Here is a 57,671-nt window from a genome sequence, read left to right as displayed (position 1 = left end):
CCAGCGAACCCGAACCGATCATGTTGTCTTTGGCGGCCGCGACCCAGGCCAGGCCGCAACCCTCTTCGGTGCCCTCGTAATAGACCGCGTCGGCGGCCAGCTGAGTGCGGGTCGACGCCACCACGGAGTCCTTGAGCACGGCATTGAGAATGTCGCCCAGGGTCTCGGCTTGGAACTGCCGCTTAAGCAAACCCGCCGCCTTGACGTAGAAATTGACTCTCGAGTTCTCCAGCGCATCGTTGGTCAGCCGCAGGCCTTCCAGCAGGCGCATTTGCGCCGCGACCTCGCCGAGCTGGGTCGCGGCTTCCTCGCTGTAGATCAACAGCATGGTGACGATGCGCGTGTCGAGCGCCCAAGCGCCGGCCGCGTTGCGGACGAACCGCAAGGTCTCGCCCTTGCGCACCGGGACGGTGCCGAAGGCGGTGCTCTGGCCGCTGACGTTGAAGTCCCAGCTGGCTTCGCTCTTCACCACCAAGCGATCGCCGGGCGAGGCATTGACCGGCAGGGCTAGCGAAGCGGTCCAGTTGCCGTCCGCGGCGGTGTAACGCGCCGCCGGCGATTTCATGTCGGGCAGCTGCGAGCCGCCGAGGCTATCTGCGGTGTAGGCCGCTTCCGGACTCGACTGCAGCACCCAGCGGTTCTTCTCCTTGATGAAGATGAAGTCGTAGCGCGCGCCCGTATACAGCTTCAGCGAGCCGGCGGCCTCCAGATTCTGGTTCGAGATGTTCGCCGTCCAGGTCGCATCGGAAGTCAGGCTGATGCGGTCGCGATCGCCTGCTGTGGGCGGCAGACTGATCTCCGGCACCCAATTGCCATTGCTGAAACTGACCTTGGTGTACGGGACCACCGGGACGGCCATTTGCGCTCCGACCGCGGCGGCGTTCAAGGCCTGCTCCGGGGTCTTTACGCTGACCCAACGCTGCAGATTCGCGCGAAAGACGAACGCGTACTGGTCGCCGGTGCGAATATTGAAGGTGCCCGCGAACATCACGTTCTGAGCATCGATCCGCGAAGTCCAGGTGGCGGTCGATGCGATCGCGATAACGCTGCCGTCCGGGGCGCTTGCGGGCAGGGTGATGGTTTGGGCCCAGTCGCCGTTGGCGAGATCGAAGCGGATCAGCTTGCCGCTGGTATAGGCGGGAATGGCACCGCTGCCGCCGTTGCTGTTCGGGCTAAGGCTGGGTGCGTTCATGCTCCACTGTTGTTTCGAGGCTCGGTAGACGAAGGACACCTCGTCGCCGGTATTCAATGTCAACGAACTCAATGGGTAGTCGGTATTGCCGGCGATCAAGTTGCTCTTCATCGAGGCGGTGGTGTAGATGGCGACGGTCGATTGATCGGCTGCGTCGTTGGACAGGGTCAGCGTCGGCGCCCAGTCGCGATTCTTCATGTAGAAGTCGATCGCGGCGTAGTCGCCGGGTATGTCGCCTCCGCCGATCGTGTTAGGGCTGAGGTCGGTTGCATTGGCGTTGATACAGAACAGCATTGCCAACAGGCCGATGGATAGTTTTTTCATCGCATCATTCTCCGTGACTTTGGGATGGGGCCTGTTGGGGCATCGCACCGTATAGGCCGGGTTGCTGCTGAAGCCCTGCGGGCCGCCGAAGATGCCGGTGGCCCGCGGGGCTGGCTCAGATCACCACTCGTAGCGTGCCGACAACTGTACGTAGCGGGGCGTCTGGAACGTGGTCGTCTGGCCCCAGTTCGGATTCGGCCCCCACAGTTCGAAGTATTCGCCGGGCGCTGCGGATGGACCGGGAATGTTCGGATCGTCCTCGACGTTGATGCGACGATCGTAGGCTTCGTTCTGCTTCAGCGCCTTATGGCGGTTGAACAGATTGAACACGTCCATCTGCAAAGTGAGTTTCTTGTCCGCCCAGTTCGGGGTGTAGGCGACCTGGAAGTCGAAGTTCCACCACCACGGCGTACGCCCCATTTCGCCACGCTGGCTCAGTCGTACGCCGTAGTTGGTGTACTGATGGACATTGCCCGAGGTATCGGTCCAACTGTCCTGGAACGGCCGGTCGTGGCACCAGTTGGTGCTGGGGGTGACCCAGCCGCCGTCGTGCGAGGCGATGATGTCTTCGGCCGAGTAGTAGTCGGGCACTTCGCCGTTGTGCACGTCCTGATCGAAGGTCGGCAGGCGGCCGCGGCAGCTACGTGGCAGGCCCGACTGCACCGTCAGGTTGCCGCCCACGCGCCATTCCTCGTTGAGGTTATAGCTGCCGAACACCTTCAAGGTATGCCGGCGATCGTTGGCGAGATCGCCGTAGGAACCTTCCTGCAGGCTCCGGTTGTTGAAGTCGATGCTGTGGGCGATGGCGCCGTCGACTTCGGTCGAATTGGCGTAGCCTTCGACATTGCCGTAGCTATGAGCCCAGGTGTAGGAGCCGCGCAGCGACCAGGTCGGCGTCTTCTTCTCGGCCGTCAGCTCGATTGCGTTGTACTTGCGCTTGTAGCTGGGCAGATTGAAATAGCGCGCGGGCAGGGTGACGTTGGTCAACGGGCCGTTGATGTCTCCGTCCAGGTGCATGCCGACGGTGGCGTCCTGATTCGGATTGATGAAGATGCAACTGGACTGCAGGCGGCGGAAGTCGTTTCGCGTCAACGCCGAGCCGTTCTCCTCCGCCCAAGCGACGTACGGAGTATAGGTGCAATAGTTATCGAAGCCGTTGTTTACGATGCGCCGGATGCCGCGAGCGCCGAAGGTCCAGTCGTCGAACATGCTCCATTGCGCGCCGAGAATGAACTCGTCCTGGCTCATCGGCTCCAGGCCGGTGCTGGCGATGGTGCGCGGATCAGGTGGGCGGGGGCCGTTGTGGCTGTGGAATTCGTTAGCGACCACGCCATTGGTGTTGACCGTCAGGGGCTGGGATAGATTCGACGGCGCCGACGTGCCAGGGTCCATGCCTTGGAAAGTGTGATAACTCAGAACATAGTCGTAGTAGTTCGACAGGGTGATCGCGAGCATATTGGGTACCGGGATGAAGTAGCGCCCCGCGGTTCCGTAGAGCTTGAAACTCGAGTCGCCGTTGACATCCCAGGTGAAACCGAGGCGCGGCGACCATTGGTTGTCGATCTTGATGAACGTCTTGCCCAGCATGTTCTTGTTGTCGAACGTTTCCCGGCGCAGTCCGCCGTACAAAAGCAGGTTGTCCGTCGCCTGCCAGTTGTCCTCCAGGTAGACCGCGGTATTGATCGCCGAGAACACGCCGCTGCCGGTGAACAGTCTGCGCAGGCGCACGTATTCGGCGCCGGGAGTGAAGCCGGAAACGCCGAGGATCTTGCCGTTCGGATCGGCGTTGAAGTATCGGAAGTACTCGTTGTCGCCGCTCTGCTTCTCGCTCAGGGTGTTGGAGCGGTTCTTTTCGTAATCGAGGCCGAAGCGGATCGTGTGAGCGTCGGTGCGCCACTCGCCGTCGATGCGGTAGCCGTCGCGGATGTCCTTTTGCTTGATCGTGGTGTCGACGTATTGCAGTCGGTCAATGTTCCAGCAGCCCAAGTGCCTGGCTATGCCCTGCACGGTGCCGCGGGAGTCGTATACGGCGGGGCAGTCGACGCCGCGGGGCAACTGCTTATCGTAGTCGCGAACCAATTCCATGCGCCCGCCTTGCGCCGACAGGATGAAGTCGTCGCCGAAGCGGCCGGTGTACTTTAGTAGTCCGAGGTGACCGCCGCCGCCGGTGTCTCGCGCCTGAAAGAAGTCCAGGGCGTCGCCGCTATCGTAGGGCCGGTCCGGATAGCCGTCCTCATTGGCATCGACACCGCGGTACTCCCGCGTGGAGACGTCCCTCGGCGCGTAGACGCCGGTGAACTCCAGGCTGTGGTCGTCGGTGATGTTCCAGTCTAGCTTGATCACGCCTTGCGGACTGCTGTTGCGCGTCTTGAATGCGCTCCGGTAGTAGTAGTCCTGGCTCTCGTCGTAGCGGCCTTGAAGCAGGGCGAAGAAGAACAGCTTGTCGCGGACGATCGGTCCGCCCTGATAAAGGTTGAACTTCGCGCTGTCGAAGGCGTTGTCCGGGCTGGTGTAGCGGAACCAGGGGATGGTTTCCTGGTTGCCGTCGCCGACCGCGGCCAGGTGCGGATCGCGTTGACGAACGTCGGGGCTGCGTTCACGCAGCCAATTGGGTTCCCAGTAGACGCTGGCGCCGCCTTTCCACTCGTTGGTGCCGCGCTTGGTCACCACGCTGAGCACGCCGCCGAGCGAGCGGCCGAACTCGGCGCCATAGCCGCCGGTCTTGACCTGCACTTCGCTCACCGCCTCGAACGGCATGTCGAAGTACGACAACATATCGCGCATGTTGGTGATGTCGAAACCGTTGATGTAGTAGCCGTTCTCGGCCACCGACGAACCGCCGATCGAGACTAGGTTGCCGTAGCCGGCGTCGCCTTTGACCACGCTCGGCGCCAGCAGCGCGACCGAGCTCAGTTCGCGCGCCACCGGCAGCTTCAACAGTTCCTTGGCGCTGATCACCGTAGTCGACTCGACCGACGAGACGTCGATCGGATTGATTTTCGAGCCGTTGACTACGACTCCATCGAGATCGGTCGCTTCAGCGGTACTCGCTGCCGATTTGGCGACGAAACTGACATTCACGCCGGTGCCGACCGGTACGTGCACGTCGCGCTTGTCGCTGCCGGTGCTGACGCGGTAGTCGCCCGGAGGCAACTGGCTGAAGGCGAAGCGCCCGTCGCCGCCGGCCTTGACGGTGCGCTTGGCGCCGGTGCCGACGTTCTCGATGCTGATGGTCGCATCGGGCGCGGCATGGCCGAAGATCGAGCCGATCGCGCTCTGGGCCATGACGGCACCGGAGAATAGGCTGGCGCTGAGGGCAAGACTGAGTACGGAGCGCATCAGTCGCGTGCTGGGTGTTCTGGCTGGCATCGGGGTTTCTCTCTTGTTCGTATGGAATCCGTCGCGGCGGTTCCGGGCGGCTGTGGAACGCGCTGGCCGCGCGCTCCGCGAAGTTCGATGGACAGAGGTCGTGAAACTCAGGTCGCGCGATCGGTCATGGCTGCCTCTTTCACCTGGTTGAAGACTCGCGACGTGCGCTGATTGCGGGACTCGTCGAATGCTTGCTCTCGTGCCCGGATGGTTGGCGTGGTGCGCGCGGCGCCGAGGCGGGTCGAGCAAGAACCGCGGCGCAGACCGCCGTGGGGGAGGGCGGTCGTGGGGCGGCTAGCGTTTTCGCGCGTCGCTCGATTTGGTTTCGCGGTGCGTCGGGGGCAGTCGACGTGGTGCCGGACGGATTCGCCCTCCGGTGTGCGGGACCTGCGCGTCTCGCCGTGGCAGGGAGGCCGCCGCATCGATGCGCATCGCTCGGTCGTCGCTCGATGCGCTCGTGGCTGCGTCGCTGGCGTGATAACGAGCGGGCCGGGTGTCGAAGCGCGGGCTGTCGATTGGCATCGGGAGAGAGGGTCGATGCCAATCGAGCCCGCAAAAACAGGAGAGGGGCCGCGTCGAGGCCCGACTGGGGCGACCGTAAACGGGCCGGGCAGAAGTCGCTGCGGCCCTGGACGCGAGGGGGGCCGGTGAGGGCGGTGCGAACCGTAAGGCACAGGCCCTGTCCGAGCGAGGCGCGATTGCTGCGCGGGCGGGCGGCTGCGCAGAACGCAGCTGTCGCGGAGTTTCGGTGTGGTCCAGTTCGATGTGATCCAGGAAAGCCAGCATCCCCATGCCCCTCGTGATGCGACCTAGTCCGCGCGTCGATCTCCCTGATCTCGAATCGGCCATCGCTGATGTCGATGCAGCGATGCGATTGCGTGTAGCGAACATTCGTGTCGTTGAGATGGAATGTAGCTAAATTTCCTGAGTTTTTATTAGAATATTTTGATATATGTTTTGATTAACACTGGTGTGCGTGGTAATGGTAATTAGGTCTATTGTTGGTATTTCTTTTGACGTATGTGATTGAATTTAAATAATTGTTGTTATATATATTGTGCTTTGTCGATTTGCTTGTTTCTTTTGAAACTAAATGAAATTTGTGAATTTGTTTCGTTTTTAAACGCGATTAAAAATTTCCATGTAGGAAAAGAACAAGAATTTCGATGTTGCCTCTCCGGTGATGCCTGCCGCCGTGGCCGAGATTGGTAGGGGCGGCATCGGGACAGAGGCCTTGAACATGGGGGCCGTGCCGGCTCAGGGCGTCACGGATCGCCGACGCCGCGCAGCCGATGGCTGCTGGCGCGGTTCAGCGTCCAATCGTTGGCAAGCAACGCAATGCCGCCCTCCGGTCCTCGGCGCCCTGCAGCCCTCCGTACGGCGGTTCGTGTGGTTCGTCGTTGATCACAGTCCAACCTTGCCGGTATTGGCGATCCGAGGCGTCGAAGCTTCGTTCAGCGGACCTTGCGGCTGCGGAGGCAGAGTGGATAGGCATTACAATCCGGCCCTTGTTCGAGGACGCCCGGCAAGCCAATCGGGACGATCCGTCGCCTAGGCCGTTCCATGGCGATGGACGCCTGGACGGGCTCAGCCGGGCCGATACGATCCCAGTCGATCAATAAAGGAGTGTCCTGAGTGCCTACTTGGCTTGTGACCGGCGGCGCCGGATTCATCGGCGGTAACTTCGTTCTCGATGCGGTCCGCAAAGGGGTCAAGGTCGTCAATCTCGACGCCCTGACTTATGCGGGCAATCTCGACACCCTCAGCAGCCTGGACGGCAACCCGAACCACGTGTTCATCCAGGGCGACATCGGCGATGCCGCCCTGCTCAAGCGTCTGCTGGCCGAGCACCGCCCGGAGGCGGTGGTCAATTTCGCCGCCGAAAGCCACGTCGACCGCTCGATCGAAGGTCCGGCGGCATTCGTGCAGACCAACGTCGTCGGCACCCTGAGCCTGCTCGAGCAGGTGCGCGACTACTGGAAGCAGCTCGATGCGCCGGCCCGCGACGCGTTCCGTTTCCTGCACGTGTCGACCGACGAGGTCTACGGCAGTCTCGGCGACACGGGCAAGTTCACCGAGACCACACCGTATGCGCCGAACTCGCCGTACTCGGCCTCCAAGGCCGCTTCCGATCATCTGGTGCGGGCGTTCCACCACACCTACGGTCTGCCGGTGCTGACCACGAATTGCTCGAACAACTACGGGCCGTTCCAGTTCCCGGAGAAACTCATCCCGCTGATCATCGCCAAGGCGCTGGCCGGCGAGCCGCTGCCGGTCTACGGCGACGGCCTCAACGTCCGGGACTGGTTGTTCGTCGGCGATCACTGCGCGGCGATTTCGCGCGTGCTCGAAGCCGGCCGCATCGGCGAGACCTACAACGTCGGCGGCGATGCCGAGCGGGCGAACATCGTCGTGGTCAAGACGATCTGCGCGCTGCTCGACGCACGTCGCCCGCTCGCCGACGGCCGTGCCCGCGAATCGTTGATCGCCTATGTCGCCGACCGCCCGGGCCACGATCGCCGTTACGCGATCGATGCCGACAAGCTCAAGGACGAGCTCGGCTGGGCGCCCACGGTCACTTTTGAAGAGGGCATCGCCCGTACGGTCGACTGGTACCTCGGCAACCAGGCCTGGGTGCAGCGCGTGCTCGACGGCAGCTATCGACTGGAACGCATCGGCCAGGCCTGAGGCCGCCGCTCGAGAGGAAATACGCATGAACCGTAAGGGCATCATCCTCGCCGGCGGCTCCGGCACGCGGCTGTATCCGATCACCCAGGCCATCAGCAAGCAGCTGTTGCCGGTCTACGATAAGCCGATGATCTATTACCCGCTCAGCGTGCTGATGCTGGCGGGTATTCGCGAAGTGCTGATCATCAATACGCCGCACGAGCAGGTGCTGTTCAAGAACCTGCTCGGCGACGGCTCGCAGTGGGGCATGCGCATCGAGTATGCGCAGCAGCCGAGTCCGGATGGACTGGCACAGGCCTATCTGATCGGGCGCGAATTCGTCGCCGGCCAGCCCAGCTGCCTGGTGCTCGGCGACAACATCTTCCACGGCCCCGGTCTCACCGCGATTCTCAAGCGCGCCCACCAGCGCGAGGAAGGCGCGACCGTGTTCGGCTACTGGGTCAGCGACCCGGAACGCTACGGCGTGGCCGAGTTCGACAGCGAAGGCAAGGTAATCGGCCTGGAAGAGAAGCCGCTCAAGCCGCGTTCGCGCTATGCGGTCACGGGCCTGTATTTCTACGATGGCCGCGCCAGCGACTTCGCTTCCGAGCTCAAGCCGTCGGCACGAGGCGAACTGGAAATCACCGATCTCAATCGACGTTACCTCGACGAAGGCAGTCTGCACCTGGAACAGCTCGGGCGCGGCTATGCCTGGCTCGATACCGGCACGCATCAGTCCTTGCTCGAAGCCTCGAATTTCATCGAAACCATCGAGGCCCGCCAGGGCTTGCGCATCTGTTGCCCGGAAGAAATCGCCTGGAGCAACGGCTGGATCGATGCCGCACAACTGATCGAACTGGCCAAACCGCTGGTCAAGAACGGTTACGGCCAGTACCTGCTGAGCCTGTCCGAACGCGGTTTCGTGCCTTAAGGAATGCAATGAAAGTCATCGAAACCGATCTGCCCGGCTGCCTCGTCGTCGAACCGCGGGTGTTCGCTGACTCGCGCGGCTTCTTCTATGAATCGTTCAACCACGACAAGCTCGCCGAGTACGGCCTGGCGCCGCAGTTCGTGCAAGGCAATGTTTCCTCGTCGTCGCGTGGCGTGCTGCGCGGGTTGCACTATCAATGGCCGAAGCCGCAAGGCAAGTACATCTCGGTGATCGAAGGAGAGGTCTGGGACGTGGCGGTGGATATTCGCCGCGGTTCGCCGCACTACGGGCGTTGGACCGCGGTCGTTCTGAGCGCCGAGAACAAGCGGCATATGTGGATTCCAGAGGGTTTCGCGCATGGCTTCGTCACGTTGAGCGAGCGGGCGATCTTCAGTTACCTGTGTACGCAAACCTACGATGCGAGCGCTGATGCGGCGATTCGTTGGGACGATCCGGACCTCGCCATCGACTGGCCGGTCAGCGATCCGTCCTTGTCCGCTAAGGACGCCGCCGCTCCCTTGCTCAAGGACGTCGTCGAAGACCGCCTGCCGGTCTACACGCCATGAGGGTGTTGCTGCTCGGTGGCGACGGTCAGGTCGGCCATGAACTGCGTCGCAGCCTCGCCGCTCTCGGCGAGGTGGTCGTTACCACGCGCAGCGGCCGGCTCGCCGTCGACGGCAGTGCCTGCGAAACCCTCGATCTGGCCCAAGTCGATGCGATCGAACCCTTGCTGCGCCGCGTACGTCCCGACCGTGTCGTCAACGCCACCGCCTATACCGCAGTGGACCGCGCCGAAAGCGAGCGCGAGCTGGCGTTCGCGGTCAATGCGCAGGCACCGGCGCGGCTGGCCGAGCTCTGCGCGGCCGATGATATCGGCCTGATCCATTACTCCACCGACTATGTTTTCGACGGCAACGGCACGCGCCCGTATCTCGAAAGCGACCCGACCGGTCCGCTCAGCGTTTACGGTGAGAGCAAGCTGGCCGGCGAAGAGGCCATCCGCGCCAGCGGCGCCGCGCATCTGATCCTGCGCACGGCCTGGGTCTATGCCACTCACGGCCACAACTTCCTGCGTACGATGCTGCGCCTCGGGGCCGAACGCGACGAACTGCGGGTGGTCGCCGACCAGCAGGGCTCGCCGACGCCGGCCTGGTTGCTCGCCGACACCGCAGCGGCGGTGCTGCGCCGGGGCATCGTCGAGTCCGGCGTGCGTCATATCGTGGCCGGCGGGCAGACCAGCTGGCATGGTTTCGCCGAAGCGATCTTCGCCGAAGCCCAGCTTCGTGGCCTGATCGAACGCCGCCCGCAGGTGGTGCCGATCACCACCGCCGATTACCCGACGCCCGCGCGGCGGCCGAACTATTCGGTGCTCGACACCAGCCGTCTGCAGTCCGAGTACGGCCTGTCGATTCCGCACTGGCGCGACGCGCTCACGACCACGCTCGACGCCACCGCCTGAGCCCGCGCATCCGCGGTATCGCCAGCCTCCATGGGTCGCGCAGCACACTGCGGCGGCCCAATTGTGTGAGCGCCGTGGGCCTTCTATGATCGCTGCGTCGCGGACGCGACGGGCCGACGTTCCGCCGGGGGGATGGGCGAGGGCGGACCGGCAGGCCGGCTGAAGCCGGGCTGCGAAGACGTAGGGAGTGCGCGGCTTGCGAGCGTTCCTCCATGACGGCAGTCCGCGCCGGCCGGCGGCGGATGCCTCCGGTTTTCGAGGGAGCCGTTCTCGACGGGACCGTTCTCGGCCGAACCATTCATGGACTACAGGGGATCGCAATGAAGCATTGGGGAAGCGCGCTGTTGCTGGCGGGGCTGCTGGCTGCGCCGATCGTGGACGTCGTCGCCGCGGAAAACGCGGTGAGCGCTGGCGCCGCTCAAGGGGCAGCCGTTCAAGGCGTCGACGTCGAAGCCTTCGTCAAACCGGATACCTTCACCGACGTCAAACTGTCGCCGACCGGCGAGTTCTACGCCGCCTCGGTGCCGATGGAGGACGAGACCGCACTGGTGATCTTCACCCGCGCCGACATGAAGCGTACCGGCACCTTCCGGGTCGGCAAGAACAATCACGTCGACGATTTCTGGTGGGTCAGCCCGACGCGCGTGTTGATCGGCATGGCCCAGAAGCTGGGTTCGCGCGACGCGCCGATCCCCACCGGCGAACTGTTCGCGATCAATGCCAACGGCACCGGCGCCGACGTGCTGATCGGCTACCGCGTGCAGAGCCGCGGCGCCGGCACGCGCATCCAGCCGAAGAAGGTCGAGGACGTCGCCGGCTTTCTGGTCGACGATCTGCCGGCCGACGACAAGGGCGTGGTGATCTCGGTGCAGCAGTTCAGCGCCGACGCCTATACCCGTGCCGAGCGCCTGGACACGATCACCGGCCAGCGCAACCGGCTCGCGATCGCGCCGGTGCGCAATGCCCGATATATGACCGACAACGCCGGCGTGGTCCGTTTCGCGCTCGGCTTCGGCACCGATCTGCGGCGCAAGCTGTTCTACCGCGCGGATGAAAAAGCCGAGTGGGCTTTGCTGGGCTCGGATACGCAGGACGAGGTCATGGATCATCCGATCGGCTTCTCCGCCGACGACAGCGTCGCGTATTTCCAAAGCGAACAGACGCAGGGGCCGGATGCGATCGTCGCCTACGACCTCGCCACCCGCACCCGCAAGGAGGTCCTGCGCGACAAGACCGCCGATCCGGACCGCATCATCTATCGCAACAACACCCGCATCCCGGTCGGCGTGTTCTTCGCCGACGGCAAGCCGCGCACGGTGTTCTTCGACAATGCCTCGCCGGAAGCGCGCCAGTACCGCAGCCTGGAGGCCGCGTTCCCCGGCGATGCGGTGCGCATCACCTCGCAGAGCGCCGACGGCCAGCTGGCCCTGGTGCAGGTCTGGAACGATCGTAGCCCGGGCGATCTGTTCTTGTTCGACAAGGCCAACAAGCACGCCGCGCACGTACTGAGCCGCCGTTCCTGGTTCGACCCGGCCAAGCGTGCGCCGGTGCGCGCGATCAACCTGCGCGCGCGCGACGGCCTGCCCTTGTCGGGCCTGCTGACCACGCCGAAGGACAGCAGCGGCAAGTCTTTGCCGCTGGTGGTCATGCCGCACGGCGGGCCGTTCGGCATCCAGGATGCCTGGCATTTCGACGACGACTCGCAATTGCTGGCCGATGCCGGCTATGCGGTGCTGCAGTTGAACTATCGCGGCTCCGGCGGCTACGGCCGCGCCTTCCTGGAAGCCGGCAAGCGCGAGTGGGGCGGCAAGATGCAGGACGACGTCACCGACGCGACGCGTTGGGCGATCGAGCAGGGCATCGCCGACTCCTCGCGTATCTGCCTGTACGGCGCGAGCTACGGCGCCTACGCCTCGCTGATGGGCGTGGCCAAGGAGCCGGCGTTGTATCGCTGCGCCGCCGGCTATGTCGGCGTGTACGACCTGCCGATGATGCACACCACCGGCGACATCCAGCGCCGCGGTTCCGGCGAGGCCTATCTGCGCAGTTGGCTCGGCTCGCCGGAAGCGCTCGACAAGGTGTCGCCGACCCGTTTGGCCGACCGCATCAAGGTGCCGGTGTTCCTCGCCGCCGGCGGCGAAGACGAGCGCGCGCCGATCGTGCACAGCGAAAAGATGGAGAAGGCCTTGCGCCAGGCCGGCGTGCCGGTCGAGACGCTGTACTACAAGACCGAGGGTCACGGCTTCTACCGCGAAGAACACCAGCGCGAGTACTACGCGCGGCTGCTGGCATTCCTGTCGAAGTCGCTCGGCGGCCGCCTCGCGGCGGCGCCGAAAGTCGACGCGGCCTCCACCGGCAAGAAGTAAGTCGAGGAATGAGTGGGGAGGAGTGAGCAAGGGCCGTCGCAGCCGTCCTGCTCACTTCCTACCCACTCCTCACCATTCGTTCCTGGCTTCTACCTGCCTCACTTCACTCCGTGCATCCAGCGCCGCAACAGCGGCGACAGCAGCAGGAACAACACGCCCGAGCCGATACCGAGCCACATCAGCATCGAGAACAGCTCGGCGTAGTTGGCCGAAGCCGAGGCCATGTCGATCGCGCCGCCCTCCGGGATCTCGACCGAGGCGATCTTGGCGAACTGTGCGGCCAACACTTCCGAGAACGCGGTGGCGAGCCAGAACGCGCCCATCATCAGTCCGACCACGCGCGCCACCGAGAGCTGAGTCACCGCCGACAGGCCGATCGGCGACAAACACATCTCGCCGATTTCGAGAATGAAATACGCCGCGACCAGATACCACACGCTGGCCATCTCGCCGCCGCCCGACACTTTTGCCGCGGCCATCAGCGGCAGGAAGGACAAGCCGGCGAAGATCAGGCCGAGCGCCATCGTCACCGGCTTGCTCGGGTGGCGACCGCGCCGCGCCAGCCACGGCCACAGCCACGAGAACAGCGGTGCCAGCACCACGATGAAGAAGGCGCCGAGGTAAGTCAGCGAACCGGCGGTCTGCGGCACCAGCACCACGTCGTGCGCGGTGGCCAGAGCCAGGCCGAGCGCGAGCAGGCCGACCAGGAGCTTGGCCAGCCCGTCGCGGCCGCGGTCGCTGGCGACCAGCGCGGCGACCATCAGCGGCGGGCTGAGCGCCATCGAGAACGCCGACCACGGCAGAGTCGGCGCGTACCCGCCGACGGCGAGGCCGAACATGTCCTTGGTCATCAGGCGGTCGTTGAAGGTCACCCAGGAGCCGTAGGTCTGCTCGTACAGGGTGAAGAAGATCAGCACCGCGAAGATCAGCACCACCAAGGCGAGCATCTGCTGGCGCTCGACCGCGCTGCACTGGCGGGCGATGAAACCGAAGAACCAGATCAGGAACACCAGCAAGGTCGCCAGCATGATCGCCAGCGCGGCGGTGAAGCTGAGGTTGCCGAGGGTCAGGGTGATCTTCGAGGCGACCTGGATCGTGCCCCACATCACTAGCACGCCGAGGGCGGTGCCGAGGTAGATCCATGTTTCGCGCGAGAACGCGCCGACGCGCTCGCGCAGGCGCGAGGGGTCGCTGGGTTCGGCGTGACCGCGCAGATAGCGCTGGCCCCACAGGAACATCAACAGCCCGGCGACCATGCCGACGCCGGCCGCGCCGAAGCCGTATTTCCAGCCGTAGGTTTCGCCGAGGAAGGCGCAGATCAGCGCCGAGAACAGCGCGCCGACGTTGATGCCGGCATAGAACAGGGTGAAGCCGGAATCGCGGCGCGGGTCGTTGAGCTCGTAGAGCTTGCCGACGATGGTCGAGATGTTGGGCTTGAGAAAGCCGACCCCGCTGATGATCAGCGCGAGCGACAGATAGAACACCTGCAACGCGGTCTCGTCGCGCACCGCCACGCCGTTCACCATCCTGGCGGCGTGGCCTTCGTAGGCCATGCCTAGGTGGCCGAGCACCAGCAACACGCCGCCCAACACCACCGCCTTGCGCATGCCGAGGTAGCGGTCGGCGAGCAGGCCGCCGATCACGGGCACTGCGTACACCAAGCCGCCGTAGGCGCCGATCAGGTCGTAGCCGGCGTCGTCGCCGAACAGGTGGTACTTCAGCAGATACAGCAACAGCAGCGCCTTCATCCCGTAAAACGAGAAGCGCTCCCACATTTCGGTGAAAAAGCAGACGTACAGGCCCTTGGGATGGCCGAGGAAGTCGTCGTTGCGCGGTGCGACCGGCGCCGGGTTCGAAATACTGCTTGCGGGCACGAGCGGATTCCCTTCGGACCGGGAGCGGGCCGGGAGGCGGGAGTATAGGGCGGGCAGGGCGGTCGAGGTCCCGGACGAGGGGCGTCCAGGGACGGCGGCGAGGGAAACAGACTCGATCCGGGCCGATGCCCTCATCCGGCCCTGCGGGCCACCTTCTCCCGTGAACGGGAGAAAGGACAGGCTTCGATGCGGTCGGTTTCTTATCCCTGCACTCGCTCACGTCACTGTCGCTCGCGCTCCCGCTTGCTGCGGCGGCTACCGCAAGGAGTGCAAAGCTGAGAGCGCTGAGCTGAGGGCCGCTCGCTCGTATTCGCGGCCATCGGTGAGTCCCGATCCCGACCACCCAACCCCTTTTCCCGCAGAAACCCGGGAAATTCGGTCCTCGCCGCCCCGGCCGCGGCTTTTGCCCAATCCCGCTTTTTGCCGCACTGCACTTTTACAGGGGCCGGCGGCGGATGCGATCATCGGCGGATTGCGTGGCGCCCGGTCCTTCCCGGCCGGCTCCGCACATACGCTGCCGCACTTGAACGATCACCCGCGATGGAGACGCCGATGGCCTCGTCCGCTACGCCCCAATTGACCTTCCGAGCCGTCCTGCTATCCGTCTTCCTGGCGGTGATCCTGGCAGCAGCCAATGCCTACCTGGGCCTGTTCGCCGGCCTGACCATCGCCACCGCGATCCCCGCCGCCGTCATCTCGATGGGCGTGCTGCGCCTGCTCGGCGGCGGCACGATCCTGGAGAACAACATCGTCCAGACCGGCGCCTCGGCCGGTTCCTCGATCGCCGCCGGCGTGATCTTCACCATCCCGGCACTGGTGATCCTGGGCTACTGGCAGGACTTCCGTTATTCCTGGGTGCTGGCGATCGCGGGCCTCGGCGGCCTGCTCGGCGTGCTGTTCTCGGTGCCGCTGCGCCGTTCGATGATCGTCGAAGACCCGTTGCCGTTCCCGGAAGGCAAGGCCGCGGCCGAAGTGCTCAAGGCCGGCGAAAACCCGGGCCCGGGCCTGAAGATCCTGGCCCTGGCCGGCGGCGTCGGCGCGCTGGTCAAGGTCGCCGCCGAAAGCGGCATGCGCCTGATCCCCGACAACGCCATCGTCTCCGGCTGGATGGGCAAGTACCTGGGCTTCATGGGCACCAACCTGTCGCCGGCGCTGCTCGGCGTGGGCTACATCGTCGGCCTCAACGTCGGCATCGTGGTGGTCTCCGGCAGCATCCTGTCGTGGCAGTTCGCGATTCCGATCTACCACATGTTCTTCCTCGGCTCCGACCCGGAACTGGCCGCGCGCATCGCCGACGGCAGCGCCGAGCAGATCGGCCGCGCGATCTGGTCGGCCAAGGTGCGCTACCTCGGCGTCGGCACGATGCTGATCGGCGGCGTCTGGACCTTGTTCTCGCTGCGCAAGTCGCTGATGTCGGGCGTCAAGAGCGGCCTGGCCGCGGCGCGCAAGGGCAGCGGCGGCGTGGTCGCCGAGACCGATCGCGACCTGCCGATGAAGTGGATGCTGATCGCCCTGGTCGCGTTCGTGATGCCGCTGCTGCTGCTGTACCAGGCCATCGTCGGCAACTGGTTCGTCAGCGTGCCGATGACCATCATCATGATCGTCGCCGGCTTTTTGTTCGTGTCGGTGTCGGCCTACCTGGCCGGCCTGATCGGCTCGTCCAACAACCCGGTTTCGGGCATCACCATCTCGACCATCCTGTTCGCTTCGGCGGTGTTGGTGCTGATGCTCGGCCGCGACTCGCCGATCGGTGCCGTCGCCGCGATCATGATCGGCGCGGTGGTGTGCTGCGCGGCGGCGGTCGGCGGCGACAATCTGCAGGATCTCAAGGCCGGCTACATCGTCGGTGCGACGCCGTGGAAGCAGCAGTTGATGCTCGGCATCGGTACTTTCTCGTGCGCGCTGATCATGGCGCCGGTGCTGAACCTGCTTGCCGCCGCCTACGGCATCGGCGCGCCGACCGCGGAGCATCCCAACTCGCTCGCCGCGCCGCAGGCCACCTTGATGGCATCGGTCGCCAAGGGCATGTTCGGCGGCGAGCTGCCGTGGACGATGATCGGCATCGGCGCCGCCATCGGCGCGGTCATCATCGCCTTCGACGAATGGCTGAAGTCGCGCAAGGCCAAGTTCCGCGTGCCGGTGCTGGCCGCGGCCATCGGCATCTACCTGCCGCTGGAACTGATGGTGCCGATCTTCCTCGGCGGCCTGCTCTCGCACATCGTCGGTCGTCGCCGCGGTTTGACCGCGAACAGCGACGAGGCCGAGGTCGACCGCGTGCATCGTCCCGGCACCTTGTTCGCCGCCGGCCTGATCACCGGCGAAGCGCTGATGGGCATCGCGATCGCGTTCCCGATCGTGATCAGCAAGCGCGCCGACGTGCTGGCCCTGCCGGAACGCTTCCACTTCGGCGCCGGCATCGGCCTGCTGGTGTTGGCGGTGGTGGTGTGGCTGTTCTATCGCAGCAGCCGCAACGCACCGGTTCCGCAAGCCTGATCCGATTCGACGGCCCGGCTTGAAGCCGGGCCGTTCTCTTTCCATCCCGTGCCGATCGATGCGCCTGCGCTCGAACGGCCGCCCCGACCACGCTAGAGGTTTCGCCATGACGCCACGCCACGCACTCCTGCCGATGGCCCTGCTGCTGGCCTGCGCATCCGCGCCGGCTTTCTCGCTCACGCCGCCGCTGCCGCGCGGCCTGGAAGTCCGCGACCTGGCGACGATGGACCGGGTGTCCTCGCCGACCTTGTCGGCCGACGGCCGTCAGTTGGTGTTCGCCCAGCGCAGCGTCGATTTCGCCGCCAACAAGTCGTCGACTTCGCTGTGGATCGAAGACCTGTTCGCGCGCGACGCGGCGCCGCCGAAGCGGCTCACCCCGGAAGGCTGGAACGTCAACTCGCCGTCGTTCTCGCCGGACGGCAAGCTGGTGTATTTCCTCAGCGCCAAGAGCGGCAGCAGCCAGCTGTATTCGATCGACTGGGCTGGCCGCGGTGCGCCCAGGCAGCTGACCGCGTTCGACGGCGACGTCGGCGGTTACCAGATCTCGCCCGACGGCAAGCGCGTGGCGTTCAACACCGAAGCCTATGCCGAGTGCGCGGCCGACCTGGCCTGCACCAAGAAGAAGCTCGACGCGGCCGAGAAGAACAAGGCCAGCGGCATGGTCTTCGACCGCATGTTCATTCGCCACTGGGACGCCTGGAACGACGGCCGCCTCAATCGTCTGTTCGTTAGCGAGCTGCCGGCTGCCGGCAAGACCGTCGCCACCGCCAAGCTGGTCGGCGCCGACGTGATCGGCGATGTGCCCTCGCGTCCGTTCGGCGACAGCAGCGAATACACCTGGTCGCCCGACGGCCAGTCGCTGGTGTTCAGTGCGCGCAAGGCCGACGCCAAGGAACCGTGGTCGACCAATTTCGATCTTTACCTCGTCGCTGCCGACGGCAGCGGCGCGGCCAAGAACCTGACTGCGTCCAACCCGGCCTGGGACACCGGCGCGGTGTTCGCCGCCGACGGCAAGACCCTGTACTACCGGGCGATGAAGCGTCCGGGCTTCGAAGCCGACCGCTTCGGCCTGTTCGCGCTCGACCTGGCCAGCGGCAAGGCGCGCGAGATCGCGCCGGACTGGGACCGCTCGGCCGAGAACATCGTGCTGTCGGCCGACGGCAAGACCATCTACACCCTGGCCCAGGATGTCGGCCAGTTGCCCCTGTTCGGCGTCGACATCGCCAGCGGCAAGCCGACCCGCCTGATCGGCGACGGCAGCCTCGGCTCGCCGCAGCTTGCCGGCAAGACCTTCGCTTTCACCCGCAACAGCCTCAAGAGCGGCGATCAGATCATCGTCGGCGGCCTCGACGGCGCACCCGAGCGCGCGATCACCCCGAGCGCGAGCCAACGCCTGCCAGGCGTGCGGTTCGGCGAGTACGAACAGTTCGACTTCAAGGGCTGGAACGGCGACACCGTGCACGGCTACGTGGTCAAGCCGTGGAACTACCAGGAAGGCCAGAAGTATCCGGTCGCGTTCCTGATTCACGGCGGCCCGCAAGGCAGCTTCGGCGACGGCTGGAGCTATCGCTGGAACCCGCAGACGTACGCCGGCCAGGGCTATGCGGTGGTGATGATCGATTTCCACGGTTCGACCGGTTACGGCCAGGCCTTCACCGATGCGATCAGCGAGCATTGGGGCGACCGCCCGCTCGAGGACCTGCAGAAGGGGTGGGCCGCGGCGCAGAAGAAGTACGGCTTCCTCAACGGCGACAAGGCCTGCGCGCTCGGCGCCTCGTACGGCGGCTTCATGGTCAACTGGATCGCCGGCAATTGGCAGCAGCCGTGGAAGTGCCTGGTCAGCCATGACGGCGTGTTCGACCAGCGCATGATGGGGTATGCCACCGAAGAGCTGTGGTTCACCGAGTGGGAGCAGGGCGGTACGCCGTATGACGTGCCGAAGAACTACGAGAAGTTCAACCCGGTCAACCACGTCAAGGACTGGAAGGTGCCTATGCTGGTGATCCATGGCCAGCTCGACTATCGCATCCCGGTGGAGCAGGGCATCGGCGTGTTCACCGCGCTGCAGCGCCAGGGCATCGAATCGAAGTTCCTGTACTTCCCGAACGAGAACCACTGGGTGCTCAAGCCGCAGAACAGCGTGCAGTGGCACGACACCGTCAACGGCTGGCTGAAGCAGCATATCGGCGAGTAAACCCCGCTCCGAATGCTAAGGCATCAGTTCCCCCTTTGAAAAAGCGGGGAAGGGGATTTGCTCTTCGCTCTCAGAGCAAAGCAAATCCCCTACGCGCCGATCGCCGAATCGCCATCGAACAAGGCAACGCGCAGCCCCCTTTTTCAAAGGGGGCTTTTTTTGCCGGTGAGTGGATCGGGTACGTCGGCATAGCCTCAGGAGCGGCAGCACCGAAGGTCGTAGCCGGTTGGGCTTCGCGGTTCCCCCCTTTGCAAAAGGGGGCAGGGGGGATTTGCTTTTCCGCCAGTTGGCATCGAATCCCATCGTCGATTCGGCGACAGCTCTCCCGAGTCGCGCCGGGCCCCTCTCGCGAAGGAATACCTCCTCCGCAAGAGCGATAAACAGGGGGTTGTGCCCCTCTCAAGATGCGAGTCCAAAGGCCGTCCGGCACCGTCGGCCCTTGCCGGGTCCGGCCTATCCGAAGTAAAAGCGAGGACGCTTTACCGCTCGCTCATCTCCTGGGGAACACCGGCATGCCAGAAACCGCCCGTACGGCGCTCATCAGCAACGACATCGTCGTCCTCGGCCTGATCGCGGCGACGCTCGGGCTGGTGTTCTGGACGTCCTCGCGCGAGACGGGGCTGTGGAAGAAGTTCTACACCTACGTGCCGGCCCTGCTGTTGTGCTACTTCATTCCCGGCATCTACAACACTATCGGCCTGGTCGACGGCGCGAACACCAAACTCTACAACCCGGTCGCCAGCCGCGTGTTGTTGCCGGCCGCATTGGTGTTGCTGACCCTGACCATCGACCTCAAGGGCGTATTGAAGCTCGGGCCGAAGTTGCTGGTGATGTACGCAGTCTCGTCGCTCAGCGTGATGGTCGGCGCGATCGCCGCCTTCGTGCTGATGCGCGCGGTGCATCCGGAAACCGTGGCTGGCGATACCTGGGGCGGCATGGCCGCGCTGGCCGGCAGTTGGATCGGCGGCGGCGCCAACATGCTGGCGATGAAGGAGATCTTCCAGGTCGACGCGACCACCTTCGGCCAGTTCGCGGTGGTCGATGTCGGCGTCGGCTATGTCTGGATGGCGGTGCTGATCTTCCTCGCCAGCCGCGCCCAGGCGATCGATGCGCGCAGCGGCGCCGACACCCGCGGCATCGAGGAACTCAAGCAGCGTATCGAACAGTTCCAGGCCCAGCATCAGCGCGTCGCCAGCCTCAGCGACCTGGCGATGATCGTCGGCATCGCCTTCGGCGTGGTCGGGCTCGCGCACGCCATAGCGAGCCCGCTGTCGGGCTGGTTCGCGGCCAACGTGTCCTGGGCCAAGACCGTCAGCCTGCACGAGCCCTTCTTCTGGGTGGTGGCGATTTCGACCTTCGCCGGCCTCGCGCTGAGCTTCACCCGCGCGCGCACGCTGGAAGGCGCGGGCGCCTCCAAGATCGGCAGCCTGCTGCTGTATTTCCTGATCGCCTGCATCGGCCTGCAGATGGACATCCTGGCCCTGCTCGACCGGCCCTGGCTGTTCGCGCTGGGCCTGATCTGGATCTCGATCCACATCGTATTGTTGTGGACCGTCGGACGCCTGTTGCGCGTGCCGTTCTTCTATTTCGCGATCGGCTCGCAGAGCAACATCGGCGGCCCGGCCTCGGCGCCGGTCGTCGCCTCGGCCTTCCACCCCTCGCTGGCGCCGGTGGGCGCCTTGCTGGGCACGCTCGGCTACGCGACCGGCACCGGCCTGGCCTACATCGTAGGCATCACCCTGCGTTCGCTGGCGGGCGCGGCGCCGGCCTGAGGCGAGGCAGCCGCAACGCCGGGAACCATCGCTGTAGCAGTTGCAGTTGCAGTTGCCGTTGCCGTTGCCGTTACCGTTACCGTGAAGATTTTGCGGTGGCTGTGCGTAGCCGAGCACTAATGAAGGCCATCGAAGACCCGGAGGGCGGCCCGCAGGGATGCGGGCCGTTTTTCATCGGGACAGGGATGTCCCGTATGTAGATCCCCGCGTTGGCAACGAACGTGCGGGCCTGTGATTCAAAGAAAAGCAACTTCTTTGGTTACCTTTGACCGAAGGGAATCCAGACGGACTTTTGTTGCTTATGACTGAGAAAGTAACCCGCCGCTTTAGCGGCGGAAGCTCTTAGCGTTCGATCTTGGTCTTTGCTTCAAAGATGCGCCGCAAGACCATCACAGCGCGGTCGCGGCTTGTGATCGAAGGAAATCCAGTCGGACGCCGCTCCTACTCTCGCGACGGCACGCTGCTTCGATGGACGAGGTCAGCGTTGTCGCCTCTGCGAATTCCTTGGTCGCGGCTTGCGCCGCTCCTACTCTTCGCGAAAGCACGCGGCTTCGATGAATGACCGCAGCGATGCAACTGCTGCGCGTCCCGCGGTCGCGACTTATGACCGAAGGAAATCCAGTAGGACGTAGCTCCTACAGGGGAAGGGCCTGCACCGAGTGGAAGACGCCGAAGCCGGAATGACCCAAAGAAAAGGCCGCCCGAAGGCGGCCTCTCGCTCCAGCGGAACCCGCTCAGCAACACCCGAACCGCCCGCCCCCGTAACGCGCCTCCTGGCGCTCGCGGAAAAAGGTCGCGTAGTCCGGAATCGGCCGCTCGGGGTGCTTCTCCATCAGGTGGCGGACATAGTTGTCGTAATCCGGCACCCCGCAACACAACCGCGCGGTCTGCACCAGGCGATGCCAGGTGCGCTTGTAGAGCTGGTACTGACTGGCGGGAACGAGCGCGGTGCCCATCACACGTTCGCCATTTCGTGCGGCTTCAAGGCCACGTACGGGGATTCGCGGTCGCTGCGCTCGGGGTTGGCGCGCGCCTTGGCGATCGCGCGCACCGAATACACCAGCACGCTGAACACCACGAACAGGAACAACCCGGTCAGCACCGTGTTGACGTAGCTGTTGAGCATGATCTGCTGCATCTGCTCGATGCTCTTCGCCGGGGCGACCACTTCGCCCTTGGCGATCGCGGCCTGGTACTTGTGCGCCTGGGCGAGGAAACCGACCGCCGGGTTGTCGTCGAAGATCTTGATCAGGCCGGCCGCGCTGGTGCAGATCAGCAGCCAGACCGTCGGCACGATCGTCACCCAGGCATAGCGGTCGCGCTTCATCTTGAACAAGACCACCGTGCACAGCATCAGCGCGATGCCGGCGAGCATCTGGTTGGCGATACCGAACAGCGGCCACAGGGTGTTGATGCCGCCGAGCGGATCGACCACGCCCTGATAGAGGAAGTAGCCCCACAAGGCGACGCAGCCGCCGGTCGCGAGCAGGTTCGGGCCCCAGGCTTCGGTGCGGCGCAACGCCGGCACGAAGCTGCCGAGCAGGTCCTGCAGCATGAAGCGCCCGGCGCGGGTGCCGGCGTCGACCGCGGTAAGGATGAACAAGGCCTCGAACAGGATCGCGAAGTGATACCAGAACGCCATCGTGTTCTGGCCCGGCAACACGTTGTGCAGGATCTGGGCGATGCCGACCGCGAGCGTCGGCGCGCCGCCGGCGCGGGCGAGGATGGTGTTCTCGCCGATGTCCTTGGCGGTGGTCTGCAGCATCTCCGGGGTGACCGAGAAGCCCCAGCTCGAGATCGTCGCCGACACTGCATGCACGTCGCTGCCGACCAGGGCCGCGGGGCTGTTCATGGCGAAATACACGCCCGGTTCGATCACCGAAGCGGCGACCAGGGCCATGATTGCGACGAAGGACTCCATCAGCATGCCGCCATAGCCGATGTAGCGCATATGCGATTCATTGGCGAGCAGCTTGGGCGTGGTGCCCGAGGAGATCAACGCATGGAAGCCCGACACTGCGCCGCAGGCGATGGTGATGAACAGGAACGGGAACAGGCCGCCTTTCCAGACCGGGCCGGTGCCGTCGGTGAACTGGGTCAACGCCGGCATGCGCAGGTCGGGCATCACGATGACGATGCCGATCGCCAGCGCGATGATGGTGCCGATCTTGAGGAAGGTCGACAGGTAGTCGCGCGGCGCCAGCACCAGCCACACCGGCAGCACCGCGGCGACGAAGCCGTAGCCGATCAGCATCCAGGTGATCTGGGTGCCGGTGAAGGTGAAGGCCGGGCCCCACACCGGATCGGCCGCGACCTTGCCGCCGTACCAGATCGCTGCGAGCAGCAGGATCAGCCCGACCACCGAGATTTCGCCGATCTTGCCCGGGCGGATGTAGCGCATGTACACGCCCATCATCACCGCGATCGGCAGGGTCGCCATCACCGTGAACATGCCCCAGGGGCTTTCAGCGAGCGCCTTGACCACGATCATCGCCAGCACCGCGAGGATGATGATCATGATCAGGAAGGCGCCGAACAGGGCGATGGTGCCGGGGATGCGGCCCATTTCCTCGCGCACCAGGTCGCCGAGCGAGCGGCCGTTGCGGCGGCTGGAGACGAACAGGACCATGAAATCCTGTACCGCGCCGGCCAGCACCACGCCGACGATCAGCCACAGCAATCCGGGCAAATAGCCCATCTGCGCGGCGAGCACCGGGCCGACCAGCGGGCCGGCGCCGGCGATGGCGGCGAAATGGTGGCCGAACAACACGTGCTTATTGGTCGGGACGTAGTCGAGCCCGTCGTTGTTGATGATCGCGGGCGTGGCCCGGGTCGGGTCGAGCCGCATCACCTTTTCGGCGATGAACAGGGAGTAGTAGCGGTAGGCGACCAGGTAGATCGATACCGCCGCGACCACGATCCACAACGCATTGATGTGTTCGCCGCGCCGCAGCGCGATCGTGCCGAGGCAGAAAGCCCCGAGGACTGCGAGGGCCGCCCAGCCCAGTTTGCCGAGACCACCTTTCATGACGACCCTCCCAGATTGAACTCAGGCAGCGTCGCCCCTGGGTCCGCGCGGGTCAATGCGCAGTGCCGCAATAGCGGCTGATACTTTGGTCTTAGGGCCGCGGTTCGGGCGGCTGGGCATGCGGATCGGGGCGTCTGGGCGGCGGGTGCGCGGCGAGCGATCTCGGTGCGATGGTGGTGCGGTAGAGCAAATCCCCGGGCGCCGCCGATCGGGTCGGACTTGCGAGCGCCGCAGGCGCCAGCCCCCTTTGTCAAAAGGGCGAGTTGACGATGGCCGATGCGGCGATCGGGTCAAGGCAACATCGTCGCTGTCGCTGTCGCTGTCGCTGTCGCTGTCGTTGTCGCTGCTGAGCCGCTGCCGCTTTTGCTGTTCCCCCCTTTGAAAAAGGGGGGCAGGGGGGATTTGCCGTTTGCCTTCCCTACAGCCACTTCGCCCGCTTGAAGCCGATGTAGAGCACCAGGCAGATCGCGATCACCGAGCCGATCAAGACCGCATAGCTCCATTGCCCGGGCAGTTCGGGCATGTGCACGAAGTTCATGCCGTACCAGCTCGCGATCAGGGTCGGGGCGGCGAGCAGGGCGGCCCAGGCGCCGAGGCGCTTGACCACTTCGCCCTGGCGCACGGTCACCAGCGACAGGTTGACGCTGACCGCGGCGGTCAGCATTTCGCGCAAGGTGTCGGTGGTCTCGTTGATGCGCACGGCGTGGTCGAGCACGTCGCGGAAATACAGCTGGATCTCTTCGTCGATGAGGCCGCCGCGCGAGCGCGCGAGCTGGCCGAGGATGTCCTGCAGGGGCGAGACCGCCATGCGCAGGCGGGTCAGCTCGCGCTTGAGGTCGTACAGCTCCTGCACGGTCTCCTTGCGGAAATCCTCGGCGAAGATGTCTTTCTCGAGTTCGTTGAGCTCCTGGGTGAAGCCTTCGACGATCGGCATGAAGTTGTCGACCACGCTGTCGAACACCGCGTACAGCGCCGCACCGGGCCCGTGTTCCAATAGGTCCGGTTCGCGTTCGATGCGCGCGCGGGCGCCCTTGTAGCTGATCGAGGCGCCGTGGCGCACGGTCACCAGATAACGCGGGCCGACGAACATGTGTGTCTCGCCGAAGCGGATGCGGTTGTCGATTTTCTGCGCGGTGTGGATGGCGATGAACAGCGAGTTGCCGTAGGACTCGATCTTCGGCCGTTGATGCGCGTTGTGGGCGTCCTCGACCGCGAGGTCGTGTAGGCAGAATTCTTCCTGCAGTTTGTCGAGGATGCCTTCGTCGGGCTCATACAGGCCGACCCAAACGAAGCTGCCGTCGTCGACGGCGAGAACGTCGCTGATCGCATCCAGGCCGATGTCGCGGCGGGTGCCGTCGCGGCTGTAGGCCGCGCAGTTGATGACGCATTGGGGCAGGGTCGAATCGCTCATGGCCCGAATCCTGCCCGCGCGCGGCGGCTGCGGCAAGCCGTCAAGCCAGGCGCAATCGGGCGGCTTTGCGGAATCCGGCCCACAACCCGACCTGGATCGGCAGCCACAGCGCGATCCAGTGGGCGTTGCGTTGCGGATACACCGGCAGCCAGTACAGGAACAAGGCCGCCAGCGCGCACAAGGCGACCAGCCCGGTCAGCCATACGAACACCGGGCCGGTCTCGCGGCCGCGCAGCGCGCGCCAACCGCCGAACCACAGCAGCAGGCACAGCGGGTTGAACAGCAACAGGTTGCGGTTGGCCCAGATGTAGTTGTGGCCGGTATCGACCCAGGCGTAGAGCAGGACCGCCCCGACCAGGCCCAGCACCGCCCACAGCGGTAAGGCCGCGATCGCGAGCACGCGTGGGCTGCGGTCGCCGATCCAGGCCAGCGCCGCGGCGATCGCAAGGCCGGCCAGGACCCAGGGCCACCACGGCAGCGGTTGGTCCTTGGGCTCGGGCGAGATCTTGTGCGGCAGCAAGGGCCGTTCTTCCTGGACCAGGGGCTGGCCTTGCGGGCTCTTGACCTCGCGCAGCGCCGCCGCGAGCCGGCTCGGGACGTAGGACTCGGCCCACACCGGCACCGGCTTGTCGGTTTCCGGGCCCATCATCACGTCCAGCACCAGCCACATCCACGGTTCCGGCGCCGACAGTCGCAGCGCTTCGCTGCGGAAGCTGCTGCCGTGCGAGCGGCCTTCGGTCTGGCGGCGCAGTTCGCCGCCGAGCACCTTGTCGATGGCATCGCGCACGCGCGTGGCGCAGTTGTCGTCGAAGTACTGGTAGCGGTAGTAGGCGTTCTCGGGCAGGGCGTTGACGCGCAGCGCCTCGGCCAGCTCGCGCGCCTGCTTCGGGGTGAGGTTCAACCACTGCACCGACACGCCGCGGCCTTCCTGTGCGTACTGCGCCATGTCGTCGTCGAACGGCAGGGCCAACAGGCGATAGCGCATGTCGTTGCGGATGAAGCGCGGGACGAAGTCCGATTCGGTCGGATCGAAGTAGCCGAAGTTGTACGAGATCGCCCGGCCGCTGGCGGGGTCGAGGACGACCAATGCGTCATGGCCGAAACGCGACCAGAACTCCTCGCCGGGCTGCATCGTGACCATGCCGACGCGCGGCGTTGCGGTGGTCGTTGTGGCGGTGTCGGCGGGCTGCGGCGCGGCCGCCAGGGTACCGGTCGGTGCGGCGAAGGCGATGCTGTGCAGCAGGATCAGGGTGGCGAGGGCGAACGACCGGACGAATCGGAGAGTGGAGGTCACAGGCGACAGGGTCCGGCGAGGCGAATGACGGCCATTGTAAACAGCCACGGCCACAGGGTTTGCGCGGAGTTCTAACCGACGAGCGGCTCCGCAACAGGTCGGCGGCTGCGAATCGGTGCCAGGCTCCGGATGGCTGCAAAGCCGCCCAGCCCGCCCTTCCGCCTGGCGCGGTGCGAGGGGCGTAGTGGCTCAGGGGCCCGTGGCGGCCCGGACAGGCCGCCTCTTCGCGGGTCGCGCGTTCGGGCGCACGAGCTTGCCGTGCGCCGCTCAGGCGATCACAGGTTGCCGAGCACGCCGACGTGGAAGGCGTGTACGCGCCGCGCATCGGCGCTGGCCACGCGGAACACGAAACGGTCGAGAGTGAGTTCTTCGCCGGCCTCGGGCAGGTGCCCGATCGCCGCGGTGACCAGGCCGCCGATGGTGTCGTACTCGTCGTCGTCGAAATCGGCGCCGAAGCGTTCGTTGAAATCGTCGATCGGGGTCAGCGCGTCGACCACGTACTGGCCGTCGGCCTGGGCTGCGATCAGGGCGTTCGGGTCTTCGGCATCGTCGTGCTCGTCGTCGATCTCGCCGACGATCTGTTCCAGCACGTCTTCGATGGTCAACAGGCCGGCCACGCCGCCGTGCTCGTCGATGACGATGGCCATGTGGTTGCGCGATTGGCGGAACTCGCGCAGCAGCACGTCCAGGCGCTTGGATTCGGGAATCAATACCGCCGGACGCAGCAACTCGTGGATCGTGCCGGGGCCGTTGTCGGCGACCACGCCGCGCAACAGGTCCTTCGCCAGCAGGATGCCCAGGATCTCGTCCTTGTCTTCGCCGTGCACCGGGAAGCGCGAATGGCCGGACTCGACCACCATCTTCATCAGGTCGAGGAACTTCGCCTCGGCCGGCAGAGCGATCATCTGCGAGCGCGGGATCATCACGTCGCCGACGGTGAGGTCGGAAACCGCGATGGCGCCTTCCATCATGTGCAGGGTGTCGGCGGCGATGAGACCGTCGGACTGCGCATCGCGCAGCAACTCGACCAGATCTTCGCGGGAGCTGGGTTCGCCCGACAGCGCGGAACTGATGCGGTCGAGCCAGGAACGCCGTTTCTCGGGGATTTCCGGCGCGTGGGTGCTACTACTGTCGTCCTCGGACATTCGACTCTTGAACTGTGGCCCTCGGGGGGAGGGCTGTGGCGCAAGTCTAACCCGGAAGGTCGGCATGGGGCGGTCAAGGCGCCGTCCGGCCCCTGGTAGCGGGCTGCCGGTCGCGCTTTGTAGCAATCCTGCAACAGGGGCGACGACCGCCACGAACGCACGCGAGATGGCCGCCGTTCGGCGCCGAAGCCGGCTTTGCGCGGGCTCCGGCGCGGCCGCTCAGCCGTCCCGGCAACTGCGTACCTGGGGGGTGGACGCCTGCCCCAGGTGAAAGCGGCCGGCATTGGACAGCACGACCGTGCCGGCCGGGTCGGCGTGTTCCGAGCACAGGGTGAAGGTCAGGTTGGTGCCGGCGATGTCGCCGTCGGGCTGGAATACGATGCGTGTGCGGCCCAGGGTGCTGTGCAGGCGGATGTCGCCGCCGAGCGCCGGCCGGCGTTGGATCAGGGTGTCGCGGGCGGTGAATTTGCGGTCGCCGTCGACATCGGCGAACACCAGCCAGCCGCGGCTCCAATCCGGGCGCCCGCTGCAACCGCCCTGGGCCGGTGCGGGACACATCACGGTCGCGCTGCCGGCCGCCACCGCGAGGCGATTGGCGACCAGGAAACTGTCGACCAGAGCCATGCGGGTGTGGCCGATGCGCACTCGGGCGACCGCATTGAGCAAGGCCGGCATCGCCACGCCGATCAACAAGAACACGATGGCCAAGGCGGCCACCACTTCCAGCAACGAGATTCCTTTCATCCGACGCATACCAGGCTCCTTCCTGCGATGTGCGCAGTCTGGGCCGAGGCGCGAGGACGGCGCATAGGAAATGCGCCCGCGCCGGCGTGGGGATTAGTCGGTGAGGAAGCTAGGACGCGATCGGGCTCGGCAGGCCCGCATCAAGGCGAAACGGTCGAGACCGATACGGTTCGCGGCGTGTCCTTGCGGCGATGCACGTGTCGCCGGCACGTTGTCGGAATCGACCGACAGCGGTCCGCGGATTATGCTGACACTGGCGGAACGCCAGTCCGAACTCGCACCGTCGCGTCCGCGCTGCGCAGTTCGAAGCGTCAGTCTTCGGTGTACGGGTCGGCGATGCCGAGGCTGGCGAGGATCTCGCGTTCGAGCTGCTCCATGCACTCGGCTTCGCGTTCGTCCTCGTGGTCCCAGCCCAGCAGATGCAAGGTGCCGTGCACGGTCAAGTGGGCGTAATGATCGTTGAGCGCTTTCTTCTGTTCGCGGGCCTCGCGCCCGACCACCGGCGCGCAGATCACCAGGTCGCCGAGCAGCGGCAGGCGCACGCCTTCGGGCAGGCCCTCGGGCATGTCGGCCGGGAAACTGAGCACGTTGGTGGCGTAGTCGCGGCCGCGGTAATGGCGGTTGAGCGAGCGGCCTTCCTTGTTGTCGACCACCCGGATCGCCAGATCGGCCTCGCGGATGCGACCTTCCAGCGCCGCGGCGACCCATTTACGGAAGCTGTTCGCCGCCGGCAGGCCCTTGCGCGGCACGCCGTAGTTGATCGAAACATCGAGACGGATCGGACCTTTGGTCATTGCGGCGGTTCACTGTTCGGCGGTTCGTTGTTTGCGGCCTGCGCTTCGCGTTGGCTGGTCGATATCGCAGGCCGAAGCGCCGTCCTGCGGTAGCGCGATCCTCCGATCGCGCGGGCGCGGCCCGGGCCGCGCTGGGTCAAACGCCCGGCCCGGTCTCCACGTCCTTGGCGTCGCGCGCGTCGTAGGCGCTGACGATGCGCGCGACCAGCGGGTGACGGACCACGTCCTTGGCTTCGAAGAAAGTGAAGCTGATGCCGTTGACGTTGCGCAACACGTCGAGCGCATCGCGCAGGCCCGATTTCTGGTGCTTGGGCAGGTCGATCTGGGTCAAGTCGCCGGTGACCACCGCGGTGCTGCCGTAGCCGATGCGGGTCAGGAACATCTTCATCTGTTCGATGGTGGTGTTCTGGGCTTCGTCGAGGATCACATACGCATCGTTGAGCGTGCGGCCGCGCATATACGCCAGCGGCGCGATCTCGATCACGTTGCGTTCGAGCAGCTTGACCACTTTCTCCACGCCGAGCATTTCGTACAGCGCGTCATACAGCGGGCGCAGATAGGGGTCGACCTTCTGGGTGAGATCGCCGGGCAGGAAGCCCAGCTTCTCGCCGGCCTCGACCGCCGGGCGCACCAGGATCAGACGTTGCACCCGCGTCTCGTTGAGGGCTTCGACCGCGCTGGCGACGGCGAGGAAGGTCTTGCCGGTGCCGGCCGGGCCGATGCCGAAATTGATGTCGTGAGTGGCGATCGCGTGCAGGTACTTGGCCTGATTGGCGCCGCGGCCGCGGATGGTGCCGCGCTTGACCCGGATCGCGACTTCCTGCGGCTCGATATCGTCGGCGACGACCTGGTCGGCGCCGGTTTCGGTCAGGGCCAGATGAATCGCGGCTTCGTCGAGGGTTTCCGCGGCGGAGTCCTTCCACAGATTGCGCAACAGCCGTTCGGTCTGGCCGACCGCCGCGGCCGGGCCGTCGATGCGGAACACGTTGCCGCGGTTGGCGATCTCGACGCCCAGGCGCAGTTCGATCATGCGCAGATGGCCGTTGAAGGGCCCGCTCAGATTCGCCAGGCGTTCGCTGTCGACGGGGTCGAGGGTGAATTCGGAAACGGTGCGTGCGGACATAAAGGAAGCGTAGGCAGTTCGCGTGATGATGACGCGTCGAGGCCTTACAGCTTGCGCCTGTCGGGGCGTTTTCGCAAAGCCGCGGGGTTGGTTCGAGGGCGGCCCGGATGAACGCAATCGCCGCTGCGGCGGCCTTGCGCGGCCGGCGATGCGGGCCGCGAGATTCGCAAGCGGCGGCCGCGCATGGGTTCGCGGGTGCGGGCTCGGCGTGCGGGCTCAGCGATGCTCGCTCGGCCGTGCCGGATCAGCGGTGCCTGATCGGCCATGCCTGACCAGCCGGTCCGGTTCAATCGCGCGACAGGCTGCCTTCGCGCCAGGCCCGCCAGACGCGCAACGCGCCCATCAGGGTCAGCAGGATCGAGCCGATCAACCACAGCAGGGTGATCGCGTCGGCCTCGAACACGCCGCTGCGGTAGGCGCGCATCAACGAGCGCACCAGACCGAGCACGCCGAGACCGAGGAACCAGAAGCCGATCGCGCCGCGCGAGAGCAGGCCGGGCTTGGGTTGGGGGGCGGGCATGTCGTGTCCTCGTGAATGCGAAAGATATAGCGGCCGCGGGTTTACTGCGGCTGCAACAGCGGGGCCGCACCAGGACGCCACAAGGGTACGCCGGCGAGCAAGAGACCGATGGTCGCGGTGGCGAGGCCGCCGGCGATGTCCCAGGCGTAATGCTGGCCGGTGCTGATCACGCTCGGTGCGAGTGCGATCAGCGTCAACCAGATCCACGGGCGTGCCCGCGGGTATTGCAGGCCCGCGCCGACCGCGACCACGGCCGGGATGGTGATGTGCCCAGACGGGAAGCAGTTGTTGACGTCGTCGAGCGCATACAGGCAGTGCCAGGCGAATGCGGTGAACGGGTCCATCCCTTCGGGCAGGCCCGAGCGCAGCATGCGCGTCGGCCAGGCCAGCCAGATCGCGGCATTCAGCGACATCGCAATGGCATACGCGCGCAGGGTCGCGAGCAGCAGGTTGCGCTCGCGGATCGACAGCAACAGCGCCGGGCCGGTGAACAGCAGCAGCCAGTACGGCCAGATCGTCCAGGCCTGCCAGCCGATCCACTCGTCGACGAAGGTCAGCGGCAACAGCCGCGGCTGGCGCAGCGGATAGGTGTTGATGGCGAGATAGAACACGGTGGCGATGGTCATGGTCGCCAGGACCATGGCGATGCGTCGCGGCAAGGGCACCTGGGCCGAGGTCGCGGCGGTCGTGTCGATGGAGGCGGCAGTCATGCGGATGGGGTCATCGGTATGGAGGCTCGCGCTGAAGTCATCGCTGCGCTCGCGGCGGGTGGGTATGGGCGGATATCCGTCCACGTGGTGGTGTGCAGGATCGTCGATACCGGGCCGGGATGGCCAGTAGCTCGGATAAGGATCGTGTCGTCGCGGTGTCGCCGGCACGGCCGGGCCGGTCCGTCGTATCGGAGAGCCAGGCCCAGGGGCCATACTGAGATGGACTCGTGGCCACGATACGACCGAATGTTATGACGATGGAGCTATGACGACGAAGCTGGGTGTAGCGCGACTGCAGCGCTCGTGGGCAGTTCGTACGGACAGGAACGCATGACGACGCAACGCATCGTGGTCACCGGCGCGACCGGTTTCGTCGGCGGCGCGCTCGCCCGCCATCTGGTCGCGACGCGCCCCTGGACCCAGGTCGTCGGCCTCGGCCGCGACCCTGCGCGCGGCCGCGCGCTGCAGGCGCAGGGCATCGAGTTCGTCGCCATCGACTTGACCGACGAGGGCGCGGTGCATCGCGCCCTGCGCGGCGCCGACATCGTCGTGCACTCGGCGGCCTTGTCGAGTCCGTGGGGGCGACGCGCCGATTTCGTCGCCGCCAACATCGACGCCACCGATCACGTCGTCGCCGCCTGCATCGCGCGCCAGGTGCGGCGGCTCGTGCATATCTCCACGCCCGGCATCTATCACGATGGCCGCCCGCATCTGGACATCCGCGAAGACCATCCCTTGCCGGCGCAGGCGGTCAACGACTACGTCGCGACCAAGCTGATCGCCGAACGGCGGGTGTTCGAGCGTTGCGCGGCTGGCGGCGTGTCCGCGCTGGCCTTGCGGCCGCGGGCGATCTTCGGCCCCGGCGACACCGCGATCCTGCCGCGCCTGGCGCAGGCGCTGCGCAGCGGCCGGCTGCGCCGGATCGGCCGTGAGGACTGCCGGGTCGATCTGACGTACATCGACAACGTCGTCGACGCGATCGTGTCGGCGATCGATGCCTCCTGGCGATTAAGCGGCCGCGTCTACAACATCAGCAATGGCGAACCGGTCGCGATCTGGGACGTCATCGATCGGCTTGCCGACGCCTTGTCGTTGTCGCGACCGACGCGGCGCATGTCCAAGCCGCTGGCGCTTGCCGTGGCGAGCGGCGTGGAAGCCTGGTATCGCCGCTTCAGTCCCGATCGCGAGCCACCGCTGCTGCGTTACGGCATCGAATTGCTCAGCGTCGACATGACCCTCGACATCGGCCGCGCCCGCAGCGAGCTGGGCTATCGGCCGCGCGCGACGATGGAAGACGCGTTGGCGAAAACCCTCGGCGAACTGGCGCGCGCGCAGGCGCGACGGTGAGCGGCGAGGTCATGCTGACGCTGGGCGTGTCCGGGCACAGCTGCGCCGACCCGCGTCATCTCGGTCTCGACGCCGGTGCGGCGATGAGTTTTCCGGCCGGCTGGGCCTTGATCGAACACCCGGTGCAGGGCGCAATCCTGTTCGACTGCGGCTATGGCCCGCAAGCGCGCCTGGCGATGCGGCGCGGCCTGCGCTGGCTTTATCGTCGAGTGATCCATGCCTGCTCCGCGCCGCATACCGACGCGGCGGCCTTGCTGCAGCGGCGCGGGCTGGCTCGCGACGAAGTGCGCATGGTCGTGCTCAGCCATTTCCATCCCGATCACATCGGCGGGCTCGGCCAGTTCCCGCGGGCGCGCTTCGTCGCGCACGCCGATGCCTGGCGGCAGGTCGAGGATTCGGGCTGGTTCGGCCTGCTGCATGCGCAGATCTGGAAGGAGCTGTTACCGGCGGATTTCGTCGCGCGCCTGCAGTTGCTCGACGAACGCGGCCGGCGCGGGCTCGACGGCGATCTGGCGACGCTCGGCGGAGAAGGCTGGGACCTGTTCGGCGACGGCAGCCTGTTCGCGCTGCCCTTGCCGGGCCACGCGCGCGGCCAGATCGGCTTGGCGCTGCGTACCCATGATGGCGAGCGGGCGATCCTCGCCGCCGATGCGTTCTGGCGCCGCGAGCAACTCGATCTTGGTCGGGACTTGCCGTGGCTGACCCGGCTGGTGGCGATGGACGACGCGACTGCCTATCGCGAGACCTTGCGGCGGCTGACGCGCTTCCGCGATACCCATCCGGGGGCCTGGCTGATACCGGCGCATTGCGCGCAGACGCTGGCGGAGTGGCGGCAGCGTCATCCGTCGGCGGTGTTGGAGGCGGAGGCGGGCGAGCGGGGCGGTTGATTCGCCTGCTATGAGTTGCCGCTTCGGGGCTCTGCTTTGTGTAGGAGCGACGCAAGCCGCGACTGCGCAGCCGCGGTCTCGCGTCGTCGCTTGCTGGAGCGAGGGTAGGAGCGACGCAAGTCGCGACCGCGCAGCCACGGTCTCGCGTCGTGGCTTGCTGGAGCGAGGGTAGGAGCGACGCAAGTCGCGACCGCGCCGCCATGATCTCGCGCCGCAATCTCGGCAACTTTTGTAGCAGCGGCGTAAGCCCGAAGCCTGAGCAAGAGCAAAGCTTCCGTCCGCTGACGCGGCCGGGTTACTTTCTTTTGCTGGCCCAAAAGAAAGCTAACCAAAGAAAAGGCCTTCCTTGCAAGGGCACAGGCCACGAGTGCGATGCACGCGCCGGGATTTTTCGATAGGACATCCTTGTCCTATCGAAAAACGGCGCACGTCCTGTGCGCCGCCCTCCGGGTCTACGGTTGCATCGCAAGTTCGGACCTGCGCCAAGCTTTCACGGCAACGGCAACGGCAAGCGGCAAGCGGCAAGCGGCAAGCGGCAAGCGGCAGAGCATATGGCGAAGTTCTGCCCTTGCAGTGGTGTGCGCCGCGGTGCCGATGATCCTGCCCCGTGCCGCGAGTAGGTAACGTCGGTCCGTCGGGGCTCGCGCCACACCGTCCTCCCTGAATAGGTGGGGCGATGGCCGTCGGCCGCCGACCGTCGGTCGGCTCGGGTTTGCGAACTAATTAATTGTTGAATTAAATATAGTGCATGAACACTGAGCCCCCCACCAAACCGCCTGCCAAGCGCGCGGCAAAGGCTGCCGCGAAGCCCGCCACTGCCAAGCCTGCGGCCAAGCCCCGTACTGGCAGACCTGCTGCGCCCAAGCGCGCGCCGGGCCGGCCGGTCGCCGCCGACAACCCGGATCTGCGCGCGCGCCTGCTCGACGCGGCGATCGTTTGTTATGCCCGCCAGGGCATCGCCGCGACCTCGCTGCGCGCCATCGCCAGCGAGGCCGGAGTCAATCCGGCCCTGCTGCATTACTACTTCGGCGACAAGGAACAACTGCAGGAAGCGGTCAGCAACGAACGCCTGCTGCCGGTGTTCATGAGCCTGCGCGACAACCTGACCCGCGAACCCGGCGACGTCATGGACCTGATCGCCGGGTTCGTCCACGGCATCGGCCGAGTCATCGCCGAGCATCCGTGGCTGCCGTCGCTGTGGGTGCGCGAAGTGCTGTGTGAGGGCGGGGCGCTGCGCGAGAGCTTGTTGCTGCAGAAGATCGGCCCGCTGGTGCCGCAGATGATGGCGCGGCGTTTCGCCGAGGCGCAGCAGCGCGGACAGATCAATGCCGACCTCGACCCGCGTTTGCTGATGGTGAGTCTGGTCGGGTTGACCCTGTTCCCGGCCGCGAGCGCACCGATCTGGCGGCGTCTGTTCGACGCCGACGATCTCGATCTCGACACCCAACGCCGCCATGCGCTGGCCTTGCTCGACCGCGGCCTCACTCCCTGACTGCGAGAACCCTGCGATGGATACGATCAAGCACGCACTCAGGCCGCACGCGGGTCCGTTCGCGCTCGCTCTGCTGTGCATCGCCCTGGCGGCCTGCAAAGAAGAGCCAGAGCAGGCGCTCGGCACTCTGGAATGGGACCGGGTGACTTTGCCGGCGCCGGCGGCGGAGAAAGTCGTGCGCATCGACGTGCGCGAAGGCCAGCGGGTCAAGGCCGGTACGCGCGTGTTGCAACTCGAACTCGACCGCGGCCGTTCGCAATTGAGCGCGGCGCAGGCGCAGGCGCGGCAATCGGCCGATGCGCTGGCCGAGCTCGAAGCCGGGCCGCGCAGCGAAACCATCGCCCAGGCGCGCGCCACGCTCGCCGCCGCGCAGGCCCAGGCCGCCGATGCGGCGGCGTACTACGCCCGAGTGCAGCCGCTTGGTCGTCAGCGTCTGATCGCCGCGGCCGACGTCGATCGCGCGCGCGCCGCGGCCGGCAATGCCCAGGCGCAGGTGCGCGCCGCACAGGCCGCGTTGTTGGAGCTCGAACACGGCACTCGCCGCGAGCGGATCGCCCAGGGCCAGGCCGCATTGGCCGCGGCGCAGGCGCAGGCCGAGGTGCAGGCGGTCAACGTCGGCAAGCTCGACGTGGTCGCGCCGCGCGACGGCGTCATCGACAGTCTGCCGTACAAGCTCGGCGACCAAGCCCCGGTCGGTTCGCCGCTCGCGGTGATGCTGGTCGGCGAGCGGCCGTATGCGCGTGTCTACGTGCCCGAACCGATCCGCCAGGACGTGCGGGTGGGGCAGAGCGCACGCGTCTTCATCGACGGCCGAGAACAGAAGTGGAACGGCCGCGTGCGGATGATCCGCAGCGAACCGAGCTTCACTCCGTACTACGCCCTCACCGGCGAAGACGCGGCCCGTTTGAGTTATCTCGCAGAAGTCGAAATCACCGACGCCAAGGCCGCGCAATTGCCGGCCGGATTGCCGGTGCGGGTCGAGTTCGGGCCATGAGCGATCTGCCTGCCACTGCAGCCTCGAAGCCGCGCGGCGGCGACGTCGACGGCGCGGCCGCGGTCATCAAGGCGCGCGGCATGAGCAAGCACTTCGGCCAGCTGCGCGCGGTCGACCGCGTCGACCTGACCGTGCCGCGGGCCTGTGTTTACGGCTTCCTGGGGCCGAACGGCTCCGGCAAGTCGACCACGATCCGGATGTTGTGCGGCCTGCTCACCCCGACCGCGGGCGATATCGAAGTGCTGGGCCTGAAGATCCCTCAACAGGCCGAAGCGCTGCGCCGGCGCATCGGCTACATGACCCAGAAGTTTTCTCTGTTCGAGGACCTCAGCGTGCGCGAGAACCTGGAGTTCCTCGCGGCCGTGCAGGACATTCCCAAGGCGCCGGCGCGCAGGCGCGTCGACGAGTTGATCGAGCAATACCATTTCGGCGATCGCCAGAAGCAACTCGCCGGCACCATGAGCGGCGGCCAGAAGCAGCGCTTGGCCCTGGCCGGCGCGGTGATCCACGAACCCGAGCTGCTGTTCCTCGACGAACCGACCAGCGCGGTCGATCCGGAGTCGCGCCGCGATTTCTGGGAGAAGTTGTTCGAGCTGGCCGACGCCGGCACGACTTTGCTGGTGTCCACGCACTACATGGACGAGGCCGAACGCTGCCATCGCCTGGCGATCCTCGATCGCGGCGTGCTGGTCGCCGACGGCACCCCGGCGGAACTGACCGGCGCGCTCGCCGGCCGCGCGGTCGAGGTGCGCGCCGCGCAGCCGCGCAAGGCCCAGCGCGTGCTGGTGGAGGTGCCCGGCGTGCTCAGCGTGGCCCAGATCGGCAACAGCCTGCGGGTGCTGCTGGAACACGCCGATCGCGCCGGTGACGGTCTCGCCGAGGCCTTGCGCGCGGCCGGGCTCGAGGCCGAGGTCGACAAGGCCGGGGCCAATCTCGAAGACGTATTCGTCGCCGCCACGCGCGGCCGCGAAACCGTGTCGGCGGCCGAGGAGCAAGCGTCATGAAACTGCGCCGGCTGTGGGCCATCGTGCTGAAGGAAATCCGCCAGTTGCGCCGCGACCGCATCACCCTGGCGATGATCGTGGTGATTCCGGTCGGCCAGTTGGTGCTGTTCGGCTATGCGATCAACATGAACCCGCGCGGGCTCAATGCCGCCATTGCCGACCAATCGCAGACTGCGGCTTCGCGCGCGCTGGTCATGGACATGGTCGCGACCGGGGTGATCGAGCCGGTCGCCGATGCCGACTCGCCGCAGCAATTGATGGAGATGCTGCGGCGCGGCCAGGTCAGCGTCGGCGTCAGCATTCCCGCCGATTTCGAGCGCCGTCGCATCGACGGCCGGGAAGCGGTGCAGGTGCTGGTCGACGGCAGCGATACGGTGGTGCAGAGCGCGGCCGTGCAATTGGCGCAGATGCCGATCGACAGCTCGGTGGCGGCGCCGCGCAAGGTCGCCCCGATCAGCGTGGTCGCGTTCTACAACCCGGAGCGGCGCTCGCCGGTCAACATCGTGCCCGGCCTGATCGGGGTGATTCTGACCATGACCATGGTGATGTTCACCTCGGTAGCGATCGTGCGCGAACGCGAGCGCGGCAATATGGAGCTGCTGATCACCACGCCGGTCAGCCGCACCGAGCTGATGATCGGCAAGGTCCTGCCGTACGCGGTGATCGGCCTGGTCCAGACCACGGTGGTGATCCTGCTGGGTCTGTGGCTGTTCGACGTGCCGATCAAGGGCAGCGTGCTCGACGTCTACCTCGCCGCGATCCTGCTGATCCTGGCCAACCTGACCCTGGGCCTGATGATCTCGACCAAGGCCGGCTCGCAATTCCAGGCCATGCAGATGACCGTGTTCATCCTGCTGCCGTCGATCCTGCTGTCGGGCTTCATGTTTCCGTACGCGGGCATGCCGAAGGTCGCACAGTGGCTGGCCGAGGTGCTACCGATGACTCACTTCCTGCGCCTGATCCGCGGGGTGATGTTGCGTGGTGCGAGCCTGTGGGAGCTGTGGCAGGACGTGCTGTATCTGTCGGTATTCATCGTGGTGATGATGAGTGCGGCGGTAGCGAGATTCAGCAAGCGGCTCGATTGACGGGGCGAGGCGAGTACAGGCTTCGATGGCCTTTTGTGCAGCCCAACCCAGCCCAGCCCAGCCCAAGCTGGCCGTTAGGCCGCAAGCGTGCCGCCCTCATCTCGCGGCGTCGGCGGTTGCCCTGTAGGAGCGGCGTGAGTCGCGACCTCTCTCATGCGGCGACGCAGACTCATCATTGTCGTGGTCGCGGCTTGCGCCGCTCCTACCCGAAGCAGCATCGCTGTCGCTGTCGCTGTCGCTGTCGCTGTCGCTGTCGCTGTCGCTGTTGTTGCTGTGCGTCGCCGAGCACTGGCGAAGGCAATAGGAGACCCGGAGGGCGGCGCGCAGGGATGCACGCCGTTTTTCATCGGGACAGGGATGTCCCGTATGAAAAAGCCCTGCGTTGGCATCGCTCGTGCGGGCTTGTGATTCAAAGAAAAGCAACTTCTTTGGTTAGCTTTCTTTTGTTGCTTATGACAAAAGAAAGTAACCCGCCGCTTTAGTGGCGGAAGCTTTTAGCGTTTGATCTTGTTTCTTTAGAAGCCTCAAGCAAGTGCAGAGCTTCCGTTCGCTAACGCGGCCGGGTTACTTTCTTTTGTCATAAGCAACAAAAGAAAAGTAACCAAAGAAAAGGGCTCTCCTTGCAAGGGCACAGGCCACGAGTGCGATGCCCGCGTCGGGATTTTTCGATAGGACATCCTTGTCCTATCGAAAAACGGCGCACGTCCTGTGCGCCGCCCTCCGGGTCTCCACTTGGCCGGCAAAGCGGCAAATCAAAATCACGGCAACGGCAACGGCAACGGCAACGGCAACGGCCATGCGGCGGTCGCTGCCAGGCGGGGCGATGCCCCCCGGGCTGCGCGGAAAACCGTGACCTGTGCCTCAGGCCCTTGCGCCAGATGCCCGGTTTCTCGCACATTCGCCGCTTCGGTCCGGGTCGGGGAATGCGATGCGCCGTCTGCGATATCTGATTCCGAGCTTGTGCGCAGTCCTGTCGCTGCCGGCGGCCGCGGCCGAGGTCAGTGTCCTTACCGCCGCGCGCATCCATACCCTCGACTCCGCGCAACCGCGCGCCGAGGCGATGGCCTTCGACGAGCAGGGCAAGATCCTTGCGCTCGGCGCCCGCGCCGAATTGCTGCGGCGCTATCCGCGGGCGCAGCGGGTCGATGCCGGCGATGCGACGGTGATTCCGGGGCTGATCGACTCCCATGCCCACATGCTCGAGCTCGGCTTGAACAAGCTCGGCGCCGACCTGGTCGGCACCCGCAGCAAGCAGGAGGTGCTGCAACGCCTGCGCGATCACGCCAAGCGATTGGCGCCCGGGCAATGGCTGATCGGCGCCGGTTGGGACCAGAACGATTGGCCCGATCCGGGCTTCCCGAGTGCGGCCGATCTGGACGCCGAGTTCCCCGATCGCCCGGTCTGGCTGCAGCGCATCGACGGCCATGCCGGTTGGGGCAACAGCGCGGCGATGCGGGCGATCGCGCGCGATCTGTCCGGCGACTGGCAACCCGAGGGCGGCAAGATCCTGCGCGATGCGCAGGGGCGGCCCAACGGCATCTTCATCGACGATGCGATGGCCTTGATCGACAAATCGCGGCCGCCGCTCGACGCGGCCAGCGCCGAGCGCGCCCTGATCCTGGCGATGCAGGAGGCGGTCGCGCATGGCTTGACCGGCGTTCACGATGCCGGCGTCAACCTCGAGCAATTGCGCGGCTATGAAAGCCTCGCCGAACGCGGCGCGCTGCCGCTACGCATCACCGCGTTCGCCGCCGGCGACGGCGATGCCCTGGAGTACCTGTGCCGCGACGGCCTGTATCAGCATCCGGGCGGGCGTCTGCGCATGCGCACCGTCAAACTGTATGCCGACGGCGCGCTCGGCAGCCGCGGTGCGGCCATGCTCGAGGACTACAGCGACGAGGCCGGCAACCGCGGCCTGCTGCGGATGACGCCGCAGGCGATGGGCGCGGCGATCGCCAAGGCGAAGCGTTGCGGTGTGCAGGTCGCGACCCACGGCATCGGCGACCGCGGCAACCGCCAGGTGCTGGACCTGTACGAGCAGGCCTTGGGGGGCGATGCCCAGCGCAGCGATCATCGCTGGCGCATCGAGCATGCGCAGATTCTCGCGCCGCAAGACCTGCCGCGGCTGGCCGCGCTGCAGGTGATCGCGGCGATGCAGCCGACCCATGCCACCAGCGATATGCCCTGGGCGGAACACCGCATCGGTCCGCATCGCGTCGTTGGCGCTTATGCCTGGCGGCAGCTGCGCGACAGCGGTGCGCGCCTGGCCCTGGGCTCCGACTTTCCGGTCGAATCGGTCGATCCGCGCCTGGGCCTGTATGCCGCGGTCACCCGCAGCGACGGCGCCGGCCAACCGGCCGGTGGCTGGCATCCGCAAGAAAAGCTGACCGCGTTCGAGGCGCTGCGCGGCTTCACTCTGGATGCGGCCTATGCCGGTTTCGCCGAAACCGAAGTCGGCAGCCTGGCGGTCGGCAAGCGCGCCGACTTCGTCGTGCTCAAGCAGGATCCGCTAGCGATCGATCCGCGCGAGTTGCGCAAGCTTACGGTGCTGGCGACCCACGTCGATGGCAAGCCGGTGTGGCGCGCCGAGCGATTCGCGCCGTGATGGTTCCGCCCGTCGTTCGGGCGGACGAGGGGGCGACGGGGGTAATCGTGCTGGGTCTGTGGCTGTTCGATATGCCGGTCAAGGGCAAGGTGCTCGACGTCTGGCTCGCCGCGATCATGCAACGCCGATGACGATTGTAGCGGAGTCGTAATTCCGTGATTGTCAATCCGGATTTCACCGTGATTCCAATTGGAAGCGTGTTGGCAATCAAACTTTATCGCCTGTGCCGGCCCTAGCATCGCTCCCGAATAGCCAGCCTCGGGGGCCTGCAATGAAATCGACACTTCTGCGCGCAGCGCGGATGGGCGCATCGTCGCGCCTGTTGCTAGCGTTGGGAATCTTGATCGCCCTGCGCGGCGTCACGCCGACGCCCGACTACGGCGGGCCGTATCCCGGTGCCCCGGATCCGCTGCTGCTGCGCGCTGATCGCGGCGCGATCGGCGCCGCGCCCGCGGCGCGGTTCGCCGACATTCCCGCCACCGACGGCGAAGCCGCGCGCTTCCTCGCCCAAGCCACGTTCGGGCCGACCCGCGAGGACATCGACCGTCTCAAGCAGATCGGCTACACCGCCTGGATCAACGAGCAGATCGGGTTCCCGGTGTCTTCGCAACTGACGTTCCTCAAGAACGCCCGCGCGCGCAGGCCCGACGACTTCAGCCGCGACTGGCGGCTGGACGCGTGGTTCGTCAACGCCGTGGGCGGCAAAGACCCGATCAAGCCGACCCTGATCGTGCACCGCGATCAACTGCGCCAGCGGGTGGCGTTCGCGCTCAGCCAGATCATGGTGGTGTCCGACGCGAGTTCCGATCCGCTCTACCACGCCTCGTACGGGATGAGCCATTACTACGACACCTTGGCCCGCGACGCGTTCGGCAACTACCGCACCTTGCTCGAGGATGTGACCCTGCACCCGGTGATGGGCATCTATCTGTCGATGCTGCAGAACCGCAAGCCCGATCCGGTCAACAACATCCGTCCCGACGAGAACTTCGCCCGCGAAGTGATGCAGCTGTTCAGCGTCGGCCTGGTCCAGCTCAAGCAGGACGGCACGCCGCTGCTCGACGCGCAACAGCAGCCGATCCCGACCTACGGCCAGGACACCGTCAGGGGGTTCGCCCACGTATTCACCGGCTGGACCTTCAAGGGCTGTCAGGCCGAAGGCTCGTTCGATTGCTATTTCTACGAGGTCGACGCGCCGGCCTGGGTGTCGCCGATGGAAAGCCATGCGGCGTATCACGCCTCGGCGCAAGAAAAGCAATTGCTGCTGTATCCGGGCGTGAGTCTGCCGGGCGGCAAGCTCGCCGCCGGCGGCAGCGGCCGGGGCGATCTGGCCGCGGCGCTGGACAATATCTTCAACCATCCCAACGTCGGGCCGTTCATCGGCAAGCAGTTGATTCAGCGGCTGGTGACCAGCAATCCCAGCCCGGCCTACGTCGGCCGCGTCGCCGCGGCGTTCAACGACAACGGCCAGGGCGTGCGCGGCGATTTGCGCGCGGTGGTCGGCGCGATCCTGCTCGATCCCGAAGCGCGCGATCCGGCCGCGCAGCCTGCGCATTTCGGCAAGGTGCGCGAGCCGATCCTGCGTCTGACCCATCTGTGGCGCGCGCTCAAGGGCAAGTCCAAGAGCGGGCACACCGAAGAGTTCTGGAGCGTCGACAACTACCTCGGCCAGGTGCCGATGTATGCGCCGTCGGTGTTCAACTTCTTCAGCCCTCGCTACTCCCCCAATGGCGAGCCGCAGAGCCTGGGGCTGGTGGCGCCGGAACTGCAGTTGGCGACCGACTACATGATGCCGGCCAACGAAAGCTATCTGATGAGGAAGATCTTCGAGGCCTACCTCGGCAATCCGGAAGGCATCGGCAACGACGAGGTGGCGATCGACCTCAGCGCGGAGGTCGCGCTGGCGGGCAACATTCCTGCGTTGATCGCGCGTTACGACGCGTTGTTCCTGTCCGGGCAGATGACCGAGCCGATGAAGCAAGTGCTGACCGAACGGCTGACCGGCATGCCGGCCAATACCACCGCGGCCAAGCGCCTGCGGGTGCAGGAGGCGCTGTACATCATCGCCAACTCGCCCGATTACATCGTGCAGAAGTAAGCAGGAATACGGAGAGAGCATCCATGAAACGTCGGCAATTCTTGAGCAACACGATCTGCGCCGCGCTCGGCGGCGCCGGCCTGTACTCCGCGCTCGGCAACCTGCGTCTGGCGCAGGCGGCCGCCAACGCCTACGGGCCGTCGCGCTTCGACGATTACAAGGCCTTGGTCTGCGTGTTCCTGTTCGGCGGCAACGATTCGTTGAACATGATCGTGCCGCGCGACGACGCTCACTATCGGCAGTACCGGACCGCGCGCGCTACCCTGGCGGTCGAACAGAACCGACTGCTGCCCTTGGTCGCGCAAGCCGGCGGCGGCGCTTCGGACGGCGCCGAGTACGGTTTGCAGGCCTGCACTACCGATCAGGACTTGGTCGGCATGGGCGGCCTGCAAGGCTTGTTCAACAGCGGGCAGGCGGCGGTGCTGGGCAATGTCGGCACCCTGATCCGGCCGACCAGCAAGGCCGACTACCTCAATCACACGGTCGAATTGCCGCCGCAATTGTTCTCGCACAACGACCAGCAACAGTACTGGCAGGTCTCGCGTACTGGCGAGGGTCGCGGCTACGGGTGGGCCGGGCATATCGCCGACCTGCTGCGCGACGCCAATCCCGACGCCTACATTCCGATGTCGGTATCGCTGAACACCGAAAGCATCCTGCAGCGCGCGAGCCAGTCCAGCCAGTACGTGATCGGCAACGACGGTCCGCGCCAGTTCAGCCGTTTCGAGTGGGACGAAGACAGCCGCCGGGCTTTTCTGCAGTTGATGGCGCCGGGCGCGCAATCGCACGTGTTCGGGCGCAGTTACGCCGGCGCGTTCCGCCGCGCGAGGGAGAACGCCTCGGCGGTGGCGATGGCGCTGGAGGCCTCGGCGCCGTTGCAGACTGCGTTTCCCGAATCCGACCTGGGCAACCAGTTGCAGATGGTGGCGCGGCTGATCAAGGTGCGCGAGGTGTTGGGGCTGAAGCGGCAGGTGTTTTTCGTGTCGATGGGCGGATTCGACCACCACGACAGCCTGCTCGGCGATCAGCCGGGCTTGCTGGCGCGGCTGTCGCAGGCGATGACCGCTTTCCACGCGGCCACCGGCGAACTCGGCGTGGCCGACAAGGTCACCGCGTTCACCGCCTCGGATTTCGGCCGTACCTTGTCGTCCAACGGCGACGGCTCCGATCACGGCTGGGGCGGTCATCACTTCGTCGTCGGCGGCGCGGTGCGCGGCGGGCGATTCTTCGGCGCCATGCCGACCCTGATCAACGGCGGCGACGACGACGCCGGTTGGGGCCAGATCATTCCGACCACCTCGGTGGATCAGTACGGGGCGACCCTGGCGCGGTGGTTCGGGGTGGGCGACAGCGAGTTGGATTTGATCTTCCCGAATCTGGGCAATTTCAACTCGCGCAATCTCGGATTTATGGCTTAGCTGGCCGGCGCGGCGCGCGCGGAGTCGTACGCCGCCGACCCATGTGATGGCCGTAAGAGCGTGCTCCGTTTTACTACGGCGGAGGCGAATGTCCGCGGGAGAGCGCTTTCAGTGTCTTCGCTCCGGTATGTCGTTTCCGAAGGTGCGTATCTGCAGACCTCGAGCGTTCTCGCACGAAAGGCCCTGGATTCCCGCCTTCGCGGGAACGACGGCAGGCAGGGACGCGGCGAGGCGGAAGGCCAAGCGCTCGACGAAGCAGCCAAGCGCGGGCAGGACGCGATGAGCGGGAAGGCGCGATGGGCGAGTAAGAGCGCGATCAGAGGGGGACAAGCAAGGCGCGCACCGCGTCAGCGCTGCGACCCGCCACCGCTCTTACGATTCCCCATTCCCCATTCCCGCTTCAACCAATCCCCGTCTCACAACGGCCGATGCATCACGAATACGTCGACCAGGCCCAGCGAGACATGGCGGAAGGCGTTGGGCACGCGGCCGACGATCTCGAAGCCGTGCTTGAGCCACAGGTGCACGGCGGCGGCGTTGCTGCTGACCACGTAGTTGAACTGCATCGCCGCGAAACCGGCTTCGCGCGCCTGCTCCAGCGAATGCGCGCACAGCGCCGAGCCGACGCCCTGGCCCCAGGCGCGCTCGGCGACCATGTAGCTGGCGTTGGCGATGTGATCGCCGCGGCCGGGCTGGTTGGGGCCGAGCTTGTAGCAGCCCAGGGTCTCGCCGTCGGCCTCGGCGATGAAGGTGCGGTAGGGCGGCGAGGTCCACATCTCCTGGGCGCGCTCCATCGAGAGCTCGGCCGGGTAGTTGTAGCTTTCGCCGCGCGCGAGCACTTCGCGGAAGATCGGCCAGACGCGTTCGAATTCCTCGGCGGCCAGTTCTCGGATGATGAAGTCGCGGTCCATGCGGGCTCCGTTGCGGGGTCAGGCGGCGGCTCGGCCGTCGTCCACGACGACACGGCCGCGCAGCGAGTTGGCCATGGCCTCGGTGATCAGCACGTCGACGAAGCCGCCGATCAGGCGCGCCGGCGCGGCGAAGTTCACCGAACGCATGTTCTCGGTCTTGCCGGTCAGCTCGTTCGGGTCGCGGCGCGAGGGGCCTTCGACCAGCACGCGCTGGACGCTGCCGACCATGGCCTCGGAAATGCGCATGGCGTTGGCGTTGATCGCGGCCTGCAGGCGGGTCAGGCGCGCATGCTTTTCGGCGTCGCCGACGCTGTCTTCGAGATCGGCCGCGGGGGTGCCGGGGCGGCGCGAATAGATGAAGGAGAAGGACTGGTCGAAACCGACGTCCTCGATCAGCTTCATGGTCTTGTCGAAGTCGGCTTCGGTCTCGCCGGGGAAGCCGACGATGAAGTCCGAGGACACCGAGATGTCCGGACGCACGGCGCGCAGCTTGCGGATCTTCTGCTTGAATTCCAGCGCGGTGTAGCCGCGCTTCATCGCTGCCAGGATGCGGTCGCTGCCGGCCTGCACCGGCAGATGCAGGTAATTGGCCAGCTGCGGTACGTCGCGATAGGCCTCGATCAGCGAATCGCTGAACTCCAGCGGATGCGAGGTGGTGAAGCGGATGCGGTCGATGCCGTCGATTTCGGCGATGGTGCGGATCAGCAGGCCGAGGTCGGCGACTTCCGGCTCGGCGCGGTCGTGGCCGGCGCCGTCTTCGCCGCCCCCGCTCTCGCCAGCGATCGGCCCGCGATAGGCGTTGACGTTCTGGCCGAGCAGGTTGATCTCGCGCACGCCCTGGGCGGCCAACTGCGCCACCTCGACCAGCACGTCTTCGAACGGGCGGCTGACTTCTTCGCCGCGGGTGTAGGGCACCACGCAGAACGAACAGTACTTGCTGCAGCCTTCCATGATCGAGACGAAGGCGCTCGGGCCTTCGGCGCGCGGCTCGGGCAGGCGGTCGAACTTCTCGATCTCGGGGAAGCTGATGTCGACCTGCGGCAGGCCGGTCTCGCGCTTGGCGCGGATCATCTCGGGCAGGCGGTGCAGGGTCTGCGGGCCGAACACCAGGTCGACGTAGGGCGCGCGCTTGACGATCGCCGCGCCTTCCTGCGACGCCACGCAGCCGCCGACCCCGATGATGACCGGGCGGCCGCCCTGCTTGTGCTGCTTCCAGCGGCCGAGCCGGCTGAACACCTTTTCCTGCGCCTTCTCGCGGATCGAGCAGGTGTTGATCAGGATGACGTCGGCTTCGCTCACGTCCTGGGTCAGTTCGAGGCCGTCGCTGGCGGCGAGTACGTCGGCCATCTTGGCCGAGTCGTACTCGTTCATCTGGCAACCGTGGGTCTCGATGAACAGCTTTTTCGCTCCCGGCGCGCCGGTGGCGGGCGGGGAAGCTGACCCGGCGGCCGGAGCCGTGGGCAGGGGATGCAGGTCGGTCATGGGTAGTCCGGGTCCGGGAAGGGCGGCGGTTAATCCGCGCCGGAAGGGGCGCCAGTTTAGCCCCAAGCCGGCTTTCGCGGGTCCGAGCCGCGCCGGGCGTCACGTTTCTGTATCAAGGACTTGGCAGCGCCGGCTCGGCAGAGGACACTCCCGCCCATGAGGGGGAGCTCACTGCTGCTGGGGACCGTATGCCTGCTGGCCATTGCGCCGGCCGTGGCCGGAACCGTTTACCGCTGCGAAAGCGCCTCGGGCGAGCGCAGCTACGTCAGCAAGAAGGTCAAGGGCGCGAGCTGTGTGGTCGCCGGCCAGTACATCAACCGTCCCAACCGCCCGCGCAACCCGACCCCAGTGTCGTATGCGCCGCCGGCGATGGGGGGAGTCGGTTCCGGCAGCGCGACTTCGGCCCCCGCCTCGATCCACAACAACCCGCCGGCCACCTACAGCGGCGCGGCTGCGACCATGGCCGCGGCCGGGCTCAGGCCGGCCGCGTTCGCGCCGGGTAAGGCCGAGCCGGGCCAGGTCGCGTCCAATGCCATCGCCCCGGTGGTCGCGGTGCCGGCGGCCCCGCAGGCGGCGCCGACCCGGTTGGTGCAGGGGCAGGTCTATTCCTATATCAAGGACGGCGTCCGCCACTACACGAGCAAGCGGCCCAAGGGCCTGGCCAACGCCTCGTCGGTGCGGACCATCCGCTACAGCTTCATCGAGAGCTGCTTCGCCTGCGCGGCGCGGCCCGGCGTCAACTTCGGCACCCTGCGCCTGAACACCGAGGCGTTCTCGGCCGAGATCGCGGCGGCGGCGCGCCAGCACGGGGTCGAAGAGGCGATCGTGCGGGCGATCATCCACGCCGAATCGGCCTACAACCCCAATGCCATGTCGCGGGTCGGCGCGCAGGGGCTGATGCAACTGATGCCGGCGACCGCGCGCCGGTTCGGGGTCGGCAACGCCTTCGATGCCGGCCAGAACATCCAGGGCGGCGTGCAGTACCTGGCCTGGCTGCTCAAGCGCTTCAACGGCAACCTGACCTTGGCCGCGGCCGGCTATAACGCCGGCGAAGGCGCGGTCGACAAGTACAAGGGCGTGCCGCCCTACAACGAGACCCAGCGCTACGTACAGCGCGTGGCCGTGCTCGCCGAGCGCTACCGGTCGGCCGCGACCGTCGCGCGCTGAACCCTCGCGCCGAACCCTCGGCGCAACCGACATCTCCCCGGCTCATTCGCAGCCGCCTTAGCCGCAGCGCAGCGAGTTCATCCGCAGCGTGGCTGGCCTCGCCGTCGTCGTGCGTTCGCAGCCTGCGGCGGGCTTGCCGTTGCGCACCGTTCCGGCGCGGCCGCGGCTTCGTGTCGGCCTCGCAGAGGGTGTTTTCGGCCTCCGAATGGCGCCGGCGAGGCCGTCGCAGCGGCATTCGGCGCCTCCAGGCGTGCGCTGATCCTCGTTCCGCGGTCATGGCGGATTGTCGGGCGCTTAACGCTTCCGCTACACTTCCCCGTCTTTTGAGCCGCCAGCCTTCCGCCAGTGGTATGTGGTCGCCTTTGGCGCCAGTCGGTGCGGCGTAACTTCGAATTGCAGCTTTGCGGAGTGCCGGATGGCCAACCAAGGGGTCAACGATCCTATCAACACGGGCCGACGTCGGTTCCTGACGGCGACCACAGCAGTGGTCGGTGCCGTGGGCGCCGGCTTTGCCGCGGTGCCTTTCATCAAGTCCTGGAACCCCAGCGCGCGCGCCAAGCTCGCCGGCGCTCCGGTGACTGCCGATATCAGCGCCCTCACCGAAGGCCAGCGCCTGGTCATGGAATGGCGCGGTCAGCCGATCTGGATCGTCAAGCGTTCCAAGGCCATTCTCGACATCCTGCCGACCCTCGACGGGCGCCTGCGCGACCCCAAGTCCGAGAACGTCGACCAGCAGCCGGCCTACGTGCGCGAGAAGAGCCCGGAACTGCGCTCGCTCAAGCCCGAGATCTCGGTGCTGGTGGGCCTGTGCACCCACCTGGGCTGCTCGCCGGAAATGAAGGCCGAGATCCGGCCCGAGGCGTTCGACCCGGAGTGGAAGGGCGGCTATTTCTGCCCCTGCCACAAGTCGCGTTTCGACATGGCCGGTCGCGTGTTCGAGGGCGTACCGGCCCCGACCAACCTGCTGGTGCCTCCGCACTACTACGAAAACGACAACACCATCGTCATCGGTGTTGATCCGAAGGGAGCGGCGTAAGTCATGTCCAACGTCATTACCCGCACCGCCAACAACGTCTTCGATTGGGTCACCGCTCGCGCGCCCGGCATGATGCCGTTCTATCGCAAGCACATGACCGAGTACTACGCGCCGAAGAACTTCAACCTCTGGTACTACTTCGGCTCGCTCGCGCTGCTGGTGCTGGTCAACCAGATCGTCACCGGCATCTTCCTGACGATGCACTTCAAGCCGTCCGCGGCCGAAGCGTTCTCGTCGGTCGAATACATCATGCGCGACGTGGAGTGGGGCTGGCTGATCCGCTACATGCACAGCACCGGCGCGTCGTTGTTCTTCATCGTCGTCTACCTGCACATGTTCCGCGGCCTGCTGTACGGCTCGTACCAGAAGCCGCGCGAGCTGGTGTGGATCCTCGGCATGCTGATCTACCTGGTGCTGATGGCCGAAGCCTTCATGGGCTACGTGCTGCCGTGGGGCCAGATGTCGTTCTGGGGTGCCAAGGTCATCATCTCGCTGTTCGGCGCGATCCCGGTGATCGGCAACGGCCTGACCGAGTGGATCATGGGCGACTACCTGCCCGGCGACGCCACCCTCAACCGCTTCTTCGCCCTGCATGTGATCGCGCTGCCGCTGGTGCTGTTGCTGCTGGTCGTGCTGCATCTGGGCGCGCTGCACGAAGTGGGTTCCAACAACCCCGACGGCGTCGACATCAAGAAGGGCCCGAAGGGCAACCGCTGGGATGCCAGCAAGCCGCTCGACAGCATCCCGTTCCACCCGTATTACACGGTCAAGGACCTGGTGGGCGTCGGCTTCTTCCTGATCATCGCCGCGTTCATCATCTTCTTCGCCCCGGCGTTCGGCGGCTGGTTCCTCGAGCACGACAACTTCAGCGAAGCCAATCGACTGGTGACGCCGGAGCACATCAAGCCGGTCTGGTACTACACGCCGTACTACGCGATGTTGCGCGTGATCCCGCACAAGCTTTCCGGCGTGCTGGTCATGTTCGGCGCGATCGCGGTGTTGTTCCTGGTGCCGTGGCTGGACCGCAGCAAGGTCAAGTCGGTGCGCTTCCGCGGCTGGATGAGCAAGCTCGCGCTGGCGGTGCTGGCGGTGTGCTTCCTGTGGCTCGGCAAGATCGGCGCCGGCCCGGGTACCGACCCGGTCGAGACCATCATCGGCCGCGTGCTGACCTTCCTGTACTTCGCCTTCTTCATCACCATGCCGCTGTGGACCAAGCTCGACAAGACCAAGCCGGTGCCGGAACGGGTGAAGATGCATGACTAACCTGAGCTCGATTGATCACAGCCGGCCCTTCCATAAGATGCGTATCGTGAAGAAGCTCGCCACCTTTGCCGCCGGCCTGCTCGTGTCGGCGACCGCCTTCGCCTCCGGCGGCGGCGACCTGATGCAGTCGGGTACCGACCTCAACGACCGCGCGTCGTTGCAGCGCGGCGCCCAGCTGTACATGAACTACTGCTCGGGCTGTCATTCGCTGAAATACCTGCGCTATTCGCGCATCGCCGAGGACCTGGGCCTGAGCGAAGCGGAGGTCATGAACAACCTCAACTTCACCGGCGCCAAGTTCGGCGAGCAGATCCAGGTCAACATGACCGCCGAACACGCCAACCAGTGGTTCGGCAAGATGCCGCCGGACCTCAGCGTGATCGCGCGCGTGCGCGGCAGCGACTGGATCTACACCTACCTCAACTCGTTCTACCTCGACGAGAGCCGTCCGCTGGGCTGGAACAACAAGTTGTTTCCGAACGCCTCGATGCCGAACCCGCTGTGGGAACTGCAGGGTCTGCAGCATGCGGAGTACGGCGAACTCGACAAGGCCACCGGCGAGCGTCCGGTGCACGCCCTCAAGATCGCGCAGCCCGGCCAGCTCGACGCCGAAGGCTTCAAGACGGCGGCGCGCGATATCACCACATTCCTCGAGTACGCCGGCGAACCGGCCGCGCTCAAGCGCCAGAGTCTGGGCGTTTGGGTGATCCTGTTCCTGGCGTTGTTCACGTTGATCGCGTATCTGTTGAAGACCGAGTACTGGCGCGACGTGGAACATTGATCCGATCCCCGCAGGGAGGCCCGCGCCGGTAAAGGCGCGGGCTAGCGCACGACGACGGCAGGAGCCGGCGCCGCCGCGCATGGGGTAGGGGGCAGGCTCGAGGCCGTGACGACTTTCCACAGCGGGTGGAGGGCGTCTTGCGACCGGCGGATTCCGGTGGCTGGAGAGGTCGATGATGGCGGCGAGCCCCCGTATGCGTAATGCCCTGACTCTGTTTTCGTCCACCGACTGCGTGCTGTGCCATCGGGTCCGGCTGGTGCTGGCGGCGAAAGGCGTCACTTACGACCTGATACCGGTCGACCCGCAGAACCCGCCCGAAGACCTCGTCGACCTCAACCCGTATCACTCCGTCCCGACCCTGGTCGAGCGCGATCTGGTCCTGTACGCGGCCAGCGTGGTCAGCGAATACCTCGACGAGCGCTATCCGCACCCGCCGCTGATGCCGGTCGACCCGCTGTCGCGGGCGCGCCTGCGCCTGGCGATGCTGCGCCTGGAACACGACTGGGTGCCGCAGGTCCAGGCCATCCAGATGGGCAACAAGGCCCAGGCCGAAGCCGCGCGCAAGCGCCTGAAGGAACTGCTGACCGCGTCGGTGCCGCTGTTCAAGGCCAGCAAGTTCTTCCTGAACCCCGAAATGAGCCTGGCCGACTGCGCCATGGCGCCGATCATCTGGCGCCTGCCCTCGCTCGACGTGCCCATGCCGAAGGACGGCAAGGCGATCGAGGACTACGGCAATCGCATCTTCCGCAACCCCGGCTTCACCCGCAGCCTGACCGACCAGGAACGCAAGCTGCGCGACATGCCGACCTGAGCTGGAGCAGGGGGCGGGTCGCGTCCGCGCCGGGGACGCGACGGACGGGGCCGTAATCGCGCGGGACGGCCTCGTCGTTCACGTCGTCATGACGCTAAAATGTGCGTATGACCGAAAGCAGTGCTCCGATGACCAGCCACCGCCCCTACCTGTTGCGGGCGCTGTACGAGTGGATCGCCGATAACGGCATGACCCCGCATCTGCTCGTCGACGCGACGCGTCCGTCGGTGCAGGTGCCGGCTCATGCGGTCAAGGACGGCAAGATCGTCCTCAACGTCGCCGCCCGCGCGGTCTCGCATCTGGAAATGGGCAACGACCTGATCCGCTTCAGCGCGCGCTTCGGGGGCGTCAGCCATCCGGTGTCGGTGCCGGTCGGCGCAGTGCTGGCGATCTATGCGCGCGAAACCGGGCAGGGCATGGCCTTGCCGGAAGACGTGGGCATGGAAGAGTCGGCGCTCGACGAAGGCCATGACGAAATCGATTCGGCGCCGCCGATGCTGAGCTCGGTGCCGAACGACCCGGCGCCGGAAGGCGACGACGACGGCGGCCCGCAGACGCCGAGCCCGCGCCGCGGCGGACATCTGCGCATCGTCAAGTAAGCCGGTTTCTGGGGTAGGAGCGGCGCGAGCCGCGACTGCGCCATTTCGAAAGCCGGCGCGGCCATCCTCAAGCCGGCGAGCTCGGCATCCATACAGGCCATGGCGGTATCGCCGTGGGTGAGGCCTCGCGGTCACGGCTCGCGCCGCTCCTACCCTTGAAGCCCTGCGCCGCGCGTTGGCCGCGCTTAATGCAACTGCGTCGGTGCCCGCGTCACCGGGCCGCTGAAGGCGATCAGGCGCTCGCCACGCAGGATCAGCCGGCCGACATGCCGGTCTTCGCCGTCGATCGAATAATCGAAACGGAAGGTGCGCTCGAAACCGAGCCAGCCGCTCTCGTGGCGGATCAGCTTCAGGCCGATCGCGTGCACGCTCTGGTCCAGCCACTGCACGCCGGCCTTGAGGCAGGCGTCGCGCCCGACCGTTTCGGCGCGTTCGGCCGCGGCGCGGCCGGCGCTCCAGAACGAGAACGCGGCGGCGCCGAAGATCATCAACAGGATCAGGGTAGGCATGACAGGGTTCTGGCGGCGGTCGGGGGCAAAGCCAAGGGGGTCAGCCCGGCGGCGGCCCGAGTTTCAACGAAAGATCGATGGCGCGCACATGTTTGGTCAGTGCGCCGATGGAAATACAGTCGACGCCGTCCTCGGCGATCGCGCGCAGGCCGGCCAGGTCGACGCCGCCGGAGACTTCCAGCGGGATGCGGCCGTCGAACGGCGCGCCACGGGCGATGCGCACGGCCTCGCGCCGGGTGGGCGCATCGAAGTCGTCGATCAGGATGCGGTCGCAGCCGGCGCCGAGCGCCTCGCGCAGTTGCTCCAGCGACTCGACTTCGACGATCAGCGGCAACTGCGGGTGCTTGGCGCGGGCGTCGGCGATCGCGGCGCTGATCGAGCCGGCCGCGCGGACGTGGTTTTCCTTGAGCATGACCGTGTCGTACAGGCCGATGCGGTGGTTGACGCCGCCGCCGACGCGCACCGCGTACTTCTGCGCCAGGCGCAGGCCGGGCAGGGTCTTGCGGGTGTCGAGGATGCGCGTGCCGGTGCCTCGCACCGCCTCGACGTAGCTCGCGGTGACCGTGGCCGTGCCCGACAGGGTCTGCATGAAATTGAGCGAGGCGCGTTCGGCGCTGACCAGGGCGCGGGCGCGGCCGTGCAGCAGGGCGAGCACGGTGCCTTTGCTCACGCGCTCGCCTTCGGCGACGCGCCAGTCGATGCGCACGTCCGGGTCGAGGGCGCGATGGCAGGCCTCGAACCAGGGGCGGCCGCAGACGACCGCGTCTTCCTTGCACAATAGATAGGCGCTGTCGGCGATGTCGGGCAGCAGCTCGGCGGTGACGTCGCCGCTGCCGAGGTCTTCGGCCAGGGCGTCGGCGACGTCGGCCTCGATCTCGGCGGCCGGCGGCGGGCTGAGGTCGCGGGCGGGCGCGCTCATGCGGCCGGGAAGCCTTCGACCTGGGCCGTGGCGAGAGCGTTTTCGGCGTCGAGCAGCGGAATGCCGTCGTCGACGATGTAGACGGTCTTGCGGTCGCGGGTCACCAGGGCCTCGCGCAGGGGCTCGGACTGGGCGTCGCCGCTGCCGCGGACGATGCCGCCGGCGCCGATGGCGGCGTTCAGGGCCTGCAGGCCGCGGCTCTCGAGGGGGAACAGGGGTTGGCGCGTGGAGGGGCAGACGAGCAGGTCGAGCAGTTTGCGATCCATACGGTGCGGTGCCGATACGACGGGACAGGGCGTTAGAATACGTCTTTGCGCCAAGGCACGCCCCATGTCTCCAGCTTCCGCAACGCCCGTCACCCCTCCTGCGCTCGTCGGCATCGTCATGGGCTCGCGCTCTGACTGGGAAACGATGCAGCACGCTGCCGCCAAGCTGGAAGCGCTCGGCGTTCCGCACGAGGTCCGGGTGGTCTCGGCGCACCGCACGCCCGACGTGCTGTTCGAATACGCCGACACGGCGGCGGCGCGCGGTCTGCGCGCGATCATCGCCGGCGCCGGCGGCGCGGCGCATCTGCCGGGCATGCTGGCGGCGAAGACCGCGGTGCCGGTGCTCGGCGTGCCGGTGCAGTCCAAGGCCCTCAACGGCATGGATTCGCTGCTCTCGATCGTGCAGATGCCGGCCGGCATTCCGGTGGCGACCTTCGCCATCGGCAACGCCGGCGCCGCCAATGCGGCCTTGTTCGCCGCAGCGCTGCTGTCGACGGAATATCCGGCGATCGGCGCGGCGTTGACTGCGTTCCGCACCCGTCAGACCGACGAGGTGCTCGCCAACGACGATCCGCGCCAATGACCACCGTCGGCATTCTCGGAGGCGGGCAACTGGCCCGCATGCTCGCGCTTTCCGGCGCGCCCCTCGGGCTGCGTTTCCTGGTGCTGGACAGCGCCGCGGACGCCTGCGCCGGCCAGTTCGCGCCGATGGTGGTCGGCGATTACACCGATCAGGCCGCGCTCGACGAATTCGCCTCGAAGATCGACGTGGCAACGTTCGATTTCGAGAACGTGCCGGCCGAGTCCGCGCATTGGCTGGCCGAGCGCCGGCCGGTGTTCCCGAGCCCGCGCGCGCTGGCCGTGGCCCAGGACCGCCTGGCCGAAAAGACCCTGTTCCGCGAGCTCGATATCCCGGTGCCGGATTTCGCCGCGATCGATACCCGCGCCGCGCTCGACCAGGCGATCGCGACCATCGGCACGCCGTGCATCCTCAAGACCCGGCGCCTGGGTTACGACGGCAAGGGTCAATTCCGCATCAAGACGCCGGCCGATGCCGACGCCGCCTGGGCCGCGCTCGGCCCGCAGGCCGACAAGGTCGGGCTGATTCTCGAAGGTTTCGTGCGTTTCGAGCGCGAGTTGTCGGCGGTCGCGGTGCGCGGCCGCGACGGCGAGTTCCGCGCCTGGCCGATCACCGAAAACTGGCATGTCGACGGCGTGCTGTCGGCCAGCCTGGCGCCGGCGCGCACCGACGAAGCGCTCGCCGCGACCGCGATCTCGTATGCGCGCAAGCTCGCCGAGGCATTGGATTACGTCGGCGTGTTCGCGCTCGAGTTGTTCTGCCGCGACGGCGTGCTGCTCGCCAACGAACTGGCGCCGCGCGTGCACAACTCCGGGCACTGGACCATCGAAGGCAGCGAGACCTCGCAGTTCCAGAACCATCTGCGCGCCGTGCTCGGTCTGCCCTTGGGCGATACGCGCATGCTCGGCATGGCCTGCATGCTCAACTGGATCGGCGTCATGCCCGAGGCCGGGCCGGTGCTCAGCGAAGCCGGCGGGCATTGGCACGATTACGGCAAGTCTTCGCGCGAGGGTCGCAAGGTCGGCCACGCGACCTTGCGCGCCGATAGCGCCGGCGAGCTCGCCCAGGCCCTGCAGCGGGTCGGTGCCGCGCTCGGACGGAACGATCAGGTCGCGCCGGTGATCGAACGGCTGGCCTGAGCGGGCTGGCCGAGCGGTATGAATTGGTTCCATCGGCCCGAGCGCAGGCCGCCGCGCCTGCTGACGCACTACGGTGGCGCTTTGTATCTGCTGTGGATGCTGCTGGGCATAGCGTCGCTGTTCTTGTTCTGGACGCCCTTCAACGCCGGCTTCGACGAAGCCATGCGATGGCTATGGCTGCCATGGGCCATCATCGTGGCCGGCTTCATGGCGCGCTACTGGCACTGGCTGCTGGGCAGCGGCAGGTCGCGCTGGAAGGGCCCGGTGCTCGCGATAGGCACCTGCGGGGTGCTGATACTCATGTCCGGGCCGTATGTGCTGCTGGCCAATGCGGTCGGCGCGAAAGGCTGGGCGACGTATCGGGGAGCGGCGATACACAAGTTCGTTTCCGGTACCCGCGGTGGCGGTTCGCCGGTCGTGGTCTTTCGCGACTCGGCCGGTCGCGGCGACATTTCCGTCCAGGCCAGCCGAGCGAACTATGAAATGCTGCGGATGGGCGAAACAGTGGAATGCCGTTTTCGCACCGGGTCGCTGGGCATTCCGTTCCGCTGGCGCTACCGCGATGAAGGCCCGGCTTGCGAGGCGCTCGGCATGTGATCGGCGGCCTGTGATCGGGGCGGGCCGGTCCGGCCGGCCAACGAAAACGGCCGGGTTTCCCCGGCCGTTCGGTATCGCGATGAGGCTTGCGCTTACTTCAGGTTGGAAGCGACGAAGTCCCAGTTGACCAGGTTCCAGAACGCCTCGACGTACTTCGGGCGGGCGTTGCGGTAGTCGATGTAGTAGGCGTGCTCCCAGACGTCGCAGGTCAGCAGGGCGGTGTCTTCGCCGGTCAACGGGGTCGCCGCGTTGGGCGTGCTGACCAGGGCGAGCGAACCGTCCGGACGCTGCACCAGCCAGCCCCAGCCGGAGCCGAAGGTGCCGACGGCGGTCTTGGTGAACTCTTCCTTGAACTTGGCGAAGTCGCCGAAGGCCTTGTTGATCAGCTCGGCCAGCTTGCCGGTCGGCTCGCCGCCGCCCTTCGGCGACAGGCAGTTCCAGTAGAAGGTGTGGTTCCAGATCTGCGCGGCGTTGTTGAACATGCCGCCCTGCGACTTCTTGATGATCTCTTCCAGCGACAGCGCGGCGAACTCGGTGCCCTCGATCATCTTGTTGAGGTTGTCGACGTAGGCCTTGTGGTGCTTGCCGTAGTGGAAGTCGATGGTCTCGGCGGAGATGGTGGGCTCGAGCGCGGTGCGGTCGTAGGGCAGGGCGGGCAATTCGATGGCCATTGGCGGGCTCCTTGCAGAATTCGGGGGGCTGGCTAGCAGGGACGCCGCGGGCGGCAGTCCGTTGCGGGCATGAAACCATTCCCGGACGGACGCGTCGGCGGCGCCATGTAGGCTTACAATTCATATTCTATCCCCACGTTTCGTTGCTGAACCGTCAAAGTCGGCAACAAACCATCGCAGGAGCAGTACCCATGTCCGTTATGGAACGGATCCAGGCCGAGGTCGAAGCCCACCCGATCGTGTTGTTCATGAAGGGCACCGCGCAGTTCCCGATGTGCGGCTTCTCCAGCCGTGCCGTGCAGGCGCTCAAGGCCGCCGGCGCGACCACGCTGCATACGGTCAATGTGCTCGAAGATCCGGAGGTGCGCGCCAATCTGCCGCGTTACTCGAACTGGCCGACCTTCCCGCAGCTCTTCATCCACGGCGAGCTGATCGGCGGTTGCGACATCACCATGGAACTCTACGAGTCCGGCGAACTGGCGCGCATGATCAGCGAGACCCAGGCGCAGTGAGTTCGACGGCAGCCACGACCGCGGCGACGCAGCAGGCCCTGGCCGGCCGCGTCGTGCTGGTGACCGGGGCGGCCGGCGGACTCGGCGC

47 protein-coding genes (1 of these 47 only partly in view) are annotated in these 57,671 nt (G+C 66.3%); 28 read left to right on the top strand and 19 right to left on the bottom strand.

Going from position 1 to position 57,671, the window contains the following annotated elements:
• On the bottom strand, positions 1-1,516 hold the 5' portion of the coding sequence (gene cpaA / locus GLA29479_RS02560) for a metalloendopeptidase CpaA (RefSeq protein ID WP_082638236.1). The gene continues 272 nt to the left of window position 1, outside the view; only the first 1,516 of its 1,788 coding nucleotides appear in the window; its start codon is at positions 1,514-1,516; the stop codon falls past the left edge of the window.
• A gap of 120 nt (positions 1,517-1,636) precedes the next feature.
• Positions 1,637-4,801 (bottom strand): TonB-dependent receptor, encoded by a 3,165-nt coding sequence (locus tag GLA29479_RS02555; protein ID WP_057970678.1) that lies wholly within the window; start codon positions 4,799-4,801, stop codon positions 1,637-1,639.
• A gap of 1,719 nt (positions 4,802-6,520) precedes the next feature.
• Between GLA29479_RS02555 and rfbB the strand changes: the two genes are divergently transcribed.
• The 5 genes from rfbB to GLA29479_RS02530 all read left to right on the top strand — a co-directional run bounded on the left by rfbB (position 6,521) and on the right by GLA29479_RS02530 (position 12,308).
• Entirely contained in the window at positions 6,521-7,573 is a 1,053-nt protein-coding gene (rfbB, locus tag GLA29479_RS02550) for a dTDP-glucose 4,6-dehydratase (RefSeq protein ID WP_057970677.1), read from the top strand.
• 25 nt (positions 7,574-7,598) lie between these two features.
• Positions 7,599-8,483, top strand: coding sequence for a glucose-1-phosphate thymidylyltransferase RfbA (rfbA, locus tag GLA29479_RS02545; RefSeq protein ID WP_057917330.1), 885 nt, complete (start codon positions 7,599-7,601; stop codon positions 8,481-8,483).
• A gap of 8 nt (positions 8,484-8,491) precedes the next feature.
• Positions 8,492-9,049, top strand: a complete 558-nt coding sequence (rfbC, locus tag GLA29479_RS02540; RefSeq protein ID WP_057917331.1) for a dTDP-4-dehydrorhamnose 3,5-epimerase — start codon at positions 8,492-8,494, stop codon at positions 9,047-9,049.
• Positions 9,046-9,942: a dTDP-4-dehydrorhamnose reductase gene (gene rfbD / locus GLA29479_RS02535; RefSeq protein ID WP_057970676.1), complete on the top strand. Its 897-nt coding sequence runs from the start codon at positions 9,046-9,048 to the stop codon at positions 9,940-9,942. Before rfbC ends, rfbD begins: the two co-directional genes overlap by 4 nt.
• Before the next feature lie 320 nt (positions 9,943-10,262).
• On the top strand, positions 10,263-12,308 hold the full coding sequence (locus tag GLA29479_RS02530) for an alpha/beta hydrolase family protein (RefSeq protein WP_082638234.1): 2,046 nt from the start codon (positions 10,263-10,265) through the stop codon (positions 12,306-12,308).
• 98 nt (positions 12,309-12,406) lie between these two features.
• On the opposite strand, the gene GLA29479_RS02525 is transcribed toward GLA29479_RS02530, so the two are convergent.
• The gene (locus GLA29479_RS02525) at positions 12,407-14,182 is read right to left on the bottom strand and encodes a peptide MFS transporter (protein ID WP_057917333.1); all 1,776 of its coding nucleotides are present in this window, start codon (positions 14,180-14,182) and stop codon (positions 12,407-12,409) included.
• 552 nt (positions 14,183-14,734) lie between these two features.
• Between GLA29479_RS02525 and GLA29479_RS02520 the strand changes: the two genes are divergently transcribed.
• The 3 genes from GLA29479_RS02520 (at position 14,735) to GLA29479_RS02510 (ending at position 20,641) form a co-directional block, all read left to right on the top strand.
• On the top strand, positions 14,735-16,675 hold the full coding sequence (locus tag GLA29479_RS02520) for an OPT family oligopeptide transporter (protein WP_057919974.1): 1,941 nt from the start codon (positions 14,735-14,737) through the stop codon (positions 16,673-16,675).
• Between the two features lie 106 nt (positions 16,676-16,781).
• Positions 16,782-18,869: an alpha/beta hydrolase family protein gene (locus GLA29479_RS02515; RefSeq protein WP_082638232.1), complete on the top strand. Its 2,088-nt coding sequence runs from the start codon at positions 16,782-16,784 to the stop codon at positions 18,867-18,869.
• 512 nt (positions 18,870-19,381) lie between these two features.
• Complete coding sequence (locus tag GLA29479_RS02510) at positions 19,382-20,641, top strand: DUF819 family protein (RefSeq protein WP_057970674.1); 1,260 nt, start codon at positions 19,382-19,384, stop codon at positions 20,639-20,641.
• Between the two features lie 734 nt (positions 20,642-21,375).
• On the opposite strand, the gene GLA29479_RS02505 is transcribed toward GLA29479_RS02510, so the two are convergent.
• The 10 genes from GLA29479_RS02505 to GLA29479_RS02460 form a co-directional block, all read right to left on the bottom strand.
• Positions 21,376-21,597, bottom strand: a complete 222-nt coding sequence (locus GLA29479_RS02505) for a YbdD/YjiX family protein (RefSeq protein ID WP_057917336.1) — start codon at positions 21,595-21,597, stop codon at positions 21,376-21,378.
• Positions 21,597-23,669: a carbon starvation CstA family protein gene (locus GLA29479_RS02500; RefSeq protein ID WP_057917337.1), complete on the bottom strand. Its 2,073-nt coding sequence runs from the start codon at positions 23,667-23,669 to the stop codon at positions 21,597-21,599. Before GLA29479_RS02500 ends, GLA29479_RS02505 begins: the two co-directional genes overlap by 1 nt.
• A 418-nt stretch (positions 23,670-24,087) precedes the next feature.
• Positions 24,088-25,080: a magnesium/cobalt transporter CorA gene (corA, locus tag GLA29479_RS02495; protein ID WP_057917338.1), complete on the bottom strand. Its 993-nt coding sequence runs from the start codon at positions 25,078-25,080 to the stop codon at positions 24,088-24,090.
• A 40-nt stretch (positions 25,081-25,120) separates the two neighbouring features.
• Complete coding sequence (locus tag GLA29479_RS02490; protein WP_248842786.1) at positions 25,121-26,374, bottom strand: lipoprotein N-acyltransferase Lnb domain-containing protein; 1,254 nt, start codon at positions 26,372-26,374, stop codon at positions 25,121-25,123.
• A gap of 275 nt (positions 26,375-26,649) precedes the next feature.
• Positions 26,650-27,519, bottom strand: coding sequence for a CorC family transporter (locus tag GLA29479_RS02485; RefSeq protein WP_057970673.1), 870 nt, complete (start codon positions 27,517-27,519; stop codon positions 26,650-26,652).
• A gap of 219 nt (positions 27,520-27,738) precedes the next feature.
• A complete protein-coding gene (locus GLA29479_RS02480) occupies positions 27,739-28,272 on the bottom strand; it encodes a GspH/FimT family pseudopilin (protein WP_082638231.1) in 534 nt (177 codons plus the stop codon).
• 302 nt (positions 28,273-28,574) lie between these two features.
• Complete coding sequence (ybeY, locus tag GLA29479_RS02475) at positions 28,575-29,057, bottom strand: rRNA maturation RNase YbeY (RefSeq protein WP_057917340.1); 483 nt, start codon at positions 29,055-29,057, stop codon at positions 28,575-28,577.
• 136 nt (positions 29,058-29,193) lie between these two features.
• Positions 29,194-30,180 (bottom strand): PhoH family protein, encoded by a 987-nt coding sequence (locus tag GLA29479_RS02470; protein ID WP_031374018.1) that lies wholly within the window; start codon positions 30,178-30,180, stop codon positions 29,194-29,196.
• A 286-nt stretch (positions 30,181-30,466) separates the two neighbouring features.
• On the bottom strand, positions 30,467-30,700 hold the full coding sequence (locus tag GLA29479_RS02465) for a hypothetical protein (protein WP_057917341.1): 234 nt from the start codon (positions 30,698-30,700) through the stop codon (positions 30,467-30,469).
• Between the two features lie 41 nt (positions 30,701-30,741).
• On the bottom strand, positions 30,742-31,410 hold the full coding sequence (locus GLA29479_RS02460) for a phosphatase PAP2 family protein (RefSeq protein WP_057917342.1): 669 nt from the start codon (positions 31,408-31,410) through the stop codon (positions 30,742-30,744).
• 330 nt (positions 31,411-31,740) lie between these two features.
• Here GLA29479_RS02460 and GLA29479_RS02455 point away from each other — a divergent pair, with 330 nt between their 5' ends.
• The 10 genes from GLA29479_RS02455 to GLA29479_RS02415 all read left to right on the top strand — a co-directional run bounded on the left by GLA29479_RS02455 (position 31,741) and on the right by GLA29479_RS02415 (position 44,340).
• On the top strand, positions 31,741-32,757 hold the full coding sequence (locus GLA29479_RS02455; protein ID WP_057917343.1) for an NAD-dependent epimerase/dehydratase family protein: 1,017 nt from the start codon (positions 31,741-31,743) through the stop codon (positions 32,755-32,757).
• The gene (locus GLA29479_RS02450; RefSeq protein ID WP_057917344.1) at positions 32,754-33,644 is read left to right on the top strand and encodes an MBL fold metallo-hydrolase; all 891 of its coding nucleotides are present in this window, start codon (positions 32,754-32,756) and stop codon (positions 33,642-33,644) included. Before GLA29479_RS02455 ends, GLA29479_RS02450 begins: the two co-directional genes overlap by 4 nt.
• 748 nt (positions 33,645-34,392) lie before the next feature.
• The gene (locus GLA29479_RS02445; RefSeq protein ID WP_082638229.1) at positions 34,393-35,136 is read left to right on the top strand and encodes a TetR/AcrR family transcriptional regulator; all 744 of its coding nucleotides are present in this window, start codon (positions 34,393-34,395) and stop codon (positions 35,134-35,136) included.
• Positions 35,137-35,152: 16 nt separating this feature from the next.
• Positions 35,153-36,130 carry an HlyD family secretion protein gene (locus GLA29479_RS02440; protein ID WP_082638228.1) on the top strand — a complete coding sequence of 326 codons (978 nt, stop codon included), beginning with the start codon at positions 35,153-35,155 and terminating at the stop codon, positions 36,128-36,130.
• 65 nt (positions 36,131-36,195) lie between these two features.
• Positions 36,196-37,134, top strand: coding sequence for an ABC transporter ATP-binding protein (locus GLA29479_RS02435; RefSeq protein ID WP_057973033.1), 939 nt, complete (start codon positions 36,196-36,198; stop codon positions 37,132-37,134).
• On the top strand, positions 37,131-38,219 hold the full coding sequence (locus tag GLA29479_RS02430) for an ABC transporter permease (protein ID WP_057917345.1): 1,089 nt from the start codon (positions 37,131-37,133) through the stop codon (positions 38,217-38,219). Before GLA29479_RS02435 ends, GLA29479_RS02430 begins: the two co-directional genes overlap by 4 nt.
• A gap of 928 nt (positions 38,220-39,147) precedes the next feature.
• Positions 39,148-40,824, top strand: a complete 1,677-nt coding sequence (locus tag GLA29479_RS02425; protein ID WP_057970672.1) for an amidohydrolase — start codon at positions 39,148-39,150, stop codon at positions 40,822-40,824.
• The gene (locus GLA29479_RS25920; protein WP_282955865.1) at positions 40,821-40,955 is read left to right on the top strand and encodes a hypothetical protein; all 135 of its coding nucleotides are present in this window, start codon (positions 40,821-40,823) and stop codon (positions 40,953-40,955) included. Before GLA29479_RS02425 ends, GLA29479_RS25920 begins: the two co-directional genes overlap by 4 nt.
• A gap of 140 nt (positions 40,956-41,095) precedes the next feature.
• Positions 41,096-42,922: a DUF1800 domain-containing protein gene (locus tag GLA29479_RS02420; RefSeq protein WP_082638226.1), complete on the top strand. Its 1,827-nt coding sequence runs from the start codon at positions 41,096-41,098 to the stop codon at positions 42,920-42,922.
• Positions 42,923-42,945: 23 nt separating this feature from the next.
• Positions 42,946-44,340, top strand: a complete 1,395-nt coding sequence (locus tag GLA29479_RS02415) for a DUF1501 domain-containing protein (RefSeq protein WP_057970670.1) — start codon at positions 42,946-42,948, stop codon at positions 44,338-44,340.
• Positions 44,341-44,756: 416 nt separating this feature from the next.
• Here GLA29479_RS02415 and GLA29479_RS02410 read toward each other — a convergent pair whose 3' ends face one another.
• Both GLA29479_RS02410 and miaB read right to left on the bottom strand, forming a co-directional pair.
• Complete coding sequence (locus tag GLA29479_RS02410; RefSeq protein WP_057970669.1) at positions 44,757-45,251, bottom strand: GNAT family N-acetyltransferase; 495 nt, start codon at positions 45,249-45,251, stop codon at positions 44,757-44,759.
• 18 nt (positions 45,252-45,269) lie between these two features.
• Positions 45,270-46,733, bottom strand: coding sequence for a tRNA (N6-isopentenyl adenosine(37)-C2)-methylthiotransferase MiaB (gene miaB, locus GLA29479_RS02405; RefSeq protein ID WP_057970668.1), 1,464 nt, complete (start codon positions 46,731-46,733; stop codon positions 45,270-45,272).
• Positions 46,734-46,889: 156 nt separating this feature from the next.
• Here miaB and GLA29479_RS02400 point away from each other — a divergent pair, with 156 nt between their 5' ends.
• From GLA29479_RS02400 to GLA29479_RS02375, 6 genes are all read left to right on the top strand, one after another.
• Positions 46,890-47,900, top strand: a complete 1,011-nt coding sequence (locus tag GLA29479_RS02400) for a lytic transglycosylase domain-containing protein (protein ID WP_057970667.1) — start codon at positions 46,890-46,892, stop codon at positions 47,898-47,900.
• 415 nt (positions 47,901-48,315) lie between these two features.
• Positions 48,316-48,936 (top strand): ubiquinol-cytochrome c reductase iron-sulfur subunit, encoded by a 621-nt coding sequence (petA, locus tag GLA29479_RS02395; RefSeq protein ID WP_031370412.1) that lies wholly within the window; start codon positions 48,316-48,318, stop codon positions 48,934-48,936.
• A 3-nt stretch (positions 48,937-48,939) separates the two neighbouring features.
• The gene (locus tag GLA29479_RS02390; protein WP_031370411.1) at positions 48,940-50,199 is read left to right on the top strand and encodes a cytochrome b; all 1,260 of its coding nucleotides are present in this window, start codon (positions 48,940-48,942) and stop codon (positions 50,197-50,199) included.
• A 37-nt stretch (positions 50,200-50,236) separates the two neighbouring features.
• Positions 50,237-50,980, top strand: coding sequence for a cytochrome c1 (locus tag GLA29479_RS02385; protein ID WP_057970666.1), 744 nt, complete (start codon positions 50,237-50,239; stop codon positions 50,978-50,980).
• A 175-nt stretch (positions 50,981-51,155) separates the two neighbouring features.
• Entirely contained in the window at positions 51,156-51,791 is a 636-nt protein-coding gene (locus GLA29479_RS02380) for a glutathione S-transferase N-terminal domain-containing protein (RefSeq protein WP_031370409.1), read from the top strand.
• Between the two features lie 107 nt (positions 51,792-51,898).
• Positions 51,899-52,390: a ClpXP protease specificity-enhancing factor gene (locus GLA29479_RS02375; protein ID WP_057917353.1), complete on the top strand. Its 492-nt coding sequence runs from the start codon at positions 51,899-51,901 to the stop codon at positions 52,388-52,390.
• Positions 52,391-52,575: 185 nt separating this feature from the next.
• Here the strand turns inward: GLA29479_RS02375 and GLA29479_RS02370 are convergent, their stop codons facing one another.
• The 3 genes from GLA29479_RS02370 to GLA29479_RS02360 are packed head-to-tail and all read right to left on the bottom strand — an operon-like array spanning position 52,576 to position 54,084.
• Positions 52,576-52,899, bottom strand: coding sequence for a DUF3301 domain-containing protein (locus GLA29479_RS02370; RefSeq protein WP_031370407.1), 324 nt, complete (start codon positions 52,897-52,899; stop codon positions 52,576-52,578).
• A 40-nt stretch (positions 52,900-52,939) separates the two neighbouring features.
• Complete coding sequence (gene nadC / locus GLA29479_RS02365) at positions 52,940-53,818, bottom strand: carboxylating nicotinate-nucleotide diphosphorylase (protein WP_057970665.1); 879 nt, start codon at positions 53,816-53,818, stop codon at positions 52,940-52,942.
• Entirely contained in the window at positions 53,815-54,084 is a 270-nt protein-coding gene (locus GLA29479_RS02360; RefSeq protein ID WP_057917355.1) for a Trm112 family protein, read from the bottom strand. The genes nadC and GLA29479_RS02360 overlap by 4 nt, the downstream gene beginning before the upstream one ends.
• A 64-nt stretch (positions 54,085-54,148) precedes the next feature.
• Between GLA29479_RS02360 and purE the strand changes: the two genes are divergently transcribed.
• The 3 genes from purE to GLA29479_RS02345 are packed head-to-tail and all read left to right on the top strand — an operon-like array spanning position 54,149 to position 56,400.
• Positions 54,149-54,667, top strand: coding sequence for a 5-(carboxyamino)imidazole ribonucleotide mutase (purE, locus tag GLA29479_RS02355; protein ID WP_057917356.1), 519 nt, complete (start codon positions 54,149-54,151; stop codon positions 54,665-54,667).
• Positions 54,664-55,803: a 5-(carboxyamino)imidazole ribonucleotide synthase gene (locus tag GLA29479_RS02350; RefSeq protein ID WP_057970664.1), complete on the top strand. Its 1,140-nt coding sequence runs from the start codon at positions 54,664-54,666 to the stop codon at positions 55,801-55,803. Before purE ends, GLA29479_RS02350 begins: the two co-directional genes overlap by 4 nt.
• Before the next feature lie 18 nt (positions 55,804-55,821).
• Entirely contained in the window at positions 55,822-56,400 is a 579-nt protein-coding gene (locus GLA29479_RS02345) for a hypothetical protein (protein WP_057970663.1), read from the top strand.
• A gap of 92 nt (positions 56,401-56,492) precedes the next feature.
• Here GLA29479_RS02345 and GLA29479_RS02340 read toward each other — a convergent pair whose 3' ends face one another.
• Entirely contained in the window at positions 56,493-57,071 is a 579-nt protein-coding gene (locus GLA29479_RS02340) for a superoxide dismutase (protein WP_057917359.1), read from the bottom strand.
• A gap of 191 nt (positions 57,072-57,262) precedes the next feature.
• Here GLA29479_RS02340 and grxD point away from each other — a divergent pair, with 191 nt between their 5' ends.
• Entirely contained in the window at positions 57,263-57,583 is a 321-nt protein-coding gene (gene grxD, locus GLA29479_RS02335; protein WP_031370401.1) for a Grx4 family monothiol glutaredoxin, read from the top strand.
• The last annotated feature ends 88 nt before the right edge of the window (positions 57,584-57,671 follow it).

Source organism: Lysobacter antibioticus (genome assembly GCF_001442535.1).
Lineage (GTDB): Bacteria > Pseudomonadota > Gammaproteobacteria > Xanthomonadales > Xanthomonadaceae > Lysobacter > Lysobacter antibioticus.
The sequence above is the reverse complement of the archived record's forward strand: the minus strand, read 5'-3'. Positions and strand labels throughout refer to the sequence as shown.

Coding starts and splice junctions, on each gene's coding strand:
- GLA29479_RS02555 (WP_057970678.1), bottom strand. CDS start 4,801: ATGGCCCAGAGCGCGATCGGCTCGATCTTCGGCCATGCCGCGCCCGAT.
- rfbA (WP_057917330.1), top strand. CDS start 7,599: ATGAACCGTAAGGGCATCATCCTCGCCGGCGGCTCCGGCACGCGGCTG.
- rfbC (WP_057917331.1), top strand. CDS start 8,492: ATGAAAGTCATCGAAACCGATCTGCCCGGCTGCCTCGTCGTCGAACCG.
- rfbD (WP_057970676.1), top strand. CDS start 9,046: ATGAGGGTGTTGCTGCTCGGTGGCGACGGTCAGGTCGGCCATGAACTG.
- GLA29479_RS02530 (WP_082638234.1), top strand. CDS start 10,263: ATGAAGCATTGGGGAAGCGCGCTGTTGCTGGCGGGGCTGCTGGCTGCG.
- GLA29479_RS02520 (WP_057919974.1), top strand. CDS start 14,735: ATGGCCTCGTCCGCTACGCCCCAATTGACCTTCCGAGCCGTCCTGCTA.
- GLA29479_RS02515 (WP_082638232.1), top strand. CDS start 16,782: ATGACGCCACGCCACGCACTCCTGCCGATGGCCCTGCTGCTGGCCTGC.
- GLA29479_RS02510 (WP_057970674.1), top strand. CDS start 19,382: ATGCCAGAAACCGCCCGTACGGCGCTCATCAGCAACGACATCGTCGTC.
- GLA29479_RS02505 (WP_057917336.1), bottom strand. CDS start 21,597: ATGGGCACCGCGCTCGTTCCCGCCAGTCAGTACCAGCTCTACAAGCGC.
- GLA29479_RS02500 (WP_057917337.1), bottom strand. CDS start 23,669: ATGAAAGGTGGTCTCGGCAAACTGGGCTGGGCGGCCCTCGCAGTCCTC.
- corA (WP_057917338.1), bottom strand. CDS start 25,080: ATGAGCGATTCGACCCTGCCCCAATGCGTCATCAACTGCGCGGCCTAC.
- GLA29479_RS02485 (WP_057970673.1), bottom strand. CDS start 27,519: ATGTCCGAGGACGACAGTAGTAGCACCCACGCGCCGGAAATCCCCGAG.
- GLA29479_RS02480 (WP_082638231.1), bottom strand. CDS start 28,272: ATGCGTCGGATGAAAGGAATCTCGTTGCTGGAAGTGGTGGCCGCCTTG.
- ybeY (WP_057917340.1), bottom strand. CDS start 29,057: ATGACCAAAGGTCCGATCCGTCTCGATGTTTCGATCAACTACGGCGTG.
- GLA29479_RS02470 (WP_031374018.1), bottom strand. CDS start 30,180: ATGTCCGCACGCACCGTTTCCGAATTCACCCTCGACCCCGTCGACAGC.
- GLA29479_RS02465 (WP_057917341.1), bottom strand. CDS start 30,700: ATGCCCGCCCCCCAACCCAAGCCCGGCCTGCTCTCGCGCGGCGCGATC.
- GLA29479_RS02460 (WP_057917342.1), bottom strand. CDS start 31,410: ATGACTGCCGCCTCCATCGACACGACCGCCGCGACCTCGGCCCAGGTG.
- GLA29479_RS02455 (WP_057917343.1), top strand. CDS start 31,741: ATGACGACGCAACGCATCGTGGTCACCGGCGCGACCGGTTTCGTCGGC.
- GLA29479_RS02445 (WP_082638229.1), top strand. CDS start 34,393: ATGAACACTGAGCCCCCCACCAAACCGCCTGCCAAGCGCGCGGCAAAG.
- GLA29479_RS02440 (WP_082638228.1), top strand. CDS start 35,153: ATGGATACGATCAAGCACGCACTCAGGCCGCACGCGGGTCCGTTCGCG.
- GLA29479_RS02430 (WP_057917345.1), top strand. CDS start 37,131: ATGAAACTGCGCCGGCTGTGGGCCATCGTGCTGAAGGAAATCCGCCAG.
- GLA29479_RS02425 (WP_057970672.1), top strand. CDS start 39,148: ATGCGCCGTCTGCGATATCTGATTCCGAGCTTGTGCGCAGTCCTGTCG.
- GLA29479_RS02420 (WP_082638226.1), top strand. CDS start 41,096: ATGAAATCGACACTTCTGCGCGCAGCGCGGATGGGCGCATCGTCGCGC.
- GLA29479_RS02415 (WP_057970670.1), top strand. CDS start 42,946: ATGAAACGTCGGCAATTCTTGAGCAACACGATCTGCGCCGCGCTCGGC.
- GLA29479_RS02410 (WP_057970669.1), bottom strand. CDS start 45,251: ATGGACCGCGACTTCATCATCCGAGAACTGGCCGCCGAGGAATTCGAA.
- miaB (WP_057970668.1), bottom strand. CDS start 46,733: ATGACCGACCTGCATCCCCTGCCCACGGCTCCGGCCGCCGGGTCAGCT.
- GLA29479_RS02400 (WP_057970667.1), top strand. CDS start 46,890: ATGAGGGGGAGCTCACTGCTGCTGGGGACCGTATGCCTGCTGGCCATT.
- petA (WP_031370412.1), top strand. CDS start 48,316: ATGGCCAACCAAGGGGTCAACGATCCTATCAACACGGGCCGACGTCGG.
- GLA29479_RS02390 (WP_031370411.1), top strand. CDS start 48,940: ATGTCCAACGTCATTACCCGCACCGCCAACAACGTCTTCGATTGGGTC.
- GLA29479_RS02385 (WP_057970666.1), top strand. CDS start 50,237: ATGCGTATCGTGAAGAAGCTCGCCACCTTTGCCGCCGGCCTGCTCGTG.
- GLA29479_RS02380 (WP_031370409.1), top strand. CDS start 51,156: ATGGCGGCGAGCCCCCGTATGCGTAATGCCCTGACTCTGTTTTCGTCC.
- GLA29479_RS02375 (WP_057917353.1), top strand. CDS start 51,899: ATGACCGAAAGCAGTGCTCCGATGACCAGCCACCGCCCCTACCTGTTG.
- GLA29479_RS02370 (WP_031370407.1), bottom strand. CDS start 52,899: ATGCCTACCCTGATCCTGTTGATGATCTTCGGCGCCGCCGCGTTCTCG.
- nadC (WP_057970665.1), bottom strand. CDS start 53,818: ATGAGCGCGCCCGCCCGCGACCTCAGCCCGCCGCCGGCCGCCGAGATC.
- GLA29479_RS02360 (WP_057917355.1), bottom strand. CDS start 54,084: ATGGATCGCAAACTGCTCGACCTGCTCGTCTGCCCCTCCACGCGCCAA.
- purE (WP_057917356.1), top strand. CDS start 54,149: ATGTCTCCAGCTTCCGCAACGCCCGTCACCCCTCCTGCGCTCGTCGGC.
- GLA29479_RS02350 (WP_057970664.1), top strand. CDS start 54,664: ATGACCACCGTCGGCATTCTCGGAGGCGGGCAACTGGCCCGCATGCTC.
- GLA29479_RS02345 (WP_057970663.1), top strand. CDS start 55,822: ATGAATTGGTTCCATCGGCCCGAGCGCAGGCCGCCGCGCCTGCTGACG.
- GLA29479_RS02340 (WP_057917359.1), bottom strand. CDS start 57,071: ATGGCCATCGAATTGCCCGCCCTGCCCTACGACCGCACCGCGCTCGAG.
- grxD (WP_031370401.1), top strand. CDS start 57,263: ATGTCCGTTATGGAACGGATCCAGGCCGAGGTCGAAGCCCACCCGATC.